This window comes from Chryseobacterium sp. S0630 (assembly GCF_024158915.1).
In the GTDB taxonomy this organism is placed as follows: Bacteria; Bacteroidota; Bacteroidia; order Flavobacteriales; family Weeksellaceae; genus Chryseobacterium.
Genome location: NZ_JAMZGF010000026.1, coordinates 1 through 57,671, shown reverse-complemented (window position 1 = coordinate 57,671; position 57,671 = coordinate 1). Strand labels below are relative to the sequence as shown.

Below are 57,671 nucleotides of genomic sequence, written 5' to 3'. Positions count from 1 at the left end.
ACATCTCTTGCTGTTTGGAATGAAAATACTGAAGATGGAGACTTGTTGATTGGAAGAAATTTCGATTTTTATGTGGGAGATGATTTTGCTAAAAATAAATTGGTAGAATTTGTGCAACCCGAAGAAGGAATTCCCTACATGTCGGTAAGCTGGCCGGGAATGATTGGTGTGGTTTCCGGAATGAATAAAGAAGGAATTACAGTGACCATTAATGCCGGAAAATCAAAAATTCCTTTAACGGCAAAAACTCCTATTTCCCTTGTTACGAGAGAGATTCTACAATATGCAAAAAATATAGAAGAGGCTATTGCCATTGCCCAAAAAAGAAAAGTTTTCGTTTCAGAGTCTATTCTTGTGGGAAGTGCGGCTGATAAAAATGCAGTCATTATTGAAGTTTCACCTAAGAATTTCGGAGTGTACAGCGTGCAGAATACCAGCAGAGTTCTTTGCACCAATCATTTCCAGTCTGAAGCTTACAAAGATGATAAAAGAAATCAGAAACAGATTGAAGAAAGCCATTCTGAATATCGTTATGAAAAACTTCAGGAGCTTTTACAGGAAGAAAAAAAGATCACTCCCGAAAAGATGGCTTCTATTTTAAGAAATAGATCCGGATTGAAAGATAAAAACATTGGCTATGGAAATGAAAAAGCACTTAATCAGCTATTGGCTCATCATGCTGTTATATTTTCGCCTCAGAAAAAGCTGGTTTGGGTTTCTTCTAATCCCTATCAGCTGGGAGAATTTGTATGTTATGATCTGAATGAGATTTTTTCCGGGAAGCAGCTGTCGCAAAGTTTACAGGCAAAAACAGGATTGAATATTGCGAGAGATCCGTTTGCTGATTCGGAAGAATTCCAAAACTATGAGCTGTCTAAAATGTACGGTAAAGAAATCAATGAGGCCGCTGATGATAAAAACACATTGTTGACAGATGATGTAATTCCTTCCTACCAGAATATGAATCCTGAATTTTGGCAGGTTTATTATCAGTCAGGAAAGTATTATTTTAGCAAAAAAGAATATTCAAAGGCAAAAATGGAGTTTGAGAAAGCTTTGACGAAAGAAATTACAACAGTTCCGGACAGAAAAAATGTTGAAAAATACCTGAAGAAAACTTTAAAGAAACTGAAATGATCCCTAAATATATAAAACTGCTGTTCTGCATTCCTTTTGTCATTATCATCTGTTATTCTGTGTATTTGTGTACCGTTTACAGTTCAATACCAGACACCATCACTATTCACGGTTACGGAAGTATGAAGGACAATTATGGAAGCAAAATCTTTCTTGTGTTTCCTGTATTGATGAATCTCGCTGTTCTCGTGTTTATTTGGCTGATCATCAGAAGGCCTGATAAAATAAAATTTACTTTTGACATCAATGAGGAGGAAAGAGAAAAAATATACCATATCACACAGTTAGCCCTGGTTATTATTGCGATATTTGTCACCATAATGATGACTCCATTATCATTTGCTGATGTGGTCTTTAAATAATTGATTATGAAAAAACTTTTAACCCTATTCTTTACCGCATCTGCTCTTTTATTCTTTTCTCAGGATAGAAAAGAGATCGGAAATACTTTCATTAAAGCTTTGCTGGTAGATAAAAATGCGGAAAAAGCACACTCTTATTTTGATCCTTCCGTAGCGGGCCAGATTCCGGTGGATCAGCTTAAAGCCATTCCGGACCAGCTTCAGAGCCAGGTTGGAGGATTGAAAAATATCCTTGAAGTAAATAATGAAGGAAACACCTATTATTACTATTCCGAATTTGAAAAAACAAAACTTGACATTCAAATTACTTTTGGAGAAAATAATAAAATGCTGGGCTTCTTTTTAGTTCCGCATAAAACATTTGAGAAACCAGATGAGAAGACCACACTAAAAATAAAAAGTGATGGAATTGAACTGAATGGAACGCTGTTGCTTCCTCCCTCCAACAATAAAAAGAAACTGGTGATTTTCGTTCATGGCTCAGGAGCACATGACAGAGATGAAACCATTGGGGAAAATAAGCCGTTTAAAGATATTGCAGAATACCTTTTAGCCAACGGAATTGCTTCCTACCGATATGATAAAAGAACCTATTCCTATCCTGAAACATTTAATGAAAAATCTACTGTAGAAGAGGAAACGGTCAATGATGCCGTAAACGCAGCTCTTTATTTTAAAAATAATGCTGATTACAAAGGATACCAGATTATCATTCTCGGGCATAGCCAGGGAGCGTATATGATGCCAAAAATTGCAGAAAAAGCTCAGGTTTCAAAATATGTTTTTATGGCTGGAAATGCGAGATCATTACAGGATTTATTAGTGGAACAGTATGATTATCTTCATGCTATAGATCCAACTAAAGTTCCTGCTGAGGCGGTTCAGGAAGTGAAAAAGCAGGTAGCATTTTTAAATTCATCTAAATTTAATGTAAGTTCACCTTCATCAGAACTTCCTTTGGGACAATCTGCATCGTATTGGAAATATTTAAAAGATTACAATCAGCTTAATGAGGTTAAAAAAGTAAAAGCTCCCATGTTTTTTGCACAAGGGGGAAGAGATTATCAGGTGACTGAAAAAGATTTCAACCTTTGGAAAGAAACATTGAAAAATGATAAGACAGCCGTATTTAAGTTTTATCCTACATTAAGTCACTTATTTATTTCCGGCACTGGAAAACCATCTCCAAAAGACTATGAAACAAAAGGAAAAGTAGATGAACAGTTTTTAAAAGATTTAGTTCAGTTTATTTTGCAATAAGTTATTCAACTTAAAGTAGAAAATAATTCATTATGATAGGCCTGTAACTTTGTTCCAGGCTTTTTTAATTGCTTTCCGGGCTTACTTTATTCAGAAACAAAAAAGACGCTACTTCCGCAAGAGCATAAAGTGAAGTACTTAAGATAAAACTGCCAATAACATATTGACTAGTCCTGAAAAATAATTTAAATGAAAGTTTAAATTTCAATAAATAACCTGAGTTCGGGATAAGAATTCCTGATTGAGATGGTTTTGAAGCTGGGAGCTGGGAGCTGGAAGAAGGAAGGTATGAAGAGCATCAACAATGGCTGTTTCTCTTTTTTAAGAGTCAATTTCAATTTGTTTAAACTTTTGTTTATTGAAACATTAAGATGTATTAAGGTGTTGAGAGTATTAAGATGAGCTTCGCTTTAAGCTTAAAATCAGAATGATTCATCTTAACTATACTTTATTTCTTAAATCCTTCTTAATGGTTTTAATAGATATCCAATATTTTTTGATAAGTTGAAACAACTTCTGTATTTACTTGTGATGCGACTGTAATTTTATAACTAAAAATAATTACCTCCATCCTATTTCTTCCCGCTTCCCGCCTTCAATATTACTTTACTTAACCCGAACTCAGGTTAAATAAGACACTGTATATAGAATTAATTTATTTTTTTCATGTTATTAAAATTATTGAAATTACTTTTTTTAATTGTTTTTTTTAATCTATTTGCGTGGAGATAGTCTTTTTTTTTGATAATGTATATTTAGTTTGATACTTTATTGTTTTTGCGTGTAATATTAATTTTTTTTGCGCTCGAAAAATAATAAATAATGAAAAAAATAAAATTTACGCTTCAAATTTTGATGTTGAGTTGTTTTTCAGGATCTGGAATACTCTCAGCACAAAAATACGATCAGATTATTAAAACCTATCTCAACTCTGAAAAAGGACCATTTCAAAGAATAGATGAAGAGTTGAAAACGTTTACAGTAATCAATGTTGATCATTCAAAAAGTTTAAAAGGTGATGTTGTAGGAATACAACAAACAATTAATGGTATTCCCATATTTGGTAGTTCTGCTAATGTTTTAATCCGAGATAATAAAGTTTTAAGTTTTGCAAATACTTTTATCAATACTTATCCATCAAGTATAAAAGGAAAACAAACATCATCAAAGGACGCACTGATATCAGAAGCAGTTAAAAAATTCAATGGACTTACAATATCCCGAAGCAGTGAAGGAAAAGAAATTCCCATAAAGACTAATCTTATTTATTTCGCAAATGCAGGTGAACTTACACTGGGATATCAGTTCAATATTGAAGAGAAAGAAACAGGGAATTTATTGACTGTAATTATCAGTACAATTGATGGGACAGTTTTATACCGTGAAAATCTCAACCTTTCCTGTAATTTTCATAATGATGCTTATGAGCATATTCAGCGAGAGCTTCCTATTGAGGGACAGAATGCTCAGGCTGTCGTCCTCCCGGAATATTTAAATAATGAAGTAAATCAATTTAATAAGAATTTTGTTTTAGCTCCGGATAATGCATCCTATAATGTATTGCCACTCCCTGTAGAAGCTCCCTCTTTCGGAAGCAGAATACTACTGAATAATCCATGGGATATTACTGCTTCTCCTGATGGATGGCATTTTGATGGAATAACTCATTACACGAATACAAGAGGGAATAATGTATTTGCATATACAGACGAAATTGGAAATAATACTATTCAGTTTTCTCCGGATGGAGGAGCTGCAAGAGCTTTTGATTTCCCAATGGATGTAACTCTTCCACCGCATAATTATACTTCTGCGGCGGTAACTAATTTATTCTATGTGAATAACAAAATACATGATGTGTTTTATAAATTCGGATTCACAGAAACGTCCAGAAATTTCCAAACAAATAATTTTACGGCAGGAGGAGCAGGAAATGATGCCGTACTAGCCGAAGCTAGAGATGGAGCAGGTTATAATAATGCAAATTTTCAATCACCTGCTGATGGGTATGTACCAAGAATGCAGATGTACCTGTATGAACCTGCCCAAATTCAGAACCTTTTCTATAACTCACCTTCTGTATTTACCATAAGAAAACCTTCCAGTAAAAAAGCGACGTTTGGCCCTACACTTGAAGGGAATCCTCCTATAACCGGAGATTTGGCTCTGACTACTCCGCAAAACGGATGTTCTGATATTTCTGAGAACCTGATGGGAAAAATTGCTTTAATACAAAGAGGAGGTTGTAGCTATACCGTTAAAGTTAAAAATGCACAGTTAAAAGGAGCAGTAGGAGTAGTAGTTTATAACGCACCTGCTTCTGTAGGTTTTGCACCTATAGGAGGGACAGATGCCAGTATAACAATACCTTCGATATTAATCGAAAATTCTGAAGGCTCTTTTCTCGTAAATGAAATTATGAAAGGGACTTTAGTAAATGTTACTTTAAAAGATGATAAATCTACTTATATATACAATGATGCAAGCTTAGATAATGGAATTATTATACATGAGTATGGGCATGGGATTAGTAATCGTATGACAGGTATAGGAAGTGATTGTTTAAATTCCTATTCTTCCAATGAACAAATGGGAGAAGGATGGTCTGATTTCTTTGCTCTGATGCTAACGAATAAACCTGGGGATAATGCATCGGTAGCTAGAGGGGTAGGAACATTTGCTTTGGGACAAAACACTAATGGAGGAGGGCTTAGATCTACTAAATATTCACCTGATTTTACAATAAATAACTATACTTATGGAAAAACTAATGGAATGGTAATAAATGAAAATGTATTAGGGTCTACTCTTACTTCACCAGATGCTCATAGTATTGGATTTGTTTGGGCATCTATGCTTTGGGATCTTAATTGGAAGTATGTAGAAAAATATGGGTACAACAGCAATGTTCTGGCAGATCCAAACAGCGGAAGCGCAAGAGTTCTTCAGGTGGTAGTAGATGCATTAAAATTACAACAGTGTAATCCTAGCTTTGTACAGGGAAGAGATGCTATTTTAGCTGCTGATCAGGCATCAACAGGAGGGGATAATAAATGTTTGATTTGGAATGTTTTTGCTAAAAGAGGGTTAGGGATGAATGCTTCGCCTGGTGGGCTTAATGGCTATGCCTCATTTAATAATTTACCTGAAATGAGTGATCAGGTGGAAGATTTTACTGTTCCTACGGAATGTGCTACATTGGCTGTAAAAGAAATCAACAATTCTAAAGGACTTTCCATCTATCCAAATCCTGTAAGAAATGAATTCACGATAAAAACACCTTCTGATATCAAGTTGTCAGGAATCACTACAGTTTCTATCTTTGATTTTACAGGAAAACTGATTTCCAGAGAAAGCATCAACCTTAATAAGCAAAACACGATCAGTGCAGAAAAACTGATCAACGGAGCTTATATTGTAAAAGTGAGTAATGATTCACTTGATTATTCTCAAAAGATTATTGTTTCCAAATAGGAATTTATAATAACTAATTGTGATAGGCCTGTAACTTTGTTCCAGGCTTTTTTAATTGCTTTCCGGGCTTACTTTATTCAGAAACAAAAAAGACGCTACTCCTGCAAGAGCAGAAAGGGTGGTACTTAAAATAAAACTACCGATAATATATTGCAGAAGATTATTCTTAATCAGTTCAAAGTTTAAATCCTGACTTAGAATATCGCTGTCTCCACTTACAAATGGTGCACCCAGAAACAGAGAAGCCGCTATAATAAAGGGAATAAAAGGAGGAAGACTCACATTGGAAGCTACAAATGCAAGTACTTTATTAAGTTTAAAAAGTACAGATAAGCTGATCACCAGAAGCGTTTGAAATCCCCAGAAAGGTGAAAGTCCTATAAAAACCCCCAATGCTATAGAAAAGGCCTTAGTACGGTTGCTTCCGTCACTTTCTAAGACATCTTCCTGTATGAATCTTTTAAAACTTTTTTTTTTGAAATTATTCACGAAGTTTCTCGGAATAATATAAAGTAGTGTAATCGTTACCAGAATTGTATTCAGAATACTGATTCTCGTAAAATCTTTGAAAGGTCTGAAATGAGAAACCCGCTCTGCAGGATCATACAGAACCTTGATCGGCACATTCTTTACCGGAACATGCCTCCATGCAGTTCTTACAATGATTTCGATCTCAAATTCAAACTTTGGGGTAAAATATTTCTTGGGAATTTTATGCAAAGGATAAAGCCTGTAACCGGACTGTGTATCTTCCAGTTTGATACCCGTTTCAAACCAGAACCAGAAATTGGAAAAACGGTTTCCGAAGCTGCTTTTCTTAGGAATACCATCCTGAGACATATTTCTGTTCCCGATCAGGAGAACATCTTCTTTTTCGTGAAGAAGAGCTTCTACAAATACCGGAATATCATCCGGATAATGCTGCCCATCAGAATCAATCGTGATGGCGTAATCATATCCTGACTTCTTTGCTGCTCTGAAACCTGTTTTAAGACCATTTCCTTTTCCTTTGTTCTCTGGAAGGGAAATAACCATAATCTGAGGATATTGAGAAAGAATCTGTACCGTAGAATCGGTAGAACCATCATTCACCACAATAATACTTTCGGTGTAGTCGAGAACGCCGTCAATAACCCTCTTCAGGGTTTTTTCATTATTGTAGGTAGGTATTAAAACGCATATCTTCTTTTCAGAAATGGCGTTTTGTACTTCAGCAAGCAACATTTTTTTATTTTAAAGTGGCTCTTTCAGCCTCTGTAATGGTTTTAGATTGCATTGCAAACCTTTTGATATAGCCTTTTAATGCTGTATTCTGTTTGCTGTAATTGTTCAACAGGAACGCTTTATCATCCTTCAAACTTCCACGGTATCCTACAATCTTTGGAATATTTTCCTGAACGCTCATTCTGATCAGACGTAATTCTGCATTATTAGGATTACTTTTGATAACGCTTTCAAGACTTGTTGCTCCTGTTTTTACCAGCGATTTTCTGTTGCTTTTAGCAATTTTTGCCTCCATAATCTTTGCTGCTGCCTTGTATCCTACAGTTACTGCATCAGAACCGGATTGTTTGTCCGCTGTTTCAATGAAGTTTTGTGTATTAGTATTAGATTCATTGGCTTTAGCATAGCTGTTTCTCAATGTTTCAAGATCAGACTGAAAGAAAAAAACAAATGCTGCAAAGAATGATAAGATTAGTTTCATGATGGTAATTTTTTATAGCTTACAGACAATTTCAATGCAATAGTCTCGCCAAAAGAAGTAGAGTTTTTTACTTTAACATCTTCTTCATTTTCAGCAATATCCAGTTGAAGTACCAAATCAGGTGTTTCAAAAGGATTGATAATCGCCATGAACTTTACATTGGAAGCTGTTTTCAGAAATAACTTTGAACCTGTAAATTCCTCAGTCAGTTCCTTAATAATCTGCATCATACAAACACCTGGAGTTACCGGATTTCCTGGGAAATGACCTTTGAAAATATCGTGGTCTTTATTAAGATGAATATGAGCAGTAAACTTTCCGTCTTCTGTCTTATCGTATGATGTTAAAGTATAAAAGTCTGTAAGAATGGTCTGCATGATCTTATTTTTTAAGATTAAATGTGTAATACATTCCCGCCTGGAATGTCACGTTGGTATTGTCATTATTAATATGTACAAAACCTTTTTTAATTCTGGCTTCAACGCCTATATTTTTTGTAATATCATAACCGGCTCCAAATAACAGCCCCAAATCTCCCTCAATAGGAGAATCGATATTTTTATGATCTGTCAGAAGTTCCAAAGTCGGACCAAAATGGATATTAAATTTCTCAAAATAGAATTTATTCACTACTGCTCCTCCCACATAAGAAAGAGTAACTGTTTTAGAAGAAACACCTGGATTTTGGCTTTCAAACTTTGCTCCCTGGCGGGTATAATAAATTTCCGGCTGAAGAGCATAGAATTTTGCAAATCGGATATTGGCCTGAAAACCTATGTAAAAATCTACTTTTGATTTGATATCATAAGCATTGGTTCCATAGTGATATCCTTGATTATCGTTATAATAAAAGGACTCATGGGCAGGTCCGTCAGATATATGTGAAATATTGGCACCCACTCTGATTCCCGGATTGAAAGTTACCTGTGCAAAAGATAAACTGGTGAAAAGTGCAAAAAGTAAGAAATATATTTTTTTCATGGGAAATTTATTCCGTTTCGGTTATTTGAAATAGTTTTATATTGATCTTAAAGTCCTTGTGCTGCAGGTTTAAGCTGTCTGCGAAGATAGGTCTTTTTGCATCAAAAGTGAAATCGATTTTTTCCTTGTTATTTTTCGTGTAAATAATCTGCTTCAGCAAATTATTTTCTTTGTTGAAAAACAGATAATAGCTTTTATTTTCGATTTTTGAAAGATAGATGTTAGCATGATCATTTTCAAAGCTTTCACTGACAGGATATTTTCTTTTCAGAAGCTGCTGGAAGTCATTTTTCAGAAAGTTGATCACGATTTTTTTATCCAGGTCAGGAAGTACATAATTCAGTTTGAAATCATCATCGGAAACCTCAAAATCAATCAGTTTATTTCCAAAATCTGAGGTTAATGCGACACGGTGCGTCGTTTCATTCAGTTTTTTGATGATCAGAATTCCGCTCATATGGTTTTTATAAATGTCCATCTGGCATTTGTATACATAATCTTCACCTGAAGAAAAGTATAAATTTTCAACCATCTTTTCAGAAGAGGAGACAGGTTTTACATCTGTTAACTGATACGTTTTACAGGAAACAGCCAGGATCAGAATCAGGCTATAAAGAAAACTCTGACGCAGGAATGGAAGCATTGATCTTTGTATTTTTGAAAACAATATTCGTAGTATCTCCGGAAGCCTCCGTCATATTCACCTGGGAAACTGTCGACTGGTTCTTTGGGAAATACAGCTCAATCTGCTTGATGTATTTCAACAGCTGCGAAGTCTTAGGAATAAACTTAGCTACATTGTAATTTCCGTTCTTAAAATACGTCACAGTGAACTCCGGATCATTGAACATCGTTCCGTTTGAGCTTCCTACAATCAGTTTATTGATTTTTTCAAATGTTTTACTCTTCGCATCTACAGAAGACTTTTTACCCTGATCATTGATGAAGATTTTATTGCTTTTAAAAACAATGCTGTACTGATAAGGCTTGGTATATTTCCAGCTTAGCATATTGGGCGTCTGCAAAGACATTTTCCCATAAGTAACGATGCTTTTATCCAGGAAATCCATTTTTTTGGTCTGGGTAAAATCACTCTGTAACGTTTTAATTTCTTTCGTGTCTGAAGAAACCTTCGACACAAATGCTTTGGCTTCAGCTCCAGACATTGCGGTATTTTGTGCAAAAAAGAAACCGGAAACCAGTAAGAATGCTCCGAAAGCAATATTTTTAATCATTTCTATTTGAATTTATCACTGTATCAACAGTAAAAGTTGAATATTTTTTATCCTCCAAAAATACTAATAAATTGGTCAGCACCCGAAAGGTCTTTTCCGAGGTATCATGAAGAAGGATAATACTCCCATTTTTAAGGCTTTTGGTTACTCTGTTGTAAATTTTATTTTCGTCATCAATGATAGTGTCCAGTGATCGAACATTCCAACCGATGCTGTCTTTATTCGTTTTTTTAATCGCTTTTGCAATATTGGGATTCGTCACTCCGAACGGTGGTCTGTAGAGATTAGTCTGGATATTTCCCACATTTTTCATGACTTCATCACATCTTTCAATTTCCTCAATCATTTTTGAAGTCGATAAAAAGCCTGTAGAATTGGAATGTGATAAGGTATGATTACCAATTGTATGGCCTTCTGCAATGATTCTCTGAAACGTCTCAGGATATTTTTCAATCTGTTTTCCGATACAGAAAAAAGTTGCTTTTATCTGATGTTCTTTAAGCAGGTCTAAAAACTTTGGTGTAAATTCAGTAGGTCCGTCATCAAACGTAAGGGCGACTTCTTTGAGTCTGGTGCGCTTGTGGGTAATACTGTTCACAAAATATCCCAGTTCAATATCAAATGAACCCCAGACAACCACGGCAGAAAAAGCAAAAAAACAAAACAGATACACCCAAAAGCTTCCGTGGAACGCATAAATAAAAACGTTACAGAAAAGATAGAACAGGATGAAAGGATAATGTTTCATTGCTGATTATTTTTTATTGTTAAACTTCCTGAATGTATACCCATTTTGTCATTCTGAGTGTAGCGAAGCGAAATGAAGAATCTATAATAAAAGCAGAGATTCTTCCTTCGTCAGAATGACAGCAGCACTGTTTTTATTACTTCTCTTTAATTAAGCCTTTTCCAGTAATACCAAACTGTGATCATCACCTCCCAGATGGTTGTAAAGAAGTATATTCTTCACGTTTTCTTTTTTCATAGAATTGATCATCATGATGTCCGGAATCTGCTGTTCCTTCAAAATATGGCAGGCTATAAATGTTGAAAAACCACTTGCCGTATTGAATTCACCACTCAAATGTTTGTAATACAGCTGTGCTGAATCCGGAAACATATTCATGGCTTCTGTATAATACATATCTGACTTTGCATCTCCGCTGAATCCTAAAATAACAGCATCAATATCCTTGCTGGAAAGATTGTTTTGAGTTAAGAAATTCTGGATAAAATCCTTTACCTCATTTAATTCAACCTTATTACTGATTTGGATATTCTTAAGCTTAGCGTAAGAGTTTTCAGTCTTATCTTTTCCTACCACAAAAAAGCTGGCCCCTTCACCCCAAATCACTCCATTAGTCGTAGAGTTTAAATAATCAGTGGGAAGATCTGTTTCTTTTTTGATCGTATTATTTAAGCAGTAAAGCTCCATTGTTCTGTCTGTCTGTTCATCCGTGGAACCTACCAGAACATTTTCTGCTTCTCCGTCATTGATCTGGAGCTGGGAATCCAGCAACGAAAACTCCAGTGAAGAAGAAGTATTTACATACGTGAAGTTATACGCATGGCACTGTAATCCTAGCGCAATCTGTCCTGCTACTGTGTTGTGGGTAGACTGGATAAAAAAGGTCGGTGTAAGGAACTCTTCATGATTATCAATCACGTTTTTCAGGAATTTTTCAGAATCCTGGGAGCAACCCATTCCGGTTCCTACAATGATGGCATCCGGCTTTTCAATTCCAGCTTCCTTCAATGCGTAATGAGATGCTACGGAGCTCATTTTCACTGTTTTAGACATTCTTCTGATCATTGCAGGTGGAATGAACTCTTTGTAATTAGGTTCTATCGCTTTAATGATGTTTGAAGAACTCTCAGACGTAAGGTTTTGAAGAATATTTTCGTTTAAAGTGTCCTGAACTGAGATACAGGATGCACTGTTGATGTATACTGTACTCATGATTTTGAGAAAATTAAGGTTGAACAGTTTCCTCCGAATCCAAATGAGTTAGAAAGTACATTATCAATGTTTTTCTCTTTCAGTTCGGTCACAGGAGTAAGGTCGAACTCTTCCATTTTTGTTTTAAAATTCAGGTTCGGGAAGATCACGCTGTGTTGCATGGCTAAAATTGAAAATACAGCTTCAATTCCTGCCGCAGCTGCTAAAGTATGTCCTGTAAACGCTTTCGTAGAGCTGAATTCAGGAACTTTGTTTTCTCCGAAGATTCTTATCATGGCAATTCCCTCAGATAAATCATTGTTGGGAGTAGCCGTTCCGTGAACGTTGATATAATCTATATTTTCTTTTTCCAATCCGGAAATTTTCAGGGCTTGCTGCATGGCTAGAAATGCACCCTGTCCGTTTTCTGAAGAAGCAGTCTGATGGTGTGCATCATTGGCATTTCCATATCCGGAAAGATAAGCCAGAACTTTTTTATTTTCTTTTTTGACCATTTCTTCAGATTCAAGGACTAAGAAAGCGGCAGCTTCCCCAAGATTAAGTCCTTTTCTGTCGTTGTCAAAAGGAGTATTGTAAGAATCCGTAAGAATCATCAGCGTATTGAAACCATTCAAAGTAAATTTTGAAAGAGAATCTGTTCCTCCGACAATCACACGATCCAAAACTCCGTTTTTAATCAGTTTAGCGCCCATCATAATGGCATTGGCTGCAGATGAACAGGCTGTGCTGATGGTAGAAACCATACCCTTTAATCCCAGATAATCGGCAATAGCCAATGAGGAATTTCCGGCATCGTGGGCGTCAATATATTTTTGCTTTTCAGGAAAGTCTTCGTAAGAGTAGAAGTATTTTTCAGTGATATCCATTCCTCCTACACTTGTAGAAGAGATCAGTCCGGTTCTGTAACCATTGATATCTGAAATTCCTGCACTTTCTACAGCTTCTTTCGCAGCGATCATTCCCAGTAAAGACGTTCTTGTCACATTATTGTCTTCATCAACCTGAAGCTGCTGTACAAGTTCTTCATTAGATGATTTTATTTCACCTGTTTTAATGGCTCCGGCATGACGGGTTTCAAACATTTCGATATCTGAAATTCCATGTTTTCCGGATTGCAATGAAATAAAATTTTCCTCCACATTGTTTCCGATGGAGGAAATGATGCCCATTCCCGTTATGGCAATTTTTTGACTCATGGTATTCAATAATGTAACAATGTAGCAATCGAATAATTTACCAATAATTGCTACATTGTTACACTGTTAGATTGTTATATTAATTTATTTTGTTCTGTTGTCCTCGATGAATTTTGCCATTGTATCGATAGACTGGAAAATTTCCTTTCCTTTCTTAGGATCAGCTAATTTTATTCCGTAGTCTTTATCAAGAAGAACGATCAGTTCCAAAGCGTCGATAGAATCTAATCCTAATCCTCCTCCGAATAACGGATCAGTATCTTTGATTTCTTCTACAGATACATCTTCAAGGTTAAGAACTTCAATAATTTTGTGTTTCAATTCTGTTTTTAAGTTTTCCATAATTAAGTTGGTTTATCAGTGTTTCAGCATATCATGAAGATCATTACATCATTGCACTGTTATATTGTTACATTTTTATAAGGTTAGCAAATATACAAAAGCTTTGTAATTTTCCTGATACAATTCCACCCAGCCACACAATACTTTGTCGGCTTTTCCGGATAGAAGAATCTGTTCAGAATAGTCATTCAAAAATTTTTCATCAAAATCATCCAGCACGAAAAAAGCATTTTCTGTCTGCATTTTGTGCTTAATGCTTATTTCGCCTACACAGATATTGGGTAGAGTATAGACAAAAACGGCAGGACTTGGATAGAAGTTATTCTGATCATTGATGCTTTCCTGGTATTTGAAATCGGTATCCAGACTGGAAGATCTGTTGGCAAAAACAATGGCTGTTCTGCTGTGATCTTCGTCTTTCAAGATGGTTTCAGCGGAAAGAAAAGCCAGTTTACTCAGGTTATCCATTTTATGAAACTTTGGATAGCTGAGTTCTAAATTTTTATAAGCTTCTTTGGCAAATTCCTGAAAGGTTTCGCTTGGGCTTTCAAAAATAATATTTCCGTCAACGGTTATTTTTGAATGTTCTATGGTACAGGTGTTTGTTTTCTTCATCACTTTCCGTTTAACATTTTTCCAGCACAACAGCTGCATTACAACCTCCAAAGCCAGAAGCGGTCTTTAGAATATATTGTATTTCCGAAGTTTGATTTTCTTTGATGATATTTAAAGGTTGAGTTACTCCCATTTCTTTAAAATTCTTTGAAGGAATCAAAGTGCTGTGAAGAGCTCCTTCCATAGAAATAATACTTTCCAAAAGTCCGGACGCACCCAGGCAATGTCCGTAATATCCTTTCATACTGTTGAGAGGGATATTCTGAAGGTCCATTCTGTTGAAAGCAATGGCTTCCATCTCGTCGTTATATAAAGTAGCTGTTCCGTGGGCAGAAATAAAATCGATCTGTTCCGGAGAAACATTCGCTTCAGTCATGGCATTTTTGATACTGGCATATAAACCGTCACCGGTTCTTGAAGGTCCGGAAATATGATTGGCATCATTGACGGCAGAATCTCCCAGTACTTTAAATCTGAATTTCTCGTTTTGTGAGATTGCTTCGTCACTTTGTTCCTCGCAATGACATGAGGTGATATAAACAGCGGCTGCTGCTTCACCGATATTGATTCCGTCTCTGTTTTTATCATAAGGCTGGCAAGGTCCTGATCCTATTGCCTGAAATGAGTTGAATCCTGAAATAACAAATTCAGAAAGCTCATCACCTGCAACCACAAAGGCATCTTTGTATTTTCCTGCCTGAATCATATTTTTAGCAACAGAAATCGCCATTACTCCTGAAACACAGGCGTTGGAAACGATGATCGGTTTTGTTTTAAATCCAAAAAAATCAGCAATTTTTTCTGCTAATTTTGATAAATAAACGCCTTCCGGTAATTCGGACTGGTTTTTTAACAGGCTGATATTTCCTTTTGTGGTGGAAAGAATAAAAGCCGTGTCTTCTGATATAGAATGCTTCTCAACAAGTGGCTGTAAGCTTAAAAGAAGCATCTTCTCCAGTCTTGTGAAATTAATTGTATTCTGAGTGAAGAATCTATCGAATTCTTCATTCAGTTTGTCAGAATCAATCATAGAAGCATAAAAAGCATCCTGATTGTCTATAATTTTATGTAAAGCAACTCCCGACTGTCCTTTTAACAGGGCATTCCAGTTGGAATCAATAGTGAAACCTAAAGGAGTTACACAATTGTAGTCTGTGATATAAATTTCCTTGCTCATGATAAACCCATTTTATCTTTCCAGGTTTGAAAAAACTCCGGATTGTACAGGCATAAGCCTCCATTACTGTCAAGAAAAACCTGAATGGTTTCACCGCTGCATACCAGTTGATCTTCCTGATTGAAAAGCTCATATCTGTAAATAAGTTTTGCAGAAACAGAATTGATAAAAGTAGTCACAATTTTGAATGTTTCTCCATATTTTAAAGGAAGAAAATGTTCGCAGGTACTTTTTACGATAGGTGTTACAAATCCTGCATTCTGAATATCAAGATAAGTAAGACCGTGCAGACGACCGAAAGCTTCTCTTCCGTCTTCAAAATACACGATATAATGTCCATGCCAGACAATTCCCAGAGGATCTGTTTCATTGAAGCGTACTCTTACTTCTTCGGTACAGGTTAATATGTTTTCTTTAGACTGCATTTTGTTTTTTTTCGTAAAAAATGGAAATAGCTACAGTAGCAATATAAAATAAGAAAAGGAAAAACAGTTCTTTGGCAATTCCGCCAATTCCGCTGTTTCTTAAAATAATATCATAATAGGCATTCAGTCCCCAGTTCATAGGAGAAAATTTGGCTACGGTCTGCATGAATTCCGGCATTAAAAATACAGGAACCCAGATTCCGCCAATGGCTGCCAAAACAACTACAGACGTCGCTCCAAATGGAGCAGACTGTTCCTGCGTATCAGCAATAGTTCCCAATAGAACCCCGAATCCAATCGCTGCTAACCCTGCAAACAACGTTACTGTCACAAGCTGGAACATTTTTCCTGATACATCAAAAGCCGGAAGATCCATATAAGGGAAAAGATAAATTCCTACGGCAACCATCAGTAAAAACTGAATAAGACAGATGATAAGGTAGGTAAAGGTTTTTCCTAAAATATGGACAAAATAAGGAGTAGGGCTTATTCTTGCTCTTACACTCGTTCCCTGGCTTTTTTCTTTTACCAGATTGATGGATAAAGGGACTACAATAAAGAAGATGGCAAAAAGAGTCCATGCAGGAACGTTATGCTGAACAGAATTCGGCATTACATCCATCTCTCCTTTCTTGGGTGTGATTTCTTTAAAGCTGATCAGGTTTTTATTTTCGTCAAGATTCTCCGTAGTTCCCAGCTGATCCTGAAATGCTTTGTAGATCTTTTTATTTTCAATCTCAAAAACCATTTTATTCACAGAATTCATCACAGAATTTTTGAATCCGGCATTGGTAGCAGGATCAAAATATAAGTGAATTTCTTTTGCTTTTGGAGCTGCTGTTTTTACTTTTGCAGAATCTCCTTCCAGTCCGAATGAACTTACAATGGTCTGAACTTTAGAATCAATATTGGAATTTAAATCTTTCGTTAAGTTTTCGGGGATGACAATCGCCATCTGATAATCTCCTGAAAAAACAGCATCCTGAGCCGATTTTTCGTTGAAGTTGGTCAGCAGCTGGAATGTTTTGCTGTTTTCCAGTTCTGCTTTTATATTTTTTGAAACTTCAGATTTGTCCTGATCAATAAAAATAATTGGGATTTTTGAGCCTTCAAGGTTTTTAAAGGTAGAATCCTGAATAAGGGTAATAGTTACAATCAAAAGCAAAGGCATCACAAAGATGATGACAATTCCTCCGATATCTCTTTTCAGCAGAAGAATTTCCTTAATAAAACTTCTCCACAGTTTATACAACAACATCTCTTAATTCTTTTCCGGTTAATGAAATGAAAACGTCTTCCAGGTTTTCGGCATTGGCAATCTGTGAAACAAGTTCTTCAGGCGTTCCTACAGCATGAATTTTTCCATGATCGATGATGGCAATTTTTGTACAGAACTCTTCTGCCTCAGAAAGGTGATGGGAAGTATAAATAATGCAGGTTCCCTGTTTATTTAAATCCAGAAGATAATCAATAATTGCTTTTTTAGACTGAACATCCACACCTACAGTCGGTTCATCCAGAAAGAGAACTTTAGGGTTGTGAAGGGTTCCTGCGATGAGGTTGCAGCGTCGTTTCATCCCTCCTGAAAATTGTCCTATCTGCTTGTTGGCAAATTTTGAAAGTCCCATGATTTCCAGAGATTCATCAATGGCTTTTTGAAGCTGGTTATGCTTTAAACCATAAAGGCTTCCGAAGAACATAAGGTTTTCTTTTGCAGTAAGCGTGGGATATAAGGCATATTCCTGAGGAACAATTCCGATAATCTGTCTGATTTTGAAACCATCCTTCTGTGGAGATAAACCATTGATGGTAAATTGTCCGGAAGTAGGTTTTATCAATCCTGAAAGCATTGAAATCAATGTAGTTTTCCCAGCTCCGTTGGGGCCGAGAATTCCATAGATTTCATTTTTGCTGATGCTCAAAGAAATATCATTTACAGAAAACTCATCAGAATTTTTGTATTTCTTGTATAAGTTTTTGATCTCAATCATATTTTCTGCCATATCAGATCGCTTTTCTTAGTTTTTTATAGAAAGCTTCTTCCAGATCTGCAATGTGCAGCATCGTTTTTGAAAGTTCGTTATAGATATTGCTTTTGGAGTTTCTGTTTTTATAAACACGGGCAATATCCACGGCAAAGTCTCTCCAAAGGTCACCAATAGAAGTGATTTCTTTTGATAATTCCTTAAGTTCATCATTTTTAAGAATAACTGCTGCTTCCTGAAGAAATGCACCATAGATAAATCTGAAGCCTCCGCCTCCGGTTCCAATTTCTTCCTGCATTCTGATCAATTGTCCCAAATAATGGTTGGTCACTTTTGTACCTTTTTTATCTGCCCATTTCGGGATGCTTCTGGCTACCCATCTCATGGCTTTTACTCCGATAAGTGGTACAGGCGCCAGCATATTTTTGCAGGTATCCTTGATTCCTTTTTTTATGGCCTCTTCAAGATTCACATTTTCCGGGACATAAATAGGGTAGTACATATGTCCTTTTGGAGGAAGTGCTCCTTTTGCATATCGCACTTTTTCCAGTTCTGCTTCGGAAAGGGAAGTGGTATAATCCATTACCGGATCACTGATCAGGAAATTTCCGTCTTCTTTTCCGTATACCACAAGGTTATGGGCATTGAAGTGGAATTTGTATTCTTCAGGGAAATAGGTAAGGTTGAAAACGCCCACCTGAAGTCCTGTAGGAATATTTTGTTCCAGATTTCTTTCAAGAGCTTTTTGGGCATCTTGAGGATTTGAGAATTTTTCTCTTTTGATTTTAATTCCTAATCTTTTGGCTGCTTTACTGAAAATAGCACCCGGCATTGGGCGATAGCTGAAGCCCGGAGCAAAATTCACCTTTAAAAAAGGAAGATAGACGAAAAACAGTCCGGAACCAATCCCGAAGATCATAGGTTCGCTTAGTTTCAGTCCTTTATTAAGCAGTAGATTAGAAGCAACACCGTTTTCGCAATGCGCAGTCTGATGGTGTTCAAAGTTTAATTTCATTTGCTGATTGTATCTTTTCATTGGTCAAATGGAAAGTGCATTGTTTCTTGCCCATTTCATTTATTTTCCGTTGAAGTTTTTTAATTCATCCACTGAAATACCGAATGCATCGGCATATTTTTTCAGTGCATTTTCACTTAGTGTTTTGAATATTTTGGGTTTAAAATGTCTTTTCACCCTCCATTGCCACATTCCTACATAAGAAGCAAGGACTCCCAGATCCATTTTATTCAGTTCCATATAATAAGCAATAGGGCTTGCTATATTGTTGGCTACATTTTGCTTTGCTTCCTCAATTCTCTCATAAATAAGTTCCATAGATTCATCCAGAGCAGCTTTCTTGGCATCCCAGCCTGTACTGTTTGCTGTCGTGTAGTTGTCGTTCTCATCCGTCACATACAGAACTTCAGTCATGTTGGCGGATTTCAGGTTACTTTCGTCTTGAGGCAGGTCTTGTTTTTTCATCTAAATAATGTTCATTTTTTTAGATTTCAGGTGAAATAGAGTTCACCTGTTTCTGATTCTTTTAATCAGGTGGCTAAAATAGTGAAAATACATTATATGTAAATCATATTAAATCTGAGGGAGTTATTACAGTGAAATAGAGACAGTATCATCAATAAATCTCCAAAATTCTAATATAAACCATTTTTTATTTTTCCCTGTTGGGAAGGTTCCTTTTAACTAATCTTCTATAAAAGAATCTTAAAAGAATCCTTTAAAGCTTATTGTTTCTGCTTGTAACAGTTCTTTTGTAACAAGTGTTTATATAAATAAGACTAATGGGTGGAAATTTGGATTGAAAAATAATATTAAATAACTACTATGAAAAAGATTTTTATTTCGGTTTCGCTTTTCTGTATGATCAGCGCAATGGCACAAAAATTTGAGACTCAAAAGCAGACGGATGCTCAAGGGTATTCTTATGAAACGGTAAAGAATGACCAGGCCGGAGTGCGTGTGTATACACTGAAAAACGGATTGAAGGTTTATCTGGCAAAAAATGAGGATGCTCCAAGAATTCAGACTTATATTCCGGTAAGAACAGGATCAAATAATGACCCGAGTGATAACACCGGATTAGCTCACTATCTGGAGCATATGGTTTTCAAGGGAACTTCACATCTTGGAACTCAGGACTGGGCAAAGGAAAAAGTTTTGCTACAGCAGATCTCCGATCTTTATGAACAGCATAAAGCAGAGAAAGATCCTGAAAAAAAGAAAGAACTTTATAAAAAAATTGACGAAGTTTCTCAGGAAGCTTCCAAATATGCCATCGCTAATGAATATGATAAAGCAATTTCTTCATTAGGAGCTACAGGAACGAATGCTCATACATCTTTGGATGAAACGGTGTATAAAAACAATATTCCTTCTAATGAATTGGAAAAATGGTTAAAGGTGGAGAAAGAGCGTTTTTCAGAATTGGTACTACGTCTTTTCCACACCGAGCTTGAAGCGGTATATGAGGAATATAACAGAGCTCAGGATAACGACAGCCGTCTTGTATTCTATTCATTGATGCAGGCTCTTTTCCCAAAACACCCGAACGGACAGCAGACAACAATAGGAACTTCAGAACATTTGAAGAGTCCTTCTATGGAAGCGATTCACAAGTATTTTGACACGTATTATGTGCCTAATAACATGGCTGTAGTATTGGTTGGAGATCTGGATTATGACAAAACTATAAAATTAGTTGACCAATATTTCGGAGCATTCAAATACAAAGAGCTTCCGATGAAAAAGATGGTTACGGAAGAACCAATGACCAGCATTGTTACCAGAACGGTAAAAAGTCCTACTACACCGAGAATGACCATTGCATGGAGAACAGATTCTTATGGAACTCAGGAAGCAAGACTGGCAGATGTAGTATCTGAAATTTTAAGTAACAGAGGAGATGCTGGATTAATTGACCTTAATATTAATCAAAAGCAAAAAACGCTTGGAGCGGGAGCGTATGAATCTCCTTACAAAATGTACGGTACATTTGGACTGGTAGTAACTCCTAAAGAGGGACAAAGCTTTGATGAAGCTAAAAAATTGCTGATGGATCAGTTGGATCTTGTTAAAAAAGGACAGTTCCCGGACTGGATACTGAAAGCTATCGTAAATGATAAAAAAGTTCAGCGTATGAAAAGCTGGGAAACAGCTGACGGATTAGCGACTGAATTGTATGATTCCTATATCAATGTAAGAACATGGGAACAGGAGCTTGATGAGATCAATCAGTATGATAAGATCACAAAAGCTGACGTAGTGAAGTTTGCTAACGAATTCTTTAAGGATAATTATGTTGTTATTTATAAAGAAAAAGGAGTGAATGATAAACTTGTACGTGTACAGAACCCTGGAATTACCCCAATTAAACTGAACAGAGAAGCTCAGTCTCCTTTCCTTAAAGATATTCTGAATACAAAAGTGCCGGAAAGTAAGCCTGAATTTATTGATTTTAAAACAGCCATTCAGACTTCAAAGATCAAAGATAAGACGATAAGCTTTGTGAAGAATAAATATAATGAGGTTGCTCAAATCAGTTATATCTTCCCTTTCGGAACAGATAATGATAAAGAACTTTCTATTGCAGGAACTCTTTTTGAATATCTTGGAACCGATAAATACACTCCGGAACAGCTGAAAGAAGAATTTTTTAAACTGGGAATCAGCTATAGCCTGAGAACTTCCAATGACCAGATGATTATTACATTAAGCGGTCTTGAAAGTAATATGAAGAAAGCTACAGAGCTGATGAACCACTGGATGACGAATGTAAAAGCTGATAAAGCGGTTTATGCTCAAACGGTAAAAACCATTCTTGAATCCAGAGCTGCTGCGAAGAAAGATAAAGTGAGAATTATGGCGGCTCTTTCAAACTATGCTAAATATGGTAAAAACTCAAGAATGACCGACATCGTTTCCAAAGATCGTCTTGAGAGTATTGACGCTGTAGAATTGATGAAGAAAGTGAAAACACTGAACCAGTATCCTTATCAGGTACTTCTTTACGGACAGGATCAGTCAGGTTTGGAAAAAGCAGTGAAGCCATTTATTACCAATACAAGCCTTCAGCCGGCACAAGCCAAAGAATATGCTGAACCAGCTACAGAAGGAAAGGTATACTTCACAAATTATGACATGGTACAGATGGAAATGTCTAAAGTAGCAAAAGCAAGTACAGTAAACCTTGGTAATTTCGGGAAAGCAAATGTTTTCAATGAATATTTCGGAAGAGGATTATCTTCTATCGTTTTCCAGGAGATCAGAGAAAGTAAGTCATTGGCTTACACAGCCTATGTTTCTTATGGAAATGCTTCGGAAAAAGGGAAAGCAAACTATGTGACGAATTATATCGGAACACAGTCAAACAAGCTTCCTTTAGCTGTAAATGCAATGAATGAATTAATGGTATCTTTACCACAAATCCCTGCCCAGTTCGAGAATGCAAGAGGTTCTGCCTTAAAACAGATTGCTTCTAACAGAATTAACAGAACAAATATTTTCTTCAATCAGTTAGCATTGAAAAAATTAGGGGTTGACTATGATATCAGAAAAGATATTTACGCTGAAATTCAAGGATTGACATTGCCACAGCTTACAGGATTCTACAACACTGAAGTAAAACCTGTAAAATACAATACAGCTATCATCGGTAAGAAAGAAAATCTGAATATGGAATCTATCAACAAAATGGGAGAATTCCAGGAAGTATCTCTTGAAGAGATCTTCGGATACTAATTATTTTGTTTAAAATAATGATAAAAGCGGGACAGAAATGTTCCGCTTTTTTGTTGTTTAAAACTGTTTCTACCTGACCATCAGAGTTTCACGGATTTATAAAATGTTTCACGTGAAATAATTCATCTGATGATGAGGTTTTTGAGTCTATAATGTGTTGTTTATCAGTTGTTTTGAAAGGTTGTGATGAATGTGGAAATAAACGAAAAATGAACCTTTTTCCGTAAAGTCATTGTAATCAATTCAATAGGAGTGGGCTTTAACCAAAACCTATTTTTTAAACACAAATAGCACAAATGGATTGCACAAATTTTCACAAATTCATTTAGTAAGGTTGAGAATAAAAAAGCTGTACGTTTTGTACAGCTTTTCTATTCTATGTTGAATTGATCTTTACGATTTTACTTCCTGAATAAACAGGTTAATTTCTGCTCTGATCAATAATTCATCATTATTGAATGTTTCACAGAAAATATGGCAAATGTTCTCAAACTGTGAAATAAGTGAAGCTTTGGAAATGATTTTGTCATTCACTTTTGGAAGAGCAAAAATCTCAATCTTCTTGATATTGGTAATGAATCCAATCACTTTAGTATCGGCTTCAGGATTTTCAAAGAAGCTTTGTCCAAGGATAGAAGAGCAGGTTTGAGCCATATTTTCAATAAGGCCGGCTTCTGCAAATTCATTGTTGTGAACAAATATATTATCTTCTTTGATTTCAAAGGAAGTCACTACTTTTTCTTTGGTCAGCTCCAGAATGTAATCTGCCATCAACATCGGTTCGCGATGCGGTAAAAAGTTGTGTATATTGATGATATTCTCTTCCTTTATTTCCATTTCCAGTTTATTTTACAGCGGTTTTCATTTGAGATTTTGCAATCACCTCACCGTTCAGTTTGGTAACGATATCCACGAGGGTTACTCCCATTACTTCATTAAGGATGGTAACTTCAGATTTGAGATGGTCTCCCACTTTAGGTAGTATTTCGGCTTCAAAAGACTTGATAGCTCCGATATATCCCGTAGGTGCATCTTTTCCCAGCAGATAATATTTATATCCTGTATGCAGAGCAACGCTCTGTGCCTGGTGCTCAATCAAACCTGAAGCCTGAAAAAATCCGTCCTGGATGAAGAGATTATCCTCTTTTATTTCAAAGCCAGACAGAAGATGGTTCTCAGAATACTCTGACAATTCATGCACCATCACAAAAGGGAACCTTTGCGGAATAAGACTTTCTACAAAATCTTTATCAGATGTGGGCAGTCTGTGTTCCATTAGCAAACGGTTAATAGAGCACATGAATAAGCGAATCTTCCACTTTCAGGAACGCAAAGAAGTACTTTTTCTCCCTTTTTTAGTTTTCCTGAATTCATCAGTTCTTCAAGGGCAATAAATATAGATCCTGCACCGATGTTTCCAACCTCAGAAAGGTTATAGAACCATTTTTCTGCAGGGAAATCCATTCCTTTTTTAGCAAATTCTTCTTTCAGTCCGTCTTTAAAGTATCCTGAAGAAATGTGAGCCAATACGTGGTCAATTTTTTCCGGATCCAGATTATGTTTATCAAAAGATGATCTTAAACTTTCTGCTCCTTTTACAAGGATGTATTTATCAAGGATTTTAGTATCCTGTTTGATGGCAAAAATAGATTCCTTTAACCATTCGTCAGAAGGATAGTCTGCCCATGATTTAAGGCTTCCGTCTTCCTGTTTGTCGCATCCTGCATACATACATGCCTCAATTTCGTGAGCATAAGAATAGAAATCAATGAATTCTACTTTTAAGGAAGTACTGTTTTCTCTCGGTTTATTTTCCAAAAGGAAAGCTCCGGCTCCGTCAGAAAGCATCCATCTCAGGAATTCTCTTTTGAAAGCAATGATGGGTCTTTCTTCCAGTAATTTTAAATTTTCAGCCTCGTGGTTGAATTTGTCAGCAGTCATCCATGCAGACATTCTTTCGGAACCTGCACATACGGCGTTGTCCTGTACACCGGCCTTTACAGAAAGGAATCCATAGTTTAACGCATTCATTCCTGAATTGCAAAGCCCTGTTGAAGTATTAATTTCAATAGATTTTCCGATGTTCAGTTCACCATGTACCATAGAAGCGTGAGAAGGCTGGATCTGATCCGGTGAAGTAGTTCCTACAGATAATAATTTCATATCTTCCTTTTTGAAGTTTTCGTCAAAAAGTCCTTCGATTGCTTTTGCAGTAAGCTGCGCATTAGAGTGGGTAGGGTTTCCTTCTTTGTCTAAAGCGTAGTATCTTGTCGTGATTTTATTATTTCTTAGGATAAGTGATTTTGCTTTAGATGGCGCATCATTGATAAGCCCAAGATAAGTCTCCATTTCATCATTCGCTACCGGCTCATTGGGTAAGTATTTTGATGCTTTTGTTATAAATACGTCGTACATTCTATTTTAAATTAATTCCTTGTAAATATCTTTTTTGTTTTTGTCTTTTAAACCAAAATATAGGGGTTGTAAGCAGGTGTAAAACCAAAACGACAGGTGAGATAATCCATATCGCTGCCATCAAATATACCTTAAAGAATTTTATCAGCAATGGACGTTTCTCTTTTTTCTTGATAATCAGGTTAGACCATACTGTAAAAATTTTGTTTCCTACCTTTTCTACGCGTACTAAAAACGCACGGATTTCAATCGCTCCGTTTTTCACAAGATCTGGTTGTAAACTGTTAAGGTCGTTATTATTAAAATGTCTTTCAATAATCTCGCCATACTTTACAGAACCTGTGATTTCTTCATCGGAAACTCCTGCAGCAGGAAGCATTCCTGATTTTTCTTTCTGACCTGTGGTAAGCCATCGGAGAATCGTTAATACGCTGGTGTAATTATCGTGTCTGTCTACCAAAGCAATATTTCCTACGAGTTTAGCCTGTAAATCTCTTAAGTAAACCTTTAATTTTTCCTGGGAAAGCATCCACATATTTCTGGTTCCTGAGATCGTAACCACAGGAGTATCTTTAAGGATTTGTTTTGCATAATCACTCTTTAAGAAAGAAATAATAGGAATGGATGGTGTGAGATACCATACCTGATACCCGAATAGGATAAGGTCATACTTTTTGTTCAGAATTTCTTCTGAAGGAGGAAGTATTTCTTTTGGAATCTGCAGATAAGATTCAGGAAAAGTGTTGAAAAAGACATCGCCTGGCCAGGGAAAAGGAAAATCTTCTTTTAGCTGAATGTTGTAATACGTAACATCATAAGCCTCCTTTTTAGCTTCAAAAGGTTGGGCTATATTTCTCACGATATCTTCGAGTTGTCCGGTTTGTGAATAATATATGACAAGTATATTTTTCTTCATTAGTTTTCTTTAGCGTTTACAAAAATATGTTTTTCATATTTATTATTTGGTTTTAAATACTTTTAATGATTCAGAACTAAATTTTAGTGCATAATTATCACTTTCAAAAGAATCACTTTTTGTATTTACAAAAATGATCGTTTCCGGCAGCTCCTGAATATCATTCCATGTAAAACGATCATGGGAGACCAGGAGTACATCAATCTTTTTGTTTACCTCAGAAAGGTCTTTTATATACTGTATCTTTCTTCTTTTTACCAGATAGCTGTGTGCTGCTGTTGCTCTTTTTTCATCATTCTGAATCAGAGAAAAAACTCTTCGGCTGGCCTGGTATAAAGTTAATAATGCATCCTTCTGCCCGAAATCATCAGCTAAATGAAGAATATTGGCATCATTTGAAATATGCTTGTTCAGTTCGAAATATACTGATTTATTGGCATTAAAATCTTCTTTTACTGCTTTTACCATTTCACTGTCTTTATACAGATAGCTCAGGAATAATTTCTTTTTAAAGTAATTCTCATCCTCAATCTCTTCACGCAGTTTGGCGAATTCTTCTCTGAAATAAGCGTTGATCTTCTTTGTTCTCTCAGAATAGTTTTTACCAAAACTCATGTCGTCTTTGCTGATTCTGTTGCCCACTTTTACCGTAATGCTTCCGTCATAGATAATGAAGTCTCCTTTCGGTAATACTTCAGAGTTTCCGTGGATGTAAAGTGGAAGAATATCCAATCCGAATTGCTCAGCAAGATAAAATGCTCCTTTATGAAACCTTTTCACATCATTGGTGTAAGAACGTTCTGCTTCCGGAAAAACAACCAGTGAATATCCTTGCTCAACTTTTTCTTTCAGTTTGTCCATTCCATTCTCGATTCCCTGTGAAACAGGATAAAAGCCTAACGCTCTTACCAGTTTTCCAAAAACAGGAGACTCGTATACCCAGTCATTCACCAGATAAATAATTTTATGGGTAGCCATTGCAATAGCCAGTGTATCCAGAAAAGACGTATGGTTGGCAATAATGACAGCAGGTTTGCTGAAATCTTCGGACAGATTTTTAATCACTCTTTTCTTTACAAAAGGAGTAATATAGAGTACAGATGTTAAAAACTTAGCAAGAATTAATTTGATAATATCTAATGTTCTTCCCTTTGAATTCTTAATAAATAAGCTTCCGACAGCAGAAAATACCAATCCGCCTAATCCATAATATAAAAACGAGAAAACTGCCCGCAGAAATAACCTGAAAGTAATCGGAGAAAGTCCTTTTTTGGCCCGGTTGGTAATCAATAATCTGAACCAGAAAGGATATAGAGTAGAAGTGATAATAATGACTGAGAACATTCCGATCAGGGCAACTAACGCTAAGGAGTGTAATGCAGGATGCTTAGCGAAGATTAATGATCCAATGGAAAGTATTGTGGTGAAAACGGCAAGAATAATAGATGTTCTATACGTTGGTAATTCATTCTTTCCTGTGGTGTGTTCTTTCTGCATCGCCTGCGTCAGGAAAATACTGAAATCATCTCCGACTCCAAATACCAGGGTACACACTACAGTACTGAAAATATTTAATTCCAATCCTAAGAAATAAAGAATTCCGGCTGTCACCACTCCCGTTAAAACAATCGGAAACATGGTGAGAATTGTTAATTCAAAATTTCTGAAGAATACGATAATCGTCAGGACAATAGCTAAAAGTGAATAATTGATGAGCGTATTAAAATCTCTCTTCAGCAGGCCCAGAAAATTTTCGTTCATCTGCTGGCGGTCAATGGCAATGGCATCATGCTTCTTCTCAATATCCCTGATGAAAGTATCCCGTTTTTTTTCATCTACTTTTACCACATTGGAAACCGTGTAGAAACCATTTTCGTTGCTCATGAATTCTGATATCTGAAGCGCTTTTACTTTTTGATAATCTTTCAGACTCAATGCGGAATAATTTTTATGCAAAACTTCATTGAAGCCATCAAAAGCGGAACTGTTGAAACCTAATTTATTCCCATTGCTGACCAGTTCGGAAATGGTCTGACTTTTCTTCTGGTCATTCCAGAATCGATTCCATTCCTCAATTTTTTTCTGTTGGTCTTTTTCTGAAAGCACAACGCTTCCTATAGAGTTATAGCTTAAAATTTTACCTTCTTTCTTTTCTTTTTCAAGGAAGCTGCTCAGTTCAGAATTTCTGCTTAAAGCCTGTTCTTCAGAATCACCATAAGAGATCGTATAGATTGATTTTGAAGTAATATCTGAAAGTTTCTGCAGTTTTGCTTCGCTGATTTTTAATTCTTTGGGAATATAATTCAGATCGCCAATATCTTCATTGAAACCTACATGCCTGAATCCAAACAGACAGGCAAGAATAATAATAGAACATCCGATAATCAGAGGTTTGTTTTTCTCATACGGATAAGATCCAATTTTGTCAATAAAGTTGGTATTGGGCTGTTCACTCTTCTCTTTTGGTTTGTAAAGCTGAGGAACGATAATTAAAGCTGTGATTGAAGACAGGATCACGGTAATGGCTGCAAAAAGTCCTAAGTCTTTCAGTGCTTCAGAACGAACAAAAACCAGACATAAGAATGAAACGGCTGTTGTTGCACTACTCAATATAATAGGCTACGTAATTTCTTTGTAAAGCTCCTCAATATTATTATTGTGCTTATAATGGGTAAGAATATGCAGGGCATAATCAATGGTAATTCCAATCAGAATAGCTCCCACACTTAGTGAAATTGCCGAAATCTTATCTTTAATAAAATAAAGAACCAATAAAGCAAGCAGTACAGAAAATACTGTCGGTAAAAAAACAATGATGGGAGTAAAAATATTTCTGAAATAATAGATCAGTAGAACCAGAAGAACCGTCATGGAAATAACCACTGTGTTCTGAATATCTTTTTTGATCTGCTTCGCATTGGCCACAGCAATCACCGGAGAACCGAAATAGCTGATCTCTGTTTTTCCTTTGAACTGTTTGTTGATGCCGTCTTTGATGGAATTAAGCTGATCTACAAATGCCTCATTAGCCTTCGTATCGTTGCTTTTGTTTTTAGGATCAATGAAAAGCAAGAGGTTCTTACCATCTTTAGTTACAATATAGCTGTCTTCAAGTTTAAAGTCTTTACTGATGTTTAAAGCATTTAATTTTTTGATCCCCAAAAAAGTAAGCCCCAAAGGATCTTTTTTTATAAACTCTTTAGTGACAAGGCTTGTGGGAGAAACCAGAGAGATGTAATTATTCTCTACCTGTTTAGCAATACTGTCTTTCTGGAGCTTTTGATCAATTTCCTTATAATCATTTTCATTCAGGAATAAAGGTAAATTCTGATTGACAAAATCAAAGGTTTCGGAGATTTCATTATCATTCACTTTGCCCTGAACAGAGCCGATGTATTTCTGTAAAGGCTCAATTTTTTTCAGAAAAGTATCTGCTGTTTCAGAAAGCTGGAAGCTGTCTTCACTGGATTTATTTTCTATAATAACAATAATCTTATCCGAAAAATTAAGCTGCTTAAGAACCTTTGCTGTAAGATCAGATTTTTCATTTTTAGGAATGATCTGGTTGATATCTTCCTCAAAATTGATCTTTGATGCAAAGAACATGCATAAGGCGGCAATTCCTAAAGCTGTAAACACAGACAGGATTTTATTTTTGGAAATCAGATAATATAAAAATATAAAAAAGCGATGCATTGCATTTAAATCAAGTCTGCAAATTTAATTTTTTAAGCATTAGTTCAAAATAGTTAGTGATAAGTTTTAACTGAAAATCAATAAAATATTCTAGGAAGAATGAAAAAATATTCTACTTTTGCAAAAGTTCCCTTTTGAAAAAATGTATTTTAAACCACCATTATTATTAAAAAAATAAGAATCTGTTTTAGATATGTTGAAAAGAAATGATGAAAAAATAAACGGATTTCTATTTGTAATAGTACTTCCGCTTCTGTTGTTTGCCATGTCTTATTATGGATTTGAATCTTCCTATACAAGACTGAAAACATCAGAGACAACCCCTGATTTTTTATTTTCCTCGGTATATGCTTACAGAGTGATTCCCAATTATCTGAGTGTACAGATGACAGATTTGATGTACAATCTGATCAACGGACCTCTTTCTTTCTTCAAAGATTTTTTGTCAAAAAACGGAACCCCTTTTTATCATGGGCTTTTCCTGATGAACAGTGTGTTCTTTGTTTTGTGTTCTTTGATTTTGAATGCTATTTTCCGGATGAAATCAATAGGACTTCTTCTGAATCTTAAGGCAAGGAGGATTATTCATCTCTTATCTGTGTTTTTTATTGTAATCACACAGTATGCACCTACAAATTGTGACACCATTGCACTCTTCTGTTATTTGGCAGGTGTGTTTTTAACCCTGAAATATTTAGATACTCAAAAAAATATTTTCTTTTTTATTCTCATTGGTCTTATTGGAATCTCTACTTTGGTAAGAGAAACGGCTTGTCTGAATATTGCCTTTTTTGCAGCAGTATTTTTCAATATAGCTGAGTTGAAAAAAGGAAATTATAAGGTAATCTGGAAAATTATACCGTTGGTTGTTGCTTTTCTGATTCCCTATCTGGGATTGAGAGCTCTGCTTGTTCAGGATGAAACTACTTTTGTGGAAGGGTTTTATATTAACAGGAACTTTTCCAGTCCTTTCAATCTTGCAGGATTGGTCTTTGCACTAATTGTGATTTATTTTATATATGGTCTTTGTACAGAAGAAGAAAACAGAAGTGTTTTTGGAAAGTATTTTTTCTTTTCCATTCCTTATCTTCTTATGATTACTTTGGTAGGACTTTTCTGGGAAGTGAGGCTTTTTTTACCTTTAATTCTCACTGGAATAATCACAGCATATCATCAGTTTAAAAAAACATCAGAGATCTAGCATGAGTTTACTACATCCATATTATATAATTGCAATCGTCTATATGCTGTTCTTCAGTGTTCAGGAAGTATATGGAAAGAAGGTCGATAAAAAGTGGTTCTGGTTCCTTGCTGTTTATTTTATTATTATTGTTGGTTTTAGAGACAGTGTAGGTCCGGATTACGGAAGTTACAAAGGAATTTATATTTACTCTGATACCAAAAGCTATTACAGTATCTTTATGAAGATGCTCCATATGGAAGGGACGGAAACTCTGGATGTGGAATGGCTGTATACTTTGATTAATAAAGTTCTTCTCAACTTTTTTGATGCACCTTTTTATATGGTAACATTCGTCATTGCTGTTTTTGCAATGATCTTTAAAGTAGAATATACAGAAGACAATACTTTTTATCCTTTTACTTTTACTCTTTTCATGTTTATTCCCAACTTCTTTATCGGGGAAAGTGGACAGATCAGACAAAACCTGGGAACTTTTATCGTTTATTTTGCAATACGGTATATTAAAGAACGAAAACTCTGGCATTACCTGTTTTTTATATTCATAGGATCTGGTATACACAGTGTTTGTTATTTATTTCTGCCGATGTATTGGCTGGCTCGCATTCCGTTGAATAGAACGGTGATGTTGATTATGATTGTAGGTTCTGTCTTTTTATCTCCGTTTGAAATCTATAGGAGTTTTGGCGGTTTCCTAGACGGTATGGCCTCTAACAGTACGCTTGTAGAGGGTTTTAATGGATATATGGATGAAACTGTGCAGCGACTTAACGGGGGAATTGGAATCCCGGAGGTCATGATGGCTATCCTTACCTTCTTCCTTTTTGTTTTTGATAACAAGATGAAAGAACTCTATCCCTACTATGAATACCATAGAAGCTATGCTGTAATCGGGATATGTCTTTATTTTATTTTTAGAAATAACCCAATCTTCTCATCCAGACTTGCAGGAGCATTTATTGGGTTCTCCTATATCATTATTCCGAATGCAATGTATGTTGTTTCCGGAAGGGTTAAAAATATGATTTACGCCTTTATCATTGCACTGGTCGTCTTCAATTTTGTTATCTTCTCTATGTTTAATAATATCAAAGCCGGACGATTCTCGATTGATCGTTATCAAAATCATATTCTTCCATAGAATATTGAAAGTTAAAATATAATGAAGGCAGCTTAAGGCTGTCTTTTTTTTATGTGGAAATTTATTAGAGTTTGTTTTGTTTATTGGGTTTTATGTTAAATTATTAATAATGTAATTTAAATATGATGTTGTTATTTATAAAATAAATCACTTTTTATTGAAGTAGGCTTAAAAATTGCATTCCGCTAATGACACTAAAACCTAAGGTATGAAAAGATTAGCTGGAAAATTAGCGGCAGTCATCTGCCTGATATTATTTGGAGTCAGTTCCAAAGGTAATATCAACAGAAATCTATGGCTCAATGAGAGTAAGGACTCATTGAAAAGGCCACTGAATGAATTGACACAATTACTTCTTCCCGACTGGAAAAAAGCACCCAACAGTTACCTCTTTGATCCCAATCAGAACACTGAAGGATTGTTGGTTCCTGTAAAAAAGGCTTATGCGATGTGGGAGGGAGGCGGATATCTTAACGGAAGCGGTATTCCTGCAGGAACGGTAACAGCAGATGTTTTGTGGGAAGATGTTCATGGGCTTATAAAATCCGGAGTAAATTATGCCCTTGAAATAATAGGAACCGGTCAGGATGCTAAGATAAAAGTCCCTGTCAATAAGACAAAAAAAGGGAATGCTGTGGTAGCTCTCAAAGTAAATGGAGAGATTTATTGGAGCTGGCATATCTGGGTAACAGATGATCCTACCAATGGCGTTGCCTATAAAAGTTTCAACAATGTCAAAAGAATGAAATCGGATGGGACAACAGAAGTTATCCCGGATTCCGATTGGAAATGGATGGATAGAAATCTTGGAGCCCTCACAAGTTCTATCACAGCATCAGACTGGAATAAGAGTATCGGGCTTCTTTATCAGTGGGGAAGAAAAGATCCTATACCACCTTTAGTAACGAGGGGAAATGATTTCTATGAAGCTTCAGGATCTATAGGCAGAGTGAGGCATAGAGGAGCTAAAAATATGACCAATGCTGTAAGTATTGATGATCTCAGAAAGTTTGTTCTGCTTTCCGCTGCAGAGGTTACCAATAATATAAGACTTTCTGTAAAAAATCCTTTGAGTCTTATTTATGTGAATAAAGATGATAACTCAGGTCAGGCTTACTACAACAATAATCTCAATCTTCCCGTCAATTGGTTTGGTAAATCAACGACCTTACCTAATAACAGGCTTTCAGAACTCAATCTGTGGTCTGATAATGCACAGGGGAAAATTGAAACCGTCTACAATACTGATGATAAAACGAAACCTTATAGAGATAAATCTCCTTATGATCCGTGTCCTAACGGATGGCGTATCCCCTCAATGCTGGTTGCCAACCTGGCTTCTCCCTCTTATGTAGATGATATCAGAATAGACTTTTCGCCTTTTGGAGTCAAAACCAATATGGCAAAAAATGTTTTTGAATCCAATAAATATCATATCATAAAGCCTACTGATGCAGGAGTTCCGGCCTTCATGACGGGATTTAGAATTTATCCTAATCTTGGCTTTGATCTATCGGCTATCGGTGGATATAATATGGGAATTTTTCCTGGAAACGGACAGCTTATCAGAGGAGCTCATTTAGGACAATATAGTGATCAGCATCACATTGCATTGTGGACAGCAACTTTAACCCGATTGTTCGATACTTCTCCTGCTGTTACAGTAAGAGGACTTTCCATGATTCCGGATAAAGGACAGCCAGATATTCCGGATGCTAATTATCCTAATATTAAAGGACGTTATTACTATTTTCCTATGTCCGGAATGTATACTTCGGATGCCAATGGCTGCAGATGTATAAAAGATCCATTATATACAATTAATGATTATGATTTTCCAACAGAATATCTGCCTGCAGCTACAGAATACAAAGTAGGTTTCAATAATCCGAATACTTACCAGGTTGTTAAAAACGCAACGGTTACTACCATTGACATTCCAGTCAGTAAAGCATTCTCTGTGCAAAGTCAATTATTGGATAATACTGAGATATTAAATACTTCCAGTTTTAATAATTTAAAAGCGAATGTTCTCTGGACAACTAATACAGCTCTTATCAGTAGAATTTCAATAGTAAATCCTTCACCTTCGTCATTGCAGGAGATCAGTAACTCTAAAATATCTGTAGAAATTGTACCCAATGAAAGTGGAAATGCTGTTGTAACATTACATAATGGAAGTATATCTTCGCCGGTATATTGGAGCTGGCATATCTGGGTTACGGATTCTCCGGTAGGATCTTCTACTTATACTACAGAAACTCCGGTAGCTGTTACAAATTACGTGAACTATGTTAATAAAGCTGATGCTGTATTGCAGACCACTTTCATGGATCGTAATCTTGGAGCAACAGATGCTTTTCCCAATGTTGCCAATCCTCAGGCACCTACAACTGATGAGCTGCTGAAAATACGTGCTTCTACAGGATTGCATTATCAATGGGGAAGGAAAGATCCTATTCCAGCATTCCAGTATGCGGATAACAGAAGTTTTTATAATGTGTTTTTGGGAACAGTGGCTGCTAATGGAACAGTGGCTTACAGTACACTTAATCAGTCGGATTATAATAATCTTTCAGGAAACTATATTGTGCCTTATGACACATATGCGGGAACATCAAATGTACAGGTAACGGATAAACCGGCAGACAGAATCTCCAAAATAGTATCCTATTCTGTGAAGAACCCTCTGGTATATATGATTCCAAGTACTTTTGCTCCTTACAACAGTACAACTCCCAATTATACCAATGGTACAGACTGGTTGGCGCAGGAACCTAATCTGGCTTCTGACAGATGGGGAAGAGGAGGGAAGAAATCCCCTTTTGATCCTTGCCCTGAAGGATGGAGAGTACCGGATCTTACAAGTGTAGCCCTGGTTTCAGGAGCAGATTTTGGACAGACTCCCTGGTACAAAAAAGATAAAAATGTAGCCACATCATACAGTATTGCTACAGATTATTCCGGAACGAGAGTGAGAAACTCTGCCAATGCTACAGTGGGGTATATTTTTAATAATTCAGCATATTCTCTAGGGAATTATCCTGATTCCGGTTCAAGAGGATTCAGAAGTGTAACAGCCAATCAGACTGCACAGGGAACATTTAATGTGCTCAACTTTCAGTATCCGGCAGTATGGACCGCAGCTTTAAATTCAAATTACATTGGAAGATCTATTAATGTGTTATTTGATGCAGCCTCTACAACTAATAGAATAATGGTCTTTCATGATAATAATGATCCGTATTTCGGAACAGGATGCCGATGTGTAAAAATAAAGTATGATGCCAATGGTAATGAAGAAGGTCCCGCATCAGGACTTTCGGTTATATCTAATAGGCCTGCATTGATGAAAGAAAATGCGAAATCTAAGGTGGTCAACAATATGATATCTCTCTACCCGAGCCCTTTTTCGAGTATTCTTTACATCAGAGCCACGGAAAATAAAGAATATAATTTTCAGATTTTTAATGTTCTGGGTCAACTTGTAAGATCCGGACAGTTTATCAACAATCAGACAGATCTTTCGTCTTTAAGTGCAGGGGTTTATGTCATAAGAATTAACAACTCCGAAGCGGTTGTGAAAATTATAAAACAATAAATCTTAAAATAAGAGATTAAAAGCAGAATGAGGCTTCTTGTTCTGCTTTTTTATAAGACAGGATATTTCTTACATCTATTATGGCTGATGAAAAATTCTATATCAATGAATGTTGATAATTGTATATCAGTGTAAAACCTATACTACAAAGGGTTTGTTTCTCCAAAAAATGAGTGTTGAAAGATGCTGTAAAGCGGATTGATTATTAAATTAAACCCGTTTAACAAAAAGTATATAATAAAAAAGCTTTACTTTTGCAAAAATTTTTAGTTAGAATGTCGAAAAATTTAGTAATCGTAGAGTCCCCGGCAAAAGCAAAAACTATTCAGAAATATCTAGGAAAGGATTTTGAAGTGAAATCCAGTTTCGGACATATCCGTGACCTTCCTAAAAAAGGAATGGGGATAGACCTTGCCACATTCAGTCCTGATTACGAAGTTTCAGCAGACAAAAAGAAATTGGTAACCGAATTGAAGGCTGCCGTAAAGAAAGCTGATATGGTATGGCTTGCTTCCGATGAGGACCGCGAAGGAGAAGCTATTGCATGGCATCTTGCGGATGAATTGAAACTGAAGCCTGAAAACAGAAAAAGAATTGTTTTCCACGAGATTACCAAAAATGCCATTCTAAAAGCAATCGACAATCCAAGAGACATTGATCAGAACTTAGTGAATGCACAGCAGGCGAGAAGAGTGCTGGACAGAATTGTAGGTTTTGAAATGTCTCCCGTTTTATGGAAAAAAGTAAAACCGGGACTGTCTGCAGGTAGAGTACAGTCTGTAGCAGTTAGGTTAATCGTTGAGAGAGAAAAAGAGATCCGTGAGTTTAAACCAAAAGCAAGCTTTAAACTGGATGGAATCTTCTTAAATAAAACAGAGCAGGAAATTGCTGCCAAGCTGAAAAAAGACTTTGAAAAGGAAGAAGAGGCAGAGAAATTCCTGGAGCAGGCAAAAACTACAGAATTTAAAGTTCTGAATGTTGAAACCAAGCCAGGTACCCGTTCAGCTTCAGCACCATTTACAACCTCTACATTGCAGCAGGAAGCTTCCTCAAGACTTGGTTATAATGTAACCAATACGATGCGTCTCGCACAGAGGTTATACGAAGAAGGGTTTATTACTTATATGAGAACAGACTCTGTAAACCTTTCCCAGGAAGCTATTGAAGGAGCCAAAAAACAAATTATATCAGAATATGGAGCAGAATATTCTTCTCCAAGAAACTATACTACAAAATCAGCTTCAGCACAGGAAGCTCACGAAGCGATCCGACCTACAGATTTTGGAGTGAAAACTGTAGCTGATGCACAATTAAACAGACTATATCAATTAATCTATAAAAGAACACTGGCTTCTCAGATGGCTAATGCCAAAATTGAAAAGACAGTGATTGAAATAGGAAATGCATCATTGCCGCATCATTTTGAAGCACAGGGAGAAGTTATTATATTTGATGGTTTCCTGAAAGCTTACGGAATTGTAAAGGCAGAAGAGGATGATGAGGAAAACAACGATAAGTTGTTGCCGAAAGTAAGTGTAGGTGAAGTTTTAAACTATAAAACCATTACAGCTACTGAAAAGTTCACAAGGCCAAGTGCAAGATATACGGAAGCCGGATTGGTAAGAAAACTTGAAGAATTAGGGATTGGTAGACCATCTACTTACGCTCCAACAATTCAGACGATTCAGAACAGAGAGTATGTAGATAAAAGAGAAATTGAACCACATACCCGTGAAGTGATCAAAATGTCTTTAGCAAAAGATAAGATCAAAAAAGTAGTTCTTGAAGAGAAATTCGGTGGGGATAAAAATAAATTCATTCCTACAGACATCGGTGAAGTAGTCAATGATTTCTTAACGGATAATTTCAGAGAAATCCTTGATTACGGTTTCACAGCAAGAGTAGAAGAAAGTTTTGACGAAATTGCGAGCGGTGATCAGAAATGGAAAGAAATGATGACGAATTTCTACTCAAAATTCCACCCGAGAATTGAAGATGTAGAAGAAAATGCAGACCGTGCAACAGGAGACAGGCTATTAGGAGTAGATCCAAAGACTGGTAAAAATGTTCATGCAAGAATTGGAAGATTTGGAGCGATGATCCAGATTGGAGAAACGGATGATGAAGAGAAACCAATCTTTGCTTCCTTAATGACAGGACAGAATATTGCAACCATTACTTTCGAAGAAGCACTGGAACTGTTTAAGTTGCCTTTCGACTTAAGTGAAGTTGACGGACAGCCAGTTTCTGTGGGAGTGGGAAGATTTGGGCCTTATGTGAAATGGGGAGAAACATATATCAGTATTCCAAAAGGGGAAGATCCGCTTTCTGTAGATCAGAAACGTGCTGAGGAGATTATCAATGAAAAGAAGATTGCTGATGCTCCAATTGCTACCTATAAAGGAGAGCCGGTAACCAAAGGATCAGGAAGATTCGGACCGTTTATCAAGTACAAAGATATTTTCGTGAATGTTCCAAAGAGATATGATTTTGAAAATCTTTCACAAAGCGATATTAACGAACTGATTGATGCTAAGCTTGAAAAAGAAGCCAACCGATATATCCAGCAGTGGGAAAAAGAAAAAATCTCCATTGAAAACGGAAGATGGGGACCTTTCATCAAGTTTGGAAAAGCAATGTTCAAAATTCCTAAGAAAGCAGACGATACCAAATATGAAGCAGAGGAGTTAAAAGAACTTTCTTTAGATGAGGTTAAAAAATGGATTACAGATCAGGATCCTAAAGCTTTTGCAGAAAAGAAAAAACCTGCAGCTAAAAAAGTTGCCACAACTAAAAAGGCAGCTACAACAGTGAAAAAAACTGTAGCTAAGAAACCAGCAGCAAAAAAATAAATTATATTTAGAATAATAGAAAAGCACAGATTTTAGTCTGTGTTTTTTTCATTGATAATCAGTTGAAAAAATATAAAACTGCACATGATAAACGTTAAATAAATTTCCCTATTTAGGGAGTTACCTTTGTGGATGATGATGGTTACTAAGCTCTAAGTATAAATACGGAAATTGAAATTTCAGTACTAAAGCTATGATACACAGTGTTTTAATTCTCTAGCTTTACACCGTAATATTACAAAAGGTGGAGCTCAGAAACCACTTTAAAAACGAGGCGGATTCTGAAAAGCCAAACGAGTAAGAAAACTAAAACTATCAAATCATGGCAGAATTTAATTTTAGCGAAGAAGCTATCTCAAATGCATTAGAAGCAGCAAAAAGATCAAACGAAGACAGCCAGGCAAATCTTTCGTTCATCAGGAAAAGATTCAGATCTAAGCCTTGCGAGAGCAAGCGCAGGTTATCTACTTGTAACAGCAGAGTGTATCTCCATTACTGTTGAAAACAACAAAGTTTGCATCAATTTACCCCTAGGTTTTGGGAAATATTGTTTCAGCATACCATTAAGTATTCCTAACGGAACAGCTGGTCAGGCTTGTTTGGCTATATGTACAACTTGGGGAATTCCAACAGGAGTTAGAGTTACTATTAATATAGCTGGAATAACAGTTATCAGTCAATCATTCGGAAAGTGCTAATTATTTAGTACACGAATTAGAATAAAAAGTCCGTCTCACATAGCTTGTGAGACGGATTTTTTATTTTATAAATAATCTCAGTGAAAATTGACTATAAACGACAAGATACAATGTTGACAAGATTTTGAACATAAAAGGACAGCTTAATAATGGGTAATCTTTTTGTTTTCTATGAAAATACTTATTTCAAATTTTTCTTTCACAGGAATTCCATAAATGCTTGCAGATTCCCATGTATTTAATTCTTTTAATTTGAACGCTGTTTTAATAGATTTTTTAGTCTCCTGATCAGTGTATTTAAGTATTTCAATATTTTCTAATTTATTTTCTGTTCCAATGGTGACGAGAATACGGTTTTCACCAGTTGTAGTATTTTTTGGGAGTTTTAAATTATTAAACAAAACCACTCTGAAATTAGAAATTCCTTTTGGGAATTTTGCATACATTGTCATTATATCCCTGTCATCTATACATTCCTTATTTTTTTCTTGTTTACATTTTTCTAAGCTTTTCTCAATTGCTGAATTTATTTCCCGAATTTTTGCTGAATCCTTTTCATTTGTTGGAAACACTTCTATGTTTTCTATTCCTGGTGAAAGAAAATAAGTAATTGAATGATTGTTTGAAATACAACTTACAAGAAAAAGAGTAGATATAAGCAGGTATATATTTTTCATAGTTTGTATTTAGAAAATAAAACCTCCAAACTTGGAGGCTTTATATTATTGTTTTGGCAGTATTCAATTATTGAGGTCCTCCATTTTTATTTGTTAAACCATTTGTATCCCAAAACGTGATATTTTTTATAATTAAACTTTTGTAAAAATTTTCAGCAGTTGTATTCCAAAACCAATGATATTGATTAATAATTGCTGTTGCTTGTTGGAAGTCAAATGTTTGAGTGAAATAAATATCTATATAAGGGTTAGCATAATCTTTTTTGCGAATTTCAGACCTTGTTTCTGCATCGCCAACAAACATTAATCTTAGATATCCACTATCCGGATAATAAGACTGTATCGACAGGTTATTTTGAGATAAGTTTTGTAAAAAAACTGAAAGAGGTTGATTATAATAATTTGTTTTATTGGGAATGATATTGTTTAAGTTACTTATCGTTTGGTTATAAAAATTAGGATAATCTACCATTGTAATTGGCTGACTTGTTTGTGATTTAAAAAAAGTAAAAGAAATAATTGTAATTAGGAGTATAAATATTTTTTTTGTTTTCATAATGATAATATTTGATAGTTAAATATTATGGGCATGGTTGTGCCTTATAGCCTGTTATCTTTTTTCCACCAGATGCGGGAATTATATATTCAAAAGGTGTGGACGAAAGTGCTTTTAAGTTTCCGTTTCCATCAGTTTTAGCTAAACTAATACCACTATTATACTTTTCAAGAATATATGCATAGCCTGATTCTAAACCATCAGTTTGGCTATTCCCAGAATATGCAGGTAATCTTCCTGTCATATAGTTGTCTAATATTTCAAGAAAATCTTTACCCACTTCTGATTTATCATTAAAAATTCTCCCTTCGTTTGTAGTATTACTTGAAAATGGATATGTAGCCAAAAATTCTATTGCTTTATCTCTATCTGTAATTACAAATGCATATATTGTTCCATTACTGCTGAATACAAATGATGACTGAAATGTAAGGTATTGTTGACTACTTTGAAGAGTGTTGTATAGGTCTCTTACAGAAGGAGGTGGAGCGCCATGACTAGGGTGTGAGTGTGCAGAGGCGAGATAATCTCCTATGGAGGGAATAATTATTGAAACATGACCGGGATCATTAGGGTCATTGCTTGAATATGGATCTTGTGCTATAATACTTGTACCTGTACTTATAATTGCCGTTCCGTATTCATAATGATCATTTGTTGCATGTTGTTTTAAAGCACCTAACTCAGAAGATATTGTAGATGTATGTAAAAGGGTATTAACATTATTTGTAGGTGTTTTTGCTTTTTTACAAGGGTCTTTACTATCAAGTGGTAGATTAGGTATTGTAGGAGTACCATTATTGTTTCCTCCTGACCCTCCAAAAGGTCCACCACCGCCACCAGTTCCATCATCTCCCAATGCTGTAGAAGCTGGGAGAGCTTTACATCGATGGATTACTACGGTCACTTTCGTTGAAGGTTGATCTGCTTTGCAAGGACCTCCTTGCGTTTTTGGAAGTTCCCCATTAAAATGCTGACCTTCACTACAGGCAGTATAATAAGATTCTTCAATCCATTCACAAGATATATCAGACTTTCCTACTAATCCATTATATGTTCCTGGGTTGAGTTCTTCTATAGCCAGTTTACCTTTCGTGTCAACGGAACCTCCATTTGCCAGAACTTCTTTTTCCTGTGGTGTAAAATGATAGGTAATTAAAAGTTCTTTGTAAGTTCCATCAGGTAATAGGCTTAATACAAGGTTTTCCAAAGGAGCATTCACAGAAGCATTGTCCCTTGTCAGTTGAAATGTATAGCTGTGTACATTCGTTCCGCGCTCTATGTAGATCACATCATCTGTATTCACAGATACTCCGTTATTGTATTTTACAGATTTTCCTAAATTAAAGGTTTCCAGAGTTTTAAGCTTTTCATTAATCTTTTGCAATTCAGGAACAAGGTTTATTTTGTGCTTACTTTCCTCTAAAGAAATCCTTTTATAGGTATACCGGAAAGCATTATTGATAGTAGAAGCTTCCTGCTGGTCGGGGAAATAATCATTTCTGCAGGATTGCAGGGTAAGACTCAAGGTTGTTACCAGTAACAACCACGAAAATACTTTTTTCATCATGATTTTGTTTTTTTAAGTAGTTAAATATAATATTTCTTGTCACGCTGGCGTGATAATTTTTGCAATGTTATTTAAAGTTTTGATTCTGTACAACAACCAATGTTTTAAAATCCAAAACAAAAGTTTTAAATTTAGATAACAAAAAATAGTAAATTAGCTGAAAATTATTAGAATATGTCTTTAGGAACTAAACTTCGTGAATTGAGAACCAATAGAAATCTTTCTCAGATGCAGGTAGTGGTAGAGTTTGATGTTTCGCAAACAGCATATGGGAAATGGGAAAGTGATCAGACTGAACCAGGGATAGATAATCTTTTAAAAATTTCAGAATTTTATGAAACGGATATTTATAACTTAATGAAAGAGGAAACTGGGGATAGTATTTCTAATAACACCTTGGGTGATGCTAGTGCAATTAGTAAGGTTACTACAATAAATAATTATATTTCAGATAAACTAGTAGAACAATATGAAGCCCGTATCAAAGATCTTCAGGATAGAAATCAGGAACTGAAAAACCTTGCAGAATATTGGAAGAATAAAGCAGAAGCAAACAATTAGGAATTTTCTATGTTTCAGAAATTAACAGGAAAAGGATTGAGTTCTTTAAAAATACCAGCCGTTAACAATTTTTTGACGGCTTTTTTATGAACAAAATATACCACATTCTACTCAGTTCCTATGTTTTTTGTATGTTTGTTACATCAAGCGATTAATCAATTATTACATTTTAAATTAAAATATGGATTTCGAAGACTTTATCATTTCACCAAGAAATTTCAAAACAGAAAGCTGGCAGATAGGAAATCGGATTACAAAAGATATCAGAGAAGACAGTATTGTTCTTTTGTTTGTGTCAGATTATAGAGGAGCAGGCGGAGATGCGGAAGTACAGGATTTTACGGCAGTAAGAAAAGAATTTTATAAGCTTTCGCAGATGGACTTCGAAATTCCTGTTGTAGATCTTGGAGATTTGGTATCCGGAAAATCTGTTCAGGATACTCATTATATCTTACAGGAAGTATTGTCGGCATGTCATTATAAAAGAGCTATTCCGGTGATTATCGGTGGTTCCAATGATTTTGCTTTTTCATTATTTTCAGCATTGAATTTCCATAAGAAAAGCATTAATTATACCCAGATCAGTAATATTATTTCCCTTCAACAAGGGGAGACAATCAATGAGCATACTTTTTTAAGCAAGATTTTCGGAGCCAAGAATTTCTCCATTAAAAATTATCACCATCTGGGTTACCAGAAACATTTGAATGAAATGGATTCTGTAAGGCTGATCAAAGAAGTAGAGTTTGATATTATCCGACTGGCTGAAATGATGAATTCTACAGAAAAAACAGAGCCTTTCTTCAGAAAAGCAGATCTGGTAACTGTAAATTGTGATGCTATTGAAAGCTTTAGTGAACCTTTTTCAATGAATCCTCAAGTAAATGGTTTGAACAGAAGAGAAATCTGTGCCTATATGAAAGAAATCGGATTGAGTGAAAATCTGAAATCTGTTGGGATTTTTAATTATAATATTTATTCAGAGAACCAGCTGAACCATCAGCTTTTAGCACAAATGCTATGGTATCTGATTGAAGGAATCAATATCCAGCATTCTCACCCGAAAGAAAGACATTATGAGCTGTTCTATGTTTTGGTAGATGACAGACAATATGCATTCAGGCGTGATACTTTCAGTAATTTGTGGTATTTTGGTGATGATGAAAATATAGAAAACTGCATTCCCTGCTCCAGAAAGGATTTTGATGAAGCTAAAAAAGGCTGGCTGAATGCAAGACTGACGAAAATTTAATGTATGACAAATGTTCCCTCAAGAGTATCCATTATTGTTCCCGTTTATAATGTCGAAAATTATTTGACAAAATGCCTTGATTCCCTGGTGAAGCAAAGTCTTCCTGATATTGAGATTCTTGTAGTGAATGACGGAAGTAAAGATAACTCTGAACAAATAATTAAAGAATTTGTACAAAAATATCCGGATAAAATAAAAGCTTTTACCAAAGAAAACGGAGGTCTAAGTGATGCCCGTAATTTTGGAATTGATAAGGCTACCGGTGATTACATCGGTTTTGTAGACAGTGATGATTATGTCACCGAAACCATGTTTGAAGAAATGCTTCTTTTAGCAGAAAAACACCGAGCGAAGATGGTGATCTGTAATATTCAGAAAGTAGATGAAAATGGGAAAATTATCCAAAAACTGACTCAGCTTCCCAATATGCCTGAGAAAATAGTACTTGGAGATTATTTTTCTGTTTTTTCGGATATCAGCTATTTCGCATGTAATAAGCTGTTTAAAAAAGAACTTTTTAATCAGAAAAGATTTAAAAAAGGAGTTCATTTTGAGGATATTCAGCTTATTCCACAGCTTTTGTTGGAATGTGAAATCATCGCGCAGACTCAGAATTTCCATTACCAGTACCTTGAACGTACTGATTCTATTACAAAAACCCACACAGAAAAGGGACTTGATATGTTAAAAGCCGTGTCTGATGTGGAAAAAATATTCAGTAAATCCCCATATTCCTACAAAAAAGAAGAGTTGAAAAATTTTCAGATTTTTGAAGGGGTTTACTCATTTTTGGCCTATCTGGCCTTTGTTAAAAAAGAAGAAATATTTTATAGTATGTCGGATCAATTAGTTCTTTTTATGAAGGAAAGACAAATAAAAATTCAAGATATATTGAAGTATAGTCGTTTTGGTAAGAATTATCTTTTATCTTTGCCCTTGAAGAAAAAGATTTTTTATCTGTTGTTTTTTGCGGGGCAGAAAAGATTGATAAGAAAATTGATTTAGTAAACACAAATGTAAGTACTATTGTTTCGGTCAATAGAAAATGATAATGACGTGCTTGTAAGTTCTGTATTATGATTTTTTATTTAGGAGATACAAGTGCTGAATAAGAAAAGAATGAAAAATTTTGAATTGTTCTTAGGCGGATCGGGAATACCTATTTTCTATATAAAAATAGGGCTAGGCTTCGTGTTCTCCTTTTTAATTACATTTTTCTCTATTCCTACCATTGTCAAGATTTCAAGAAGAAAGAATCTGATGGATGAGCCTGGGATAAGAAGCTCGCATCTTAGAGAAATTCCCAACCTGGGAGGTATTGCCATCTTTTATTCCATAGGAATCTGTGCCTCTATTTTTGCCTATGAGTTATTTGATCTCTACAAATTTTTATTTGCTTCATTAATTATCCTGCTCTATGTGGGCGTAATGGATGATATTGTTGTAATGAGGGCTTACAAAAAACTTGTTGCCCAAATTGTTGTGTCTTCCCTGATTGTTATAGGCTCGGATATCAGAATCAGAAGCTTATTCGGAATCTTCGGAGTATACGAGCTGGAGTATTTCGTAAGTATAATATTCAGTATTGTAACATTTATTATTCTGATTAATGCATTCAACCTGATTGACGGGATAGACGGGCTGGCAGGTGGTTATTCTGTGATCTGCAGTGCTTTATTTGGAATCAGTTATTATCGCTTAGGAGAGTATAACTATCCACTGGTAGTGTTATCCGTTGTTATTATAGGAACTGTACTGGCATTTTTGTATTATAATTTGTCAAATTACCGTACCCACAAAATATTTATGGGAGATACAGGATCTATGCTCCTTGGCTTTTTGTTAGCTTTTACATCCATTTGTTTTATAGATATTTTTATAGATAAGAAACTCATTGATGTTCCAAGATATCACCTTCAGTCTGCTCCTGTAGTAGCGGTAGCTATCTTGATTCTTCCGATCGTGGATACTTTAAATGTAATCATGATCAGGCTTTACAATAAAAAATCCCCATTTGATGCCGATAAAAACCATATTCATCATAAACTGTTGAAATTGAACCTTACCCATAGGAGATCAACTTTTTATATTATCCTTTACTATTTGATGATTGTTGGAATAGCTTATTATTTAAGACATATTAATGTCAATCTTTTATTATTGGTGATTCTTTCAATAGGTTTTTTTGGTGCTTATCTGCCAGATTTGCTATATCGATTAAGAAATAACAAAAATTAACAATTAAATATTACTTTTGTAAACAATATTATATATGATGAAAAACTTTAAATATTTATTTTTAATATTCCCTCTTTTAGTTACCTCATGTATTACAACAAAGGATGTAAGATACTTACAGCCAAGTGAGAGTCTTGTAATTAATGAAGAAGGGCTCGTTCCCTACAATATTCCTGTATACAGGATTACCAAAAATGATATCCTTAATCTTAACATTGTAACAACTCCCAAAGGAGATGCTGCACAGTTTTATTCCTCTTACAATTCCTCCGGAGGAATAGGAACTGGAGCTGGAACAGCAACAAGCCCTGCTATATCAGGTGGAGGTTCTGTGGGAGGAGGAATTGGTACTACCTCTGGAGCAAGCAGAGGAGGAAACATGAATTTTTATTTTAATGGGCTCAAGGTTGACTCCAACGGAGATGTCAATGTTTTTGGAATTGGCTATGTAAAAGCCGAAGGGAGAACATTAGAGGATATTAGAAAAGAAATTCAGGAAAAAGTAAATGAAAACTTCCAGGAAGGTAAGTCTGAAGTACGTTTAAATACAGATGGTATTACTTATTATATTCTTGGTGACGTAGAAACTACAGGCCTTTCAGGAGAGAAAGTAGCTCATAAAAATACCCTTACCATTACTGAGGCTTTGGCTATTAATGGCGGACTGAACAGAACGATCGATAAGAAAGAGATCGTTATCCACAGAAAACTTCCTGAAGGAATCAAAATTGCCAAAATAGATCTTACCCGCGAAGATCTTATGAATTCACCTTTCTACTATGTACAGAATGGAGATGAAATCTATTTGAACACCAGAGCAAAGAGCTTAAATGGATTCGGAAAAGATCCTATTCAGACTTTAACAACAGGAGTTTCGGTGATTACTACAGCATTGTCTATTTATTTACTTCTTAAAAATCTTTAGTCATGATTCCAGAAAGAGTAAACGCTGCAGAGAAGAATAATTCTCAGAAAGAAAAGTATGGATCATTTGCATTATTTGATTTAGAGCACTTTTTAAGAAGGATTCTTAAGAACTGGTATTGGTTTGTATTCATGTTTTTTATCGGCTATGGGCTTGCATGGGGATACACGCATTACTATGCACAAAATATTTATGCATCAGACTTGTCATTAAGTACTTCCAGCAAAGGGTCTGAGTTTTTACCAACACAGAATAATCAATCGATCAATTTCATTTGGGGTGATACCGGAAATCAGGATGGGCTTTATCTGAAGAAAATGCTTTTATCCAGATCACATAACGAGTTTTTGGTAAAAGAACTGGATCTTTTTGTTAATTATTCTACCAAAGGACTGATAAAATCTACTTACCTGGATAAAGATGATTCACCTGTTTTTCTTCAGATTGATAAAAAACATCTTCAACAGATTAATTATCCTATTACCCTGATGCCAAAAGGAGATGGAGCATATCAAGTAGTTTTACCCGAAGAAGGCGAATCTACAAACTTATACAATTATGAAGTTGAAGGCTTTCAGAGCATCAACTCATATGGCAGACCCGCTGATAAAATCATTAAAATCAATGAGTGGTACAATTCTCCTAACCTGAGATTCAGGCTTATTAGAAATCCAGTACCTACTAAAATCAAACTGGATAATATCATTGTAAACCTGAGTTCTGTAAATGAGAGTGTGAATGAAATTGTTTCGACTACAGGTGTTGACTTTGATAAAGAAATCAGATCTATTATGATTATTACCAAAAAAGGATATAATCTTAATAGTACAGTTAATTTCCTTAATAAATCTGTTGCAGAATTACAGAAAAAGAGATTGGCTGATAAAAATGTGGTTAATAAGAACACAGACATCTTTTTAAAAGACAATCTGGATAATATCCGCAAAAAGCTTGATTCAAGTGCTAATGTGCTGAATTATTTAAAAACCTCGGAAAAACTTTATAACATTAAAGACAGAGATGAAAAATCTCTTGAAAAAATAAAAGAACTGGAGGCTAGAAAAGCAGATATCATAAGCAAAATCAATTCACTTAACAATATAAAAAACACGCTGCAGTCCCAGAATTTTGATAAAATGATTGGAACCAATGCCGCAGGTTTTGAAGATGGAGTATTCTCAGCAACAGTCTCTGAACTTAAAGCTTTATATACCAAAAGAGCAGAAATGGCTTCCATCTATAAGCCTTCATCAGAGCCAATGAGAGAAATCAACAGGCTTATTGATGAAGCAAGAACGGGATCATCAAACAGCTTAAGAGGATATTATAGCAGATATTATGACGAGATCAACAAAATTGATCGTGATATTTCAGGTGCCAACTCAGATTTAGCTTCTTATCCTGAAAAAGAAAGAAGATATTTGGATGCAGAGAGAGGATATAATATGATTGAGGCTACTTATAATAGTCTCTTGGGAAGACAGAGTGATACGAAGATGAGAATGGCTACCAACCAATCTGATATTACTGTGATTGACCCTGCTAAAAACCTGGGACAAAGGGCTATCGGACCTAATGTAAAGCTAGCAAAGACTGCTATTATCTCTGGGTTACTGCTACTTCCATTACTGTTTATCTTTGTGGGTGAAGTATTAGACAGTAAAATCAGAAATATCAAAGAGCTGTTAAGTGCTACGAAAATTCCACTTCTTGGAGTAATAGGAAATAACAGCAATGAAAATATGCTTACCGTTCTGGAACAGCCAAAATCATCTGTATCTGAGGCTTTCAGAGGAATAAGAGCAAATATGAGATTCTTAATGGATAATGAAAGTGAAAAAGGTAAAGTTATTTTGATCACATCATCCATTGGAGGAGAAGGAAAAACTTATATTTCTATCAATTTGGCATCTGTAATAGGATTGAGTGATAAAAAAACAATCTTATTAGGAATGGATCTTAGAAAACCAAAAATCTTTGGAGACTTTAAGATTGATAATAAATATGGGATCTCAAATTATCTTACAGGAGAAGTAGATATTGACCAGATTATTAACAAAACCAAGATTCCTAATCTTGATGTTGCTACTTCAGGTCCTATCCCACCAAACCCATCTGAGCTTTTAATGAGCCAGAAAAATATCAGATTTATAGAAGAACTTAAAGAAAAATATGATTTCATTATTATAGATTCACCACCTGTAGGTCTTGTGGCTGACTCATATGAGCTGATGAAATATTCTGATACTAATATTTATGTAGTACGCCATGAATATACAGAAAAGTATATGCTGAAAATGATTACTGAAAAGTATCATAATGATGAAGTTAGTAATTTAGGACTTGTTTATAATGACTATAACACCAAACAAGGCTACGGATATGGCTACGGTTACGGCTACGGATATGGTTATGGTTACGGATATTTTGATGAAGATAAAAATTATAAAGAACCTTTATTAATAAGGATCAGAAATAAAGTACAGGTATTATTCAATAAAAAATAAAGCATTAAACCCTCATTTAATGGGGGTTTTTTCATATTTAAAGTATTTTCATTCTATGAAAAAAAGAATATTTTTGCCACTTTGCCGTTTACTTTATAACAAATTATGTTTTTTTGTTTATTTTTAACTAAACATTAAGATTATCATTAATATAAAAATGTTTTATATTTGCAAAAATTAAATTTTAAAATAACCATAAATCCATATTCTTTTATGAATAAAAAATTATTGTTTAGCTTCCTTGCCTTCCTTGGAGTGGTAAGTGTTAAAGCACAAAGAAACGAATTGGGAGTTCGTCTAGGTATGAGTAACCTAGTGGGAGATGTAGGAAGGACAAATTATATTTTACAGAAGCCGTTGGATTTAAGCAGAGCGTCAGATTGGGGCATCCCATTTTATGGTGGTTTATTATACAGATTTAATTTTAACCCGCATCAGACCGTTAGATTGGATTTGGGATACAATCAGATTCAGTTTAGTGATAAAGCGGCGAAAGAGGATTATAGAAGAAATAGAAACTCATACGGAAAAAACAATGTGTATGAGGCGAGTTTAATGTTTGAATATAACTTTTTCCCTGTAAATAACGAGCAGATCAGCATGCTGAGCCCTTACATCTTCGGAGGTATCGGTGCTTTGATGTTTGATGCTCCTAAAGCTACTCTTGTGAATGATTTCAGGAGAGATGCTGATGGTGTGGCACTGGCTCCGATCAATGAATTGGATTTTACAACCACCACAGATTATTCATTAGGGAAAAAAGTAACAATGCATATTCCTTTTGGGGTGGGTCTGAAGTATAAATTCAACCATTCCTGGGCTATATTTGCAGAAGCTACATTCAGATATACATTGACGGATCAGTTGGATCATAGTAAGATCCTTTCCAAAGATGTAAAAACTTCTTTTAATGCTGATATTTTGGATCCCGCTACAGGTGGGTCATTATTACAGTCAGGAAATTATTATGCGGTTTCTAAAGAAAGAGAAGCAGAGTTTATTAAAAAGAGAAATATTGGAGATGGAAGATCCAACGACTGGATAAATACTTTCAGTTTAGGACTTACATATTCGTTCGGAAGACCTCCATGTTATTGTGAATAATATGTCGTTGATTAAAGAAAAAATAAATTCTGAGAATTTACCAAAACACGTAGCCATCATTATGGATGGTAATGGAAGATGGGCAAAATCTCGTGGCGAAGAAAGAACTTTCGGTCACAAAAATGCCATTAATGCAGTAAGAAATGCTATTAATGCATGTAATGAGATTAATATCCCTTATTTAACACTGTATACATTCTCTTCAGAAAATTGGAATCGTCCAAGTGAAGAAGTGAATACCCTTATGAATCTGTTGGTAGAGACCTTACTGCTGGAAGCAGAAGAGATCTTCAGCAAAGGATTGAGAATGCATGTTATAGGGAATCTTGAGAAACTGCCTACATTAGTAAAAGAGCAGTTGGAACGTGTGGTAGAGCTTACAAAAGAAAACACAAAAGGAAACCTTGTATTGGCTATTAGCTATGGCTCACAAAATGAAATACTGGAAGCCGTAAAAAATATAAGTTCTGATGTAAAAGAAGGAAAAGTAGAGATAGAAAATATAAACGAAAGTTTATTCGAAAACTATCTATATACAAAAGATTTTCCTCCTGTAGATTTACTGATCAGAACCAGCGGCGAAATAAGGATAAGCAACTTCCTGCTTTGGCAGATTGCTTATGCAGAATTACAGTTTTTAAATGTGCTGTGGCCGGATTTCACCAAAGATATTTTCTTCCAATGTATTGTTGATTATCAAAACAAGGAAAGAAGATATGGTTTAACCGGCGAACAGGTGAAAGGCCAATAAAATTTTAAGAAAAGAAAGACTCGATAAAATGAAGTTTAGACTATTACCCATCATTATGTTTGCTGCTTCTGCACATTTTTATGGACAAGTAACTCCACAAGACAGCACAAAAGTAAATAATGCTGTACATGCAGAAAATGAGGCAGGAACTTATACACTTAAAGACATCGTTGTAGATGGGGTAAAAAAATATACACCAGCTCAGATCTTAAGATTTACGGGCCTTACAAAAGGAGAAAGTGTAGACATTCCGGGACAGAAAATCAGCAATGCTGTAAAAAAGCTTTGGGATACCCAATCTTTTTCTGAAGTGGAAGTTTACGTTCAAATTATTGAAGGACAAACGATTGTTCTGAAATTTCATCTACAGGATCTGAAAGAACTTGGAGAAGTGAAATTTGCAGGAAAAGGAATCGGTAAATCTAAAAGTGAAAAACTGGCAAAGGATAACAACCTTAAACCAGGAACTAAGATTACTCAGAACTTAGTTTCAAGCCTTAAAACCCATGTCCCTAAAGACTATATCAAAAAAGGTTTTGCAGATGCTAAAATCACTATTCAGGATAAGGTAAATGCAGGAGATCCTGCGTTGGTAGACTGGACAATTAATGTTGATAAGGGTAAAAGAATCAAAATTGATCATATTGAATTTGAAGGAAACGAGAATGTAACCGATAGAAAACTTAGAAATAAAGCTTTCAAAGAAACTAAGCAAAAACGTTTCGGTATTGGTGGTATTTTGAAGTCCTCAAAATTCATTGAAGATAAATATCAGGAAGACAAGCAAAGTCTTATCAGTTATTACAACTCCCTTGGATACAGAGACGCTAAAATTGTTTCAGATTCAGTATGGAGAAACAAAAGAAATAATTACGAAATCAATGTAAAACTTAGCGAGGGTAAAAAATATTATATCGGGGATGTTACATTCACGGGTAATACTGTATACTCTACAGAATACTTACAGAGATTATTAGGATATAAGAAAGGTGATATTTACGATGCTGTAGGTTTCAACAAAAAAGTTGGTGAAGACGGTGGTAAAGAGGATGATTCGGATATTAAATCTGTTTACATGAACAATGGTTACCTTTTCTCAAACGTAACACCTGTTGAAAAATCAGTAGCAGGAGATGCCGTAAACCTTGAAGTAAGAATTAATGAAGGAGAGCAGGCTACCTGGAATAAAGTAACATGGCAGGGGAATACAACAACCCATGACCATGTAATTCTTAGAGCACTAAGAACAAAACCAGGAGAGCTATTCAAGAAAACAGAAATTAAGAGAACCTATTTCGATTTAGCAGGGATGTCATTCTTTGACCCTCAGCAAATCGGACAGGATATCCAGCCAAATCAGGTGGATAATACCGTAGATATCAATTGGAAACTTGTAGAAAAAGGATCTTCTCAGGTTCAGCTACAGGCAGGTTACGGTGGTAACAGTTTCATCGGTACTTTAGGATTGACATTTAATAACTTCTCATTAAAGAATTTTCTTAAGTTTAAAGATTTCAAACCAGTACCTCAGGGAGACGGACAAACGTTCTCAGTTCAGGTGCAGGCAGGACAGTACTTCCAGAACTATGGAGTATCATTCACAGAACCTTGGCTATTTGGTACAAGACCAACAGCTCTTTCTGTAAGTTTGAATAACTCAAGAGTAAGATATACAGATCAATATGGAGACGCTCAGAAATTGAACATCTTCTCTGCTTCAGTAGGTCTGAACAGACTATTGAACTGGCCGGATGACTATTTCTCTCTTTATACTGGACTACAGTTCCAGAAGTATGACTTCAAAAACTATCCATTCCAGTTTGGAGATTCCACTGAAAATAATGGTACTGCCAATAACTTCAGTGTCAACTTAGGACTGAGCAGAAACTCTGCAGGTATTGACCCGATTTTCCCAACAACTGGATCCAATATCGAGCTTTCAGCAAAACTGACTCCTCCATACTCATTGTTTAAGAAAAAGGATTACTCTACAATGTCAGCTATTGACAAATATAAGTGGATGGAATTCTATAAAATCAAGTTTAAAGCTGATGTTTACAATGAAATCATTGGAAAACTGGTCTTGAGATCTTCTGCAGAAATGGGATTCATGGACGGATATAACAGCCAATTGGGTGCTCCGCCATTCGAAAGATTCTATATGGGAGGAACAGGTCTTTTCGGAGGTCGATATGACGGTAGAGAATTGATTCCTTTAAGAGGTTATGAAAATGCCACTACAGAAGGAGGTCAGGGAGAAGATATTACACAGAAAGGAGGAGGTACAATCTATAACAGATTTACTTTAGAATTAAGATACCCGATCTCAATGAGCCAGACTGCAAAAATCTATGCTTTGACATTCGCTGAAGGAGGTAACGTATGGAATTCATGGAGTTCTTACAGCCCATTCCAGTTGAAAAGATCTGTCGGAATTGGGGTAAGAGTTTATATGGGAGCATTTGGATTGATCGGATTTGACTTTGCACTAGGTCTTGATAAAACTATTTCTGGTGAAAAGTCTGGATGGAGAAACCACTTCTTGATGAACCAAACATTATAATTATAATTATGAAGCACTTTAAAATAATTTTCACGTTCGCATTACTCTTGCTTTTCGGGTTGAACAATGCCCAGAAAATCGGAGTAGTGGATACTAATGAAATTTTGAATAAATTACCTCAGTATAAAGAAGCTGAAGCAAGGTTGAATTCTCAGATCGATACCTGGGAGTCTGAACTTCAAAGCCTTCAGTCTGAATATGAAAGAAAAAAAGCTGCTTTTGAAAGTGAAAAAGTTTTATTGATAGGTGACCAGCTTAAACTTAGAGAAAAAGAAGTTACCGATCTTGATAAAAATATTAAAACAACAACAAGCTTACGTTTTGGAGCTAACGGTGAAATTACAAAACTGAGAACAAATCTTGTTCAGCCTTTTCAGGATCAGATTTGGGGAGCTATCAAAACAATGTCCGAAAAAAATGGCTTGGGCATAGTTCTTGATAAAAGCAATAACATTAGTGTTATTTTCCTTCAGTCAAAATATGATTACACCGAAAAAGTATTGTCTATTCTATTAAAAGGGACAGACAAGAAGGAAAAAACAAATAGCAAAGGCAAAAAATAATCAAAGAATTAACTTTTGCTATATTTTAAAATCTAAAAACAAATTAAATTATTTATTTACCAGTTATGAAAAAATTAAGTGTATTATTTGCAGCAGTAATGATGGTTGTATCTGTAGGTATGGCAAAAGCTCAAAAAATTGCTACTTTAGATGTAATGGGAGTTCTTAACGCAATGCCGGAGAAAAAGAAAGCAGATGCTGATCTTAAAACATTCTTAGATACTAAACAAGCTGAGATTAAGAAAAAAGCTGATGCAGCTCAAACTAAATATCAGCAATACCAAACTGAAGCTCCTAAGAAAACAGCTGACGAAAACAACGCGAGAGAAGCAGAAATGAAAAAATTAGCTGAAGAAATCCAGCAAATGCAGGAAAAAGCTCAAAAAGATCTTCAGTCTAAGCAAGACTTAGCTTTCGCTCCAATTGAGAAAAAGCTAAACGATGCAGTAGAAAAAGTAGCTAAAGCTAGCGGATACGATTATATTATGGATGCAAACTCAACAGCATTCCTTTATAAAGCAGGACCAGACGCAACTGCAGCTGTGAAGAAAGAACTAGGAATTCAATAATTTCAGCAAATTAACAAAGATTTATAAAACTAACCACCTCTTTTAGAGGTGGTTTTTTTATTTTTGCGGAATGGAAAAAGAAGTATCAACTACGGTCAAAGTTAGGTTTAGTGACTGTGATCCAATCGGACATCTGAATAATGTAAAATATCTTGAGTATATGTTCAATGCCAGAGAAGATCATGTAGAAACATTTTATGGATTTACCTATGAAGAATATACCAAACAAACCGGCTGTACCTGGATTGCTATTCAAAATGAAATAGCCTATCTGAAAGAAGTAAGATATAATACACAGGTAGTGATCAGCAGCAAGACCATCGATGTACAGGATAGAACGGCAAAAGTCGAAATTCTGATGAAAAGCCTTGATGAAAAGACAATTCATGCTGTACTTTGGGTGACCGTTATTTATTTTAATGTTAAAACAAGAAAATCTGAAGTTCATCCCGAAGATATCAAAGAGGTTTTTGATAAATTTTATGTGGATCTTATCCAAAAAGACTTCCAGTCAAGAGTGAAGTTTTTAAGATCTCAGAATGCCAAGAACTCTTAACCTCATTTCTTATTGAAGGTTCCAATTTAAAAATTAATAATAAACAAATGAAAAAAATAGCAGTAATAGGGAGTAACGGACAATTAGGAAACTGCATAAAAAAGATTGCCCCGGATTTTGAACATCTATATGAATTCTTATTTACAGACTCGTCCACTTTAAACGTTACCAATGAAGAGCAGGTGAATGATTTCTTTTATGATAACAAACCTGATTATTGCATCAATGCCTCCGCTTACACCGCAGTTGATCTGGCGGAAAAGGAAAAAGATAAAGCCTTTGCCGTAAATGCTGATGGAGTAGCTCATCTTGCTCAGGCATGCGCAGATCATAAATCTGTTCTGATCCATGTTTCTACAGATTATGTTTTTGATGGTACCACAAACCTTCCTTACTCTGAAGATGACTTTACAAACCCGATTGGAGTATATGGAGCTTCAAAAAGAGAAGGAGAAGAACTTGCTCTGGAAATCAATCCAAAGACAATCATTCTGAGAACTTCATGGCTGTATTCTGAATTTAATAAGAACTTTGTGAAAACAATGTTAAACCTTTTCTCTCAAAAAGAAGAGTTGGGAATCGTTGCGGATCAGTTTGGACAGCCTACTAACGCAAACGATTTGGCAGAAGCTATTATGAGGATTATTGAAGCACCGCAGAAAACCTATGGAATTTTCCATTTCTCAAACTATCCGGAGACAACCTGGTTTGAATTTGCAAAAAAAATTGCAGAATTTTCAAAGTCATCAATACAATTAAATCCATTAACAACCGAACAGTATCCAACTCCCGCCAAAAGACCTGTAAGAAGTACCATGTCTTTGGATAAAATAGAGGAAGTTTACAAAATAGAACCCAAACATTGGGAAAACAGCCTTGAAGAATGTGTTGAGATCCTTTCACACTAATACTATATATATGAAGAATATTGCAATCCTCTTTTCAGTGTTATGTATCCAGCTGTGGAATGCACAGAATGTTTATATGACCAGAGTTGAAAAAACAAATGACAACTCAGATAAATTCTTATTAAGAAAAGAAGCTGCTGCTACAGATGCTATTTATTTAGGGGAAGTAGAAGTACAGGGTTTTTCAAAAGATGATGCACTCGTATTTTCCTTGGTATATAAAAAAGCAAAAGAAATTGGTGCCAATACATTTGAATTAAAACCTTTCGAAAATGTTGATGGTACACCTCAGGCATTCAATGCTGCCAATTATAAAATAGCTTTATATTATACACCCAAAGAAAAATTAACGGCTACACATGGTGACATGTATATATTTGCCTCTTCTGAAAAAGACCAAAAGATTAGCATCAACCGTAAAGACTATAAAATCTCTCCCAGATCATTTTTGAAATTAAAAGTTGTTCCGGGAGAAATCTATACCATCTCAACCAAAAAGCTTTTAGGTTCTACAGTGAAAGTTCAACCAAAAGCCAATGATGACAACCTCTATTTTCAGGTTTCTTCTCTAAAAGTAAAACCAGATAACTCAGGAGTAGGAGGTTTGAATCTGAAATCCGGAGATATTATTGGTCTGGAGAAGTCCTATGCTGAATTTTTGAGCGTAATATATAAAGAAAGCAGACCTTAGAAGCTGTCTATACTAAACAATTATAGGTTTACCTATATAAACCATCAATACGAAGAGGCTGTCAAAAGGTAAACCAACGCTCGGAGAATTCCTTAAATAGGAGTCCGAGAGAGGGAGACTTTTGGAGACAGCCTCTTCTTTTATATGATCTTTGTCTTGGGCTTTAATCCAAACGTATGACCAGTCGGACTTTTTACAGGCTTTGTTGGAAACCCTCCTTATCTTATTATATATCAATAGTAGCCTGTTCTCATGAAAATTTTCCGATCCTCAGGCTTCAGCCCAACCCTACATCTATCCTTATTATTATATATCCCTTATTTTGATCCTTCCACACCCCAAAACCCCGCCTCCCGCCCTTCGAATCATCCCCTCTCACTCTCTCAAACCCTCCCACACTCTCACACTCCCCCGATCCTCCAAACAAATGTTTAAAATTTTTCTCCCTGCCTTCCAGTAGATTAGGGTAAAATATTGTTTCAATATGAAATTTATGTTAAATAAAGTTGCGTAGTGTGTGTGAAGTTTCTATCTTTGCCCCACTGAAAAACGA

Annotated in this window: 49 protein-coding genes (1 of these 49 running past the window's edge); 23 read left to right on the top strand and 26 right to left on the bottom strand. The window is 35.5% G+C overall.

Features of this window, described 5'->3' with window-relative positions:
* From NK356_RS13125 to NK356_RS13110, 4 genes are all read left to right on the top strand, one after another.
* Nucleotides 1-1,137, top strand: the 3' portion of a protein-coding gene (locus NK356_RS13125) for a C45 family peptidase (protein ID WP_253317193.1). It extends 513 nt beyond the left edge of the window; 1,137 of the gene's 1,650 nt are visible here — the last part of the coding sequence; its start codon lies off the left edge, out of view; it ends in the stop codon at nucleotides 1,135-1,137.
* Nucleotides 1,134-1,499, top strand: coding sequence for a hypothetical protein (locus NK356_RS13120; RefSeq protein WP_253317189.1), 366 nt, complete (start codon nucleotides 1,134-1,136; stop codon nucleotides 1,497-1,499). Before NK356_RS13125 ends, NK356_RS13120 begins: the two co-directional genes overlap by 4 nt.
* Nucleotides 1,500-1,505: 6 nt before the next feature.
* The gene (locus NK356_RS13115; RefSeq protein WP_253317188.1) at nucleotides 1,506-2,759 is read left to right on the top strand and encodes a DUF3887 domain-containing protein; all 1,254 of its coding nucleotides are present in this window, start codon (nucleotides 1,506-1,508) and stop codon (nucleotides 2,757-2,759) included.
* Nucleotides 2,760-3,581: 822 nt separating this feature from the next.
* Nucleotides 3,582-6,233, top strand: a complete 2,652-nt coding sequence (locus NK356_RS13110; protein ID WP_253317187.1) for a T9SS-dependent M36 family metallopeptidase — start codon at nucleotides 3,582-3,584, stop codon at nucleotides 6,231-6,233.
* A 51-nt stretch (nucleotides 6,234-6,284) separates the two neighbouring features.
* Here the strand turns inward: NK356_RS13110 and NK356_RS13105 are convergent, their stop codons facing one another.
* The 17 genes from NK356_RS13105 to NK356_RS13025 form a co-directional block, all read right to left on the bottom strand.
* Nucleotides 6,285-7,457 (bottom strand): DUF2062 domain-containing protein, encoded by a 1,173-nt coding sequence (locus tag NK356_RS13105; protein WP_253317186.1) that lies wholly within the window; start codon nucleotides 7,455-7,457, stop codon nucleotides 6,285-6,287.
* A 4-nt stretch (nucleotides 7,458-7,461) separates the two neighbouring features.
* On the bottom strand, nucleotides 7,462-7,938 hold the full coding sequence (locus NK356_RS13100) for a hypothetical protein (RefSeq protein ID WP_034692452.1): 477 nt from the start codon (nucleotides 7,936-7,938) through the stop codon (nucleotides 7,462-7,464).
* A complete protein-coding gene (locus NK356_RS13095; RefSeq protein WP_081906382.1) occupies nucleotides 7,935-8,315 on the bottom strand; it encodes a 3-hydroxyacyl-ACP dehydratase in 381 nt (126 codons plus the stop codon). The genes NK356_RS13100 and NK356_RS13095 overlap by 4 nt, the downstream gene beginning before the upstream one ends.
* A gap of 4 nt (nucleotides 8,316-8,319) precedes the next feature.
* Entirely contained in the window at nucleotides 8,320-8,919 is a 600-nt protein-coding gene (locus NK356_RS13090; RefSeq protein ID WP_051934216.1) for an outer membrane beta-barrel protein, read from the bottom strand.
* A 7-nt stretch (nucleotides 8,920-8,926) separates the two neighbouring features.
* Nucleotides 8,927-9,562: a hypothetical protein gene (locus NK356_RS13085; RefSeq protein ID WP_253317185.1), complete on the bottom strand. Its 636-nt coding sequence runs from the start codon at nucleotides 9,560-9,562 to the stop codon at nucleotides 8,927-8,929.
* Nucleotides 9,528-10,154 (bottom strand): outer membrane lipoprotein carrier protein LolA, encoded by a 627-nt coding sequence (locus NK356_RS13080; RefSeq protein WP_034692447.1) that lies wholly within the window; start codon nucleotides 10,152-10,154, stop codon nucleotides 9,528-9,530. Before NK356_RS13080 ends, NK356_RS13085 begins: the two co-directional genes overlap by 35 nt.
* Nucleotides 10,147-10,902: a polysaccharide deacetylase family protein gene (locus NK356_RS13075; protein ID WP_034692445.1), complete on the bottom strand. Its 756-nt coding sequence runs from the start codon at nucleotides 10,900-10,902 to the stop codon at nucleotides 10,147-10,149. The genes NK356_RS13080 and NK356_RS13075 overlap by 8 nt, the downstream gene beginning before the upstream one ends.
* Nucleotides 10,903-11,052: 150 nt before the next feature.
* Complete coding sequence (locus tag NK356_RS13070) at nucleotides 11,053-12,114, bottom strand: beta-ketoacyl synthase N-terminal-like domain-containing protein (RefSeq protein WP_034692443.1); 1,062 nt, start codon at nucleotides 12,112-12,114, stop codon at nucleotides 11,053-11,055.
* Nucleotides 12,111-13,310 carry a beta-ketoacyl-[acyl-carrier-protein] synthase family protein gene (locus NK356_RS13065; RefSeq protein WP_253317184.1) on the bottom strand — a complete coding sequence of 400 codons (1,200 nt, stop codon included), beginning with the start codon at nucleotides 13,308-13,310 and terminating at the stop codon, nucleotides 12,111-12,113. The genes NK356_RS13070 and NK356_RS13065 overlap by 4 nt, the downstream gene beginning before the upstream one ends.
* A gap of 84 nt (nucleotides 13,311-13,394) precedes the next feature.
* The gene (locus tag NK356_RS13060; protein ID WP_034692439.1) at nucleotides 13,395-13,652 is read right to left on the bottom strand and encodes a phosphopantetheine-binding protein; all 258 of its coding nucleotides are present in this window, start codon (nucleotides 13,650-13,652) and stop codon (nucleotides 13,395-13,397) included.
* A 75-nt stretch (nucleotides 13,653-13,727) separates the two neighbouring features.
* Nucleotides 13,728-14,267, bottom strand: a complete 540-nt coding sequence (locus NK356_RS13055) for a 3-oxoacyl-ACP synthase (RefSeq protein WP_253317183.1) — start codon at nucleotides 14,265-14,267, stop codon at nucleotides 13,728-13,730.
* A 10-nt stretch (nucleotides 14,268-14,277) separates the two neighbouring features.
* Nucleotides 14,278-15,444 carry a beta-ketoacyl synthase N-terminal-like domain-containing protein gene (locus tag NK356_RS13050; RefSeq protein ID WP_253317182.1) on the bottom strand — a complete coding sequence of 389 codons (1,167 nt, stop codon included), beginning with the start codon at nucleotides 15,442-15,444 and terminating at the stop codon, nucleotides 14,278-14,280.
* Nucleotides 15,441-15,869: a thioesterase family protein gene (locus NK356_RS13045; RefSeq protein ID WP_253317181.1), complete on the bottom strand. Its 429-nt coding sequence runs from the start codon at nucleotides 15,867-15,869 to the stop codon at nucleotides 15,441-15,443. Before NK356_RS13045 ends, NK356_RS13050 begins: the two co-directional genes overlap by 4 nt.
* Nucleotides 15,859-17,127, bottom strand: a complete 1,269-nt coding sequence (locus tag NK356_RS13040; protein WP_034692435.1) for an ABC transporter permease — start codon at nucleotides 17,125-17,127, stop codon at nucleotides 15,859-15,861. The genes NK356_RS13045 and NK356_RS13040 overlap by 11 nt, the downstream gene beginning before the upstream one ends.
* Nucleotides 17,114-17,872, bottom strand: coding sequence for an ABC transporter ATP-binding protein (locus tag NK356_RS13035; protein WP_253317180.1), 759 nt, complete (start codon nucleotides 17,870-17,872; stop codon nucleotides 17,114-17,116). Before NK356_RS13035 ends, NK356_RS13040 begins: the two co-directional genes overlap by 14 nt.
* 1 nt (nucleotide 17,873) lies before the next feature.
* Nucleotides 17,874-18,869 (bottom strand): BtrH N-terminal domain-containing protein, encoded by a 996-nt coding sequence (locus tag NK356_RS13030; protein WP_034692802.1) that lies wholly within the window; start codon nucleotides 18,867-18,869, stop codon nucleotides 17,874-17,876.
* A gap of 60 nt (nucleotides 18,870-18,929) precedes the next feature.
* Nucleotides 18,930-19,334, bottom strand: coding sequence for a hypothetical protein (locus NK356_RS13025; protein WP_034692431.1), 405 nt, complete (start codon nucleotides 19,332-19,334; stop codon nucleotides 18,930-18,932).
* Between the two features lie 360 nt (nucleotides 19,335-19,694).
* Between NK356_RS13025 and NK356_RS13020 the strand changes: the two genes are divergently transcribed.
* Nucleotides 19,695-22,607 (top strand): pitrilysin family protein, encoded by a 2,913-nt coding sequence (locus NK356_RS13020; RefSeq protein ID WP_253317179.1) that lies wholly within the window; start codon nucleotides 19,695-19,697, stop codon nucleotides 22,605-22,607.
* Nucleotides 22,608-23,000: 393 nt separating this feature from the next.
* On the opposite strand, the gene NK356_RS13015 is transcribed toward NK356_RS13020, so the two are convergent.
* From NK356_RS13015 to NK356_RS12990, 6 genes are read right to left on the bottom strand one after another with little or no spacing between them, the layout of a single operon-like run.
* Nucleotides 23,001-23,444, bottom strand: a complete 444-nt coding sequence (locus NK356_RS13015) for an ABC transporter permease (RefSeq protein WP_034692429.1) — start codon at nucleotides 23,442-23,444, stop codon at nucleotides 23,001-23,003.
* A 7-nt stretch (nucleotides 23,445-23,451) separates the two neighbouring features.
* A complete protein-coding gene (locus NK356_RS13010; protein ID WP_129040644.1) occupies nucleotides 23,452-23,883 on the bottom strand; it encodes a hypothetical protein in 432 nt (143 codons plus the stop codon).
* Complete coding sequence (locus NK356_RS13005; RefSeq protein WP_034692426.1) at nucleotides 23,883-25,022, bottom strand: beta-ketoacyl-ACP synthase III; 1,140 nt, start codon at nucleotides 25,020-25,022, stop codon at nucleotides 23,883-23,885. The genes NK356_RS13010 and NK356_RS13005 overlap by 1 nt, the downstream gene beginning before the upstream one ends.
* 1 nt (nucleotide 25,023) lies before the next feature.
* On the bottom strand, nucleotides 25,024-25,938 hold the full coding sequence (locus tag NK356_RS13000; protein ID WP_034692424.1) for a hypothetical protein: 915 nt from the start codon (nucleotides 25,936-25,938) through the stop codon (nucleotides 25,024-25,026).
* A gap of 42 nt (nucleotides 25,939-25,980) precedes the next feature.
* Nucleotides 25,981-28,548, bottom strand: coding sequence for a 1-acyl-sn-glycerol-3-phosphate acyltransferase (locus NK356_RS12995; RefSeq protein WP_253317178.1), 2,568 nt, complete (start codon nucleotides 28,546-28,548; stop codon nucleotides 25,981-25,983).
* 9 nt (nucleotides 28,549-28,557) lie between these two features.
* Nucleotides 28,558-29,577: an MMPL family transporter gene (locus NK356_RS12990; protein ID WP_253317177.1), complete on the bottom strand. Its 1,020-nt coding sequence runs from the start codon at nucleotides 29,575-29,577 to the stop codon at nucleotides 28,558-28,560.
* A gap of 250 nt (nucleotides 29,578-29,827) precedes the next feature.
* On the opposite strand from NK356_RS12990, the gene NK356_RS12985 reads away from it, so the two are divergent.
* From NK356_RS12985 to topA, 4 genes are all read left to right on the top strand, one after another.
* Nucleotides 29,828-30,835 (top strand): hypothetical protein, encoded by a 1,008-nt coding sequence (locus NK356_RS12985; protein ID WP_253317176.1) that lies wholly within the window; start codon nucleotides 29,828-29,830, stop codon nucleotides 30,833-30,835.
* A 1-nt stretch (nucleotide 30,836) separates the two neighbouring features.
* Nucleotides 30,837-31,976: an EpsG family protein gene (locus tag NK356_RS12980; protein ID WP_253317175.1), complete on the top strand. Its 1,140-nt coding sequence runs from the start codon at nucleotides 30,837-30,839 to the stop codon at nucleotides 31,974-31,976.
* 208 nt (nucleotides 31,977-32,184) lie between these two features.
* Nucleotides 32,185-35,577 carry a T9SS type A sorting domain-containing protein gene (locus NK356_RS12975; RefSeq protein ID WP_253317174.1) on the top strand — a complete coding sequence of 1,131 codons (3,393 nt, stop codon included), beginning with the start codon at nucleotides 32,185-32,187 and terminating at the stop codon, nucleotides 35,575-35,577.
* A gap of 275 nt (nucleotides 35,578-35,852) precedes the next feature.
* A complete protein-coding gene (gene topA, locus NK356_RS12970; protein WP_253317173.1) occupies nucleotides 35,853-38,429 on the top strand; it encodes a type I DNA topoisomerase in 2,577 nt (858 codons plus the stop codon).
* A gap of 841 nt (nucleotides 38,430-39,270) precedes the next feature.
* On the opposite strand, the gene NK356_RS12965 is transcribed toward topA, so the two are convergent.
* The 3 genes from NK356_RS12965 to NK356_RS12955 form a co-directional block, all read right to left on the bottom strand.
* A complete protein-coding gene (locus NK356_RS12965; RefSeq protein WP_253317172.1) occupies nucleotides 39,271-39,804 on the bottom strand; it encodes a hypothetical protein in 534 nt (177 codons plus the stop codon).
* Between the two features lie 67 nt (nucleotides 39,805-39,871).
* On the bottom strand, nucleotides 39,872-40,360 hold the full coding sequence (locus NK356_RS12960) for a hypothetical protein (protein WP_253317171.1): 489 nt from the start codon (nucleotides 40,358-40,360) through the stop codon (nucleotides 39,872-39,874).
* A 25-nt stretch (nucleotides 40,361-40,385) separates the two neighbouring features.
* Nucleotides 40,386-41,930, bottom strand: a complete 1,545-nt coding sequence (locus tag NK356_RS12955; RefSeq protein WP_253317170.1) for a hypothetical protein — start codon at nucleotides 41,928-41,930, stop codon at nucleotides 40,386-40,388.
* A 174-nt stretch (nucleotides 41,931-42,104) separates the two neighbouring features.
* Here NK356_RS12955 and NK356_RS12950 point away from each other — a divergent pair, with 174 nt between their 5' ends.
* From NK356_RS12950 to NK356_RS12885, 14 genes are all read left to right on the top strand, one after another.
* Entirely contained in the window at nucleotides 42,105-42,491 is a 387-nt protein-coding gene (locus NK356_RS12950) for a helix-turn-helix domain-containing protein (RefSeq protein ID WP_253317169.1), read from the top strand.
* 181 nt (nucleotides 42,492-42,672) lie between these two features.
* Entirely contained in the window at nucleotides 42,673-43,743 is a 1,071-nt protein-coding gene (locus NK356_RS12945) for a formimidoylglutamase (protein ID WP_253317168.1), read from the top strand.
* A 3-nt stretch (nucleotides 43,744-43,746) separates the two neighbouring features.
* Nucleotides 43,747-44,748, top strand: a complete 1,002-nt coding sequence (locus tag NK356_RS12940; protein ID WP_034692415.1) for a glycosyltransferase family 2 protein — start codon at nucleotides 43,747-43,749, stop codon at nucleotides 44,746-44,748.
* A gap of 114 nt (nucleotides 44,749-44,862) precedes the next feature.
* On the top strand, nucleotides 44,863-45,981 hold the full coding sequence (locus NK356_RS12935) for a glycosyltransferase family 4 protein (RefSeq protein WP_034692413.1): 1,119 nt from the start codon (nucleotides 44,863-44,865) through the stop codon (nucleotides 45,979-45,981).
* Between the two features lie 34 nt (nucleotides 45,982-46,015).
* Nucleotides 46,016-46,906, top strand: coding sequence for a polysaccharide biosynthesis/export family protein (locus tag NK356_RS12930; RefSeq protein ID WP_034692411.1), 891 nt, complete (start codon nucleotides 46,016-46,018; stop codon nucleotides 46,904-46,906).
* A gap of 2 nt (nucleotides 46,907-46,908) precedes the next feature.
* Nucleotides 46,909-49,413: a polysaccharide biosynthesis tyrosine autokinase gene (locus tag NK356_RS12925; RefSeq protein ID WP_253317167.1), complete on the top strand. Its 2,505-nt coding sequence runs from the start codon at nucleotides 46,909-46,911 to the stop codon at nucleotides 49,411-49,413.
* Nucleotides 49,414-49,626: 213 nt separating this feature from the next.
* Nucleotides 49,627-50,517, top strand: a complete 891-nt coding sequence (locus tag NK356_RS12920) for a DUF6089 family protein (RefSeq protein ID WP_034692408.1) — start codon at nucleotides 49,627-49,629, stop codon at nucleotides 50,515-50,517.
* 1 nt (nucleotide 50,518) lies between these two features.
* Nucleotides 50,519-51,268 carry an isoprenyl transferase gene (locus tag NK356_RS12915; protein WP_034692407.1) on the top strand — a complete coding sequence of 250 codons (750 nt, stop codon included), beginning with the start codon at nucleotides 50,519-50,521 and terminating at the stop codon, nucleotides 51,266-51,268.
* Nucleotides 51,269-51,296: 28 nt separating this feature from the next.
* Nucleotides 51,297-53,831: an outer membrane protein assembly factor BamA gene (gene bamA, locus NK356_RS12910; protein WP_253317166.1), complete on the top strand. Its 2,535-nt coding sequence runs from the start codon at nucleotides 51,297-51,299 to the stop codon at nucleotides 53,829-53,831.
* Nucleotides 53,832-53,839: 8 nt separating this feature from the next.
* Complete coding sequence (locus NK356_RS12905) at nucleotides 53,840-54,394, top strand: OmpH family outer membrane protein (RefSeq protein WP_079244001.1); 555 nt, start codon at nucleotides 53,840-53,842, stop codon at nucleotides 54,392-54,394.
* Between the two features lie 65 nt (nucleotides 54,395-54,459).
* Nucleotides 54,460-54,963, top strand: a complete 504-nt coding sequence (locus tag NK356_RS12900) for an OmpH family outer membrane protein (protein WP_034692403.1) — start codon at nucleotides 54,460-54,462, stop codon at nucleotides 54,961-54,963.
* Nucleotides 54,964-55,033: 70 nt separating this feature from the next.
* The gene (locus tag NK356_RS12895; RefSeq protein ID WP_253317165.1) at nucleotides 55,034-55,519 is read left to right on the top strand and encodes a thioesterase family protein; all 486 of its coding nucleotides are present in this window, start codon (nucleotides 55,034-55,036) and stop codon (nucleotides 55,517-55,519) included.
* 47 nt (nucleotides 55,520-55,566) lie between these two features.
* Nucleotides 55,567-56,427 (top strand): dTDP-4-dehydrorhamnose reductase, encoded by an 861-nt coding sequence (gene rfbD / locus NK356_RS12890; protein WP_034692400.1) that lies wholly within the window; start codon nucleotides 55,567-55,569, stop codon nucleotides 56,425-56,427.
* 10 nt (nucleotides 56,428-56,437) lie between these two features.
* Complete coding sequence (locus NK356_RS12885) at nucleotides 56,438-57,118, top strand: hypothetical protein (protein ID WP_253317164.1); 681 nt, start codon at nucleotides 56,438-56,440, stop codon at nucleotides 57,116-57,118.
* Nucleotides 57,119-57,671: the final 553 nt, after the last annotated feature.

What these genes read in the sequence shown, in the direction of transcription:
- NK356_RS13120 (WP_253317189.1), top strand. Translation starts at nt 1,134, where the DNA reads ATGATCCCTAAATATATAAAACTGCTGTTCTGCATTCCTTTTGTCATT.
- NK356_RS13115 (WP_253317188.1), top strand. Translation starts at nt 1,506, where the DNA reads ATGAAAAAACTTTTAACCCTATTCTTTACCGCATCTGCTCTTTTATTC.
- NK356_RS13110 (WP_253317187.1), top strand. Translation starts at nt 3,582, where the DNA reads ATGAAAAAAATAAAATTTACGCTTCAAATTTTGATGTTGAGTTGTTTT.
- NK356_RS13105 (WP_253317186.1), bottom strand. Translation starts at nt 7,457, where the DNA reads ATGTTGCTTGCTGAAGTACAAAACGCCATTTCTGAAAAGAAGATATGC.
- NK356_RS13100 (WP_034692452.1), bottom strand. Translation starts at nt 7,938, where the DNA reads ATGAAACTAATCTTATCATTCTTTGCAGCATTTGTTTTTTTCTTTCAG.
- NK356_RS13095 (WP_081906382.1), bottom strand. Translation starts at nt 8,315, where the DNA reads ATGCAGACCATTCTTACAGACTTTTATACTTTAACATCATACGATAAG.
- NK356_RS13090 (WP_051934216.1), bottom strand. Translation starts at nt 8,919, where the DNA reads ATGAAAAAAATATATTTCTTACTTTTTGCACTTTTCACCAGTTTATCT.
- NK356_RS13085 (WP_253317185.1), bottom strand. Translation starts at nt 9,562, where the DNA reads ATGCTTCCATTCCTGCGTCAGAGTTTTCTTTATAGCCTGATTCTGATC.
- NK356_RS13080 (WP_034692447.1), bottom strand. Translation starts at nt 10,154, where the DNA reads ATGATTAAAAATATTGCTTTCGGAGCATTCTTACTGGTTTCCGGTTTC.
- NK356_RS13075 (WP_034692445.1), bottom strand. Translation starts at nt 10,902, where the DNA reads ATGAAACATTATCCTTTCATCCTGTTCTATCTTTTCTGTAACGTTTTT.
- NK356_RS13070 (WP_034692443.1), bottom strand. Translation starts at nt 12,114, where the DNA reads ATGAGTACAGTATACATCAACAGTGCATCCTGTATCTCAGTTCAGGAC.
- NK356_RS13065 (WP_253317184.1), bottom strand. Translation starts at nt 13,310, where the DNA reads ATGAGTCAAAAAATTGCCATAACGGGAATGGGCATCATTTCCTCCATC.
- NK356_RS13060 (WP_034692439.1), bottom strand. Translation starts at nt 13,652, where the DNA reads ATGGAAAACTTAAAAACAGAATTGAAACACAAAATTATTGAAGTTCTT.
- NK356_RS13055 (WP_253317183.1), bottom strand. Translation starts at nt 14,267, where the DNA reads ATGAAGAAAACAAACACCTGTACCATAGAACATTCAAAAATAACCGTT.
- NK356_RS13050 (WP_253317182.1), bottom strand. Translation starts at nt 15,444, where the DNA reads ATGAGCAAGGAAATTTATATCACAGACTACAATTGTGTAACTCCTTTA.
- NK356_RS13045 (WP_253317181.1), bottom strand. Translation starts at nt 15,869, where the DNA reads ATGCAGTCTAAAGAAAACATATTAACCTGTACCGAAGAAGTAAGAGTA.
- NK356_RS13040 (WP_034692435.1), bottom strand. Translation starts at nt 17,127, where the DNA reads ATGTTGTTGTATAAACTGTGGAGAAGTTTTATTAAGGAAATTCTTCTG.
- NK356_RS13035 (WP_253317180.1), bottom strand. Translation starts at nt 17,872, where the DNA reads ATGGCAGAAAATATGATTGAGATCAAAAACTTATACAAGAAATACAAA.
- NK356_RS13030 (WP_034692802.1), bottom strand. Translation starts at nt 18,869, where the DNA reads ATGAAATTAAACTTTGAACACCATCAGACTGCGCATTGCGAAAACGGT.
- NK356_RS13025 (WP_034692431.1), bottom strand. Translation starts at nt 19,334, where the DNA reads ATGAAAAAACAAGACCTGCCTCAAGACGAAAGTAACCTGAAATCCGCC.
- NK356_RS13020 (WP_253317179.1), top strand. Translation starts at nt 19,695, where the DNA reads ATGAAAAAGATTTTTATTTCGGTTTCGCTTTTCTGTATGATCAGCGCA.
- NK356_RS13015 (WP_034692429.1), bottom strand. Translation starts at nt 23,444, where the DNA reads ATGGAAATAAAGGAAGAGAATATCATCAATATACACAACTTTTTACCG.
- NK356_RS13010 (WP_129040644.1), bottom strand. Translation starts at nt 23,883, where the DNA reads ATGGAACACAGACTGCCCACATCTGATAAAGATTTTGTAGAAAGTCTT.
- NK356_RS13005 (WP_034692426.1), bottom strand. Translation starts at nt 25,022, where the DNA reads ATGTACGACGTATTTATAACAAAAGCATCAAAATACTTACCCAATGAG.
- NK356_RS13000 (WP_034692424.1), bottom strand. Translation starts at nt 25,938, where the DNA reads ATGAAGAAAAATATACTTGTCATATATTATTCACAAACCGGACAACTC.
- NK356_RS12985 (WP_253317176.1), top strand. Translation starts at nt 29,828, where the DNA reads ATGTTGAAAAGAAATGATGAAAAAATAAACGGATTTCTATTTGTAATA.
- NK356_RS12980 (WP_253317175.1), top strand. Translation starts at nt 30,837, where the DNA reads ATGAGTTTACTACATCCATATTATATAATTGCAATCGTCTATATGCTG.
- NK356_RS12975 (WP_253317174.1), top strand. Translation starts at nt 32,185, where the DNA reads ATGAAAAGATTAGCTGGAAAATTAGCGGCAGTCATCTGCCTGATATTA.
- topA (WP_253317173.1), top strand. Translation starts at nt 35,853, where the DNA reads ATGTCGAAAAATTTAGTAATCGTAGAGTCCCCGGCAAAAGCAAAAACT.
- NK356_RS12965 (WP_253317172.1), bottom strand. Translation starts at nt 39,804, where the DNA reads ATGAAAAATATATACCTGCTTATATCTACTCTTTTTCTTGTAAGTTGT.
- NK356_RS12960 (WP_253317171.1), bottom strand. Translation starts at nt 40,360, where the DNA reads ATGAAAACAAAAAAAATATTTATACTCCTAATTACAATTATTTCTTTT.
- NK356_RS12955 (WP_253317170.1), bottom strand. Translation starts at nt 41,930, where the DNA reads ATGATGAAAAAAGTATTTTCGTGGTTGTTACTGGTAACAACCTTGAGT.
- NK356_RS12950 (WP_253317169.1), top strand. Translation starts at nt 42,105, where the DNA reads ATGTCTTTAGGAACTAAACTTCGTGAATTGAGAACCAATAGAAATCTT.
- NK356_RS12945 (WP_253317168.1), top strand. Translation starts at nt 42,673, where the DNA reads ATGGATTTCGAAGACTTTATCATTTCACCAAGAAATTTCAAAACAGAA.
- NK356_RS12940 (WP_034692415.1), top strand. Translation starts at nt 43,747, where the DNA reads ATGACAAATGTTCCCTCAAGAGTATCCATTATTGTTCCCGTTTATAAT.
- NK356_RS12935 (WP_034692413.1), top strand. Translation starts at nt 44,863, where the DNA reads ATGAAAAATTTTGAATTGTTCTTAGGCGGATCGGGAATACCTATTTTC.
- NK356_RS12930 (WP_034692411.1), top strand. Translation starts at nt 46,016, where the DNA reads ATGATGAAAAACTTTAAATATTTATTTTTAATATTCCCTCTTTTAGTT.
- NK356_RS12925 (WP_253317167.1), top strand. Translation starts at nt 46,909, where the DNA reads ATGATTCCAGAAAGAGTAAACGCTGCAGAGAAGAATAATTCTCAGAAA.
- NK356_RS12920 (WP_034692408.1), top strand. Translation starts at nt 49,627, where the DNA reads ATGAATAAAAAATTATTGTTTAGCTTCCTTGCCTTCCTTGGAGTGGTA.
- NK356_RS12915 (WP_034692407.1), top strand. Translation starts at nt 50,519, where the DNA reads ATGTCGTTGATTAAAGAAAAAATAAATTCTGAGAATTTACCAAAACAC.
- bamA (WP_253317166.1), top strand. Translation starts at nt 51,297, where the DNA reads ATGAAGTTTAGACTATTACCCATCATTATGTTTGCTGCTTCTGCACAT.
- NK356_RS12905 (WP_079244001.1), top strand. Translation starts at nt 53,840, where the DNA reads ATGAAGCACTTTAAAATAATTTTCACGTTCGCATTACTCTTGCTTTTC.
- NK356_RS12900 (WP_034692403.1), top strand. Translation starts at nt 54,460, where the DNA reads ATGAAAAAATTAAGTGTATTATTTGCAGCAGTAATGATGGTTGTATCT.
- NK356_RS12895 (WP_253317165.1), top strand. Translation starts at nt 55,034, where the DNA reads ATGGAAAAAGAAGTATCAACTACGGTCAAAGTTAGGTTTAGTGACTGT.
- rfbD (WP_034692400.1), top strand. Translation starts at nt 55,567, where the DNA reads ATGAAAAAAATAGCAGTAATAGGGAGTAACGGACAATTAGGAAACTGC.
- NK356_RS12885 (WP_253317164.1), top strand. Translation starts at nt 56,438, where the DNA reads ATGAAGAATATTGCAATCCTCTTTTCAGTGTTATGTATCCAGCTGTGG.